53 protein-coding genes (1 of these 53 running past the window's edge) are annotated in these 56738 nt (G+C 63.1%); 31 read left to right on the top strand and 22 right to left on the bottom strand.

Annotation, left to right across the window (positions count from 1 at the left end):
• The 6 genes from yghU to QYE47_RS10715 form a co-directional block, all read left to right on the top strand.
• Positions 1 to 99, top strand: the 3' portion of a protein-coding gene (gene yghU / locus QYE47_RS10740; RefSeq protein WP_014591211.1) for a glutathione-dependent disulfide-bond oxidoreductase. It extends 744 nt beyond the left edge of the window; only the last 99 of its 843 coding nucleotides appear in the window; the start codon falls outside the window, past its left edge; the stop codon is at positions 97 to 99.
• 191 nt (positions 100 to 290) lie between these two features.
• Positions 291 to 1994 carry an amidase gene (locus QYE47_RS10735; protein ID WP_014591212.1) on the top strand — a complete coding sequence of 568 codons (1704 nt, stop codon included), beginning with the start codon at positions 291 to 293 and terminating at the stop codon, positions 1992 to 1994.
• Positions 1995 to 2076: 82 nt separating this feature from the next.
• Positions 2077 to 2751 carry a PAS domain-containing protein gene (locus QYE47_RS10730; protein ID WP_070384476.1) on the top strand — a complete coding sequence of 225 codons (675 nt, stop codon included), beginning with the start codon at positions 2077 to 2079 and terminating at the stop codon, positions 2749 to 2751.
• Complete coding sequence (locus QYE47_RS10725) at positions 2748 to 3665, top strand: pyridoxal-phosphate dependent enzyme (protein WP_070383874.1); 918 nt, start codon at positions 2748 to 2750, stop codon at positions 3663 to 3665. The genes QYE47_RS10730 and QYE47_RS10725 overlap by 4 nt, the downstream gene beginning before the upstream one ends.
• Before the next feature lie 185 nt (positions 3666 to 3850).
• A complete protein-coding gene (gene nspC / locus QYE47_RS10720; RefSeq protein WP_014591215.1) occupies positions 3851 to 4948 on the top strand; it encodes a carboxynorspermidine decarboxylase in 1098 nt (365 codons plus the stop codon).
• Positions 4949 to 4980: 32 nt separating this feature from the next.
• Positions 4981 to 6225: a saccharopine dehydrogenase family protein gene (locus tag QYE47_RS10715; protein WP_003248123.1), complete on the top strand. Its 1245-nt coding sequence runs from the start codon at positions 4981 to 4983 to the stop codon at positions 6223 to 6225.
• A gap of 130 nt (positions 6226 to 6355) precedes the next feature.
• On the opposite strand, the gene QYE47_RS10710 is transcribed toward QYE47_RS10715, so the two are convergent.
• Entirely contained in the window at positions 6356 to 7402 is a 1047-nt protein-coding gene (locus QYE47_RS10710) for a class I SAM-dependent methyltransferase (RefSeq protein ID WP_014591216.1), read from the bottom strand.
• Positions 7403 to 7646: 244 nt separating this feature from the next.
• Between QYE47_RS10710 and QYE47_RS10705 the strand changes: the two genes are divergently transcribed.
• Entirely contained in the window at positions 7647 to 8975 is a 1329-nt protein-coding gene (locus QYE47_RS10705; protein WP_019438543.1) for a UDP-glucose/GDP-mannose dehydrogenase family protein, read from the top strand.
• A gap of 9 nt (positions 8976 to 8984) precedes the next feature.
• On the opposite strand, the gene mqo is transcribed toward QYE47_RS10705, so the two are convergent.
• Positions 8985 to 10604: a malate dehydrogenase (quinone) gene (gene mqo / locus QYE47_RS10700; RefSeq protein ID WP_301158959.1), complete on the bottom strand. Its 1620-nt coding sequence runs from the start codon at positions 10602 to 10604 to the stop codon at positions 8985 to 8987.
• A 144-nt stretch (positions 10605 to 10748) separates the two neighbouring features.
• Between mqo and QYE47_RS10695 the strand changes: the two genes are divergently transcribed.
• Positions 10749 to 11969 carry a putative DNA modification/repair radical SAM protein gene (locus QYE47_RS10695; protein ID WP_014591219.1) on the top strand — a complete coding sequence of 407 codons (1221 nt, stop codon included), beginning with the start codon at positions 10749 to 10751 and terminating at the stop codon, positions 11967 to 11969.
• Entirely contained in the window at positions 11960 to 12808 is an 849-nt protein-coding gene (locus QYE47_RS10690) for a TIGR03915 family putative DNA repair protein (protein WP_014591220.1), read from the top strand. The genes QYE47_RS10695 and QYE47_RS10690 overlap by 10 nt, the downstream gene beginning before the upstream one ends.
• A gap of 62 nt (positions 12809 to 12870) precedes the next feature.
• On the opposite strand, the gene QYE47_RS10685 is transcribed toward QYE47_RS10690, so the two are convergent.
• The 3 genes from QYE47_RS10685 to QYE47_RS10675 all read right to left on the bottom strand — a co-directional run bounded on the left by QYE47_RS10685 (position 12871) and on the right by QYE47_RS10675 (position 15577).
• A complete protein-coding gene (locus QYE47_RS10685; RefSeq protein ID WP_014591221.1) occupies positions 12871 to 13842 on the bottom strand; it encodes a biotin-dependent carboxyltransferase family protein in 972 nt (323 codons plus the stop codon).
• A complete protein-coding gene (locus QYE47_RS10680; RefSeq protein ID WP_014591222.1) occupies positions 13839 to 14726 on the bottom strand; it encodes an allophanate hydrolase subunit 1 in 888 nt (295 codons plus the stop codon). Before QYE47_RS10680 ends, QYE47_RS10685 begins: the two co-directional genes overlap by 4 nt.
• A gap of 92 nt (positions 14727 to 14818) precedes the next feature.
• Entirely contained in the window at positions 14819 to 15577 is a 759-nt protein-coding gene (locus QYE47_RS10675) for a 5-oxoprolinase subunit PxpA (protein ID WP_014591223.1), read from the bottom strand.
• A 121-nt stretch (positions 15578 to 15698) separates the two neighbouring features.
• On the opposite strand from QYE47_RS10675, the gene QYE47_RS10670 reads away from it, so the two are divergent.
• The 4 genes from QYE47_RS10670 (at position 15699) to QYE47_RS10655 (ending at position 20380) form a co-directional block, all read left to right on the top strand.
• A complete protein-coding gene (locus QYE47_RS10670; protein WP_010953821.1) occupies positions 15699 to 16616 on the top strand; it encodes a LysR family transcriptional regulator in 918 nt (305 codons plus the stop codon).
• Positions 16617 to 16801: 185 nt separating this feature from the next.
• The gene (treS, locus tag QYE47_RS10665; protein ID WP_070383872.1) at positions 16802 to 18868 is read left to right on the top strand and encodes a maltose alpha-D-glucosyltransferase; all 2067 of its coding nucleotides are present in this window, start codon (positions 16802 to 16804) and stop codon (positions 18866 to 18868) included.
• A gap of 171 nt (positions 18869 to 19039) precedes the next feature.
• Complete coding sequence (locus tag QYE47_RS10660; protein ID WP_014591225.1) at positions 19040 to 19669, top strand: riboflavin synthase; 630 nt, start codon at positions 19040 to 19042, stop codon at positions 19667 to 19669.
• Positions 19670 to 19678: 9 nt separating this feature from the next.
• Complete coding sequence (locus QYE47_RS10655; protein ID WP_070383871.1) at positions 19679 to 20380, top strand: YoaK family protein; 702 nt, start codon at positions 19679 to 19681, stop codon at positions 20378 to 20380.
• Here the strand turns inward: QYE47_RS10655 and proP are convergent, their stop codons facing one another.
• The 6 genes from proP to glaH all read right to left on the bottom strand — a co-directional run bounded on the left by proP (position 20381) and on the right by glaH (position 28077).
• Positions 20381 to 21883, bottom strand: a complete 1503-nt coding sequence (gene proP / locus QYE47_RS10650; RefSeq protein ID WP_014591227.1) for a glycine betaine/L-proline transporter ProP — start codon at positions 21881 to 21883, stop codon at positions 20381 to 20383. It abuts the gene before it with no gap.
• A gap of 158 nt (positions 21884 to 22041) precedes the next feature.
• Complete coding sequence (gene hemB / locus QYE47_RS10645) at positions 22042 to 23016, bottom strand: porphobilinogen synthase (RefSeq protein ID WP_010953815.1); 975 nt, start codon at positions 23014 to 23016, stop codon at positions 22042 to 22044.
• 195 nt (positions 23017 to 23211) lie between these two features.
• Positions 23212 to 24105, bottom strand: a complete 894-nt coding sequence (locus QYE47_RS10640) for a PA4780 family RIO1-like protein kinase (RefSeq protein WP_014591228.1) — start codon at positions 24103 to 24105, stop codon at positions 23212 to 23214.
• A gap of 87 nt (positions 24106 to 24192) precedes the next feature.
• Positions 24193 to 25584: a GABA permease gene (gene gabP, locus QYE47_RS10635; protein WP_012052530.1), complete on the bottom strand. Its 1392-nt coding sequence runs from the start codon at positions 25582 to 25584 to the stop codon at positions 24193 to 24195.
• Between the two features lie 150 nt (positions 25585 to 25734).
• The gene (gene lhgO / locus QYE47_RS10630) at positions 25735 to 26985 is read right to left on the bottom strand and encodes an L-2-hydroxyglutarate oxidase (RefSeq protein WP_014591231.1); all 1251 of its coding nucleotides are present in this window, start codon (positions 26983 to 26985) and stop codon (positions 25735 to 25737) included.
• Between the two features lie 114 nt (positions 26986 to 27099).
• Complete coding sequence (gene glaH / locus QYE47_RS10625; RefSeq protein ID WP_014591232.1) at positions 27100 to 28077, bottom strand: glutarate dioxygenase GlaH; 978 nt, start codon at positions 28075 to 28077, stop codon at positions 27100 to 27102.
• A 194-nt stretch (positions 28078 to 28271) separates the two neighbouring features.
• Between glaH and csiR the strand changes: the two genes are divergently transcribed.
• From csiR to QYE47_RS10610, 3 genes are all read left to right on the top strand, one after another.
• Positions 28272 to 28967 (top strand): DNA-binding transcriptional regulator CsiR, encoded by a 696-nt coding sequence (gene csiR, locus QYE47_RS10620; RefSeq protein WP_070383870.1) that lies wholly within the window; start codon positions 28272 to 28274, stop codon positions 28965 to 28967.
• A 74-nt stretch (positions 28968 to 29041) separates the two neighbouring features.
• Positions 29042 to 29722 carry a response regulator transcription factor gene (locus tag QYE47_RS10615; RefSeq protein ID WP_010953809.1) on the top strand — a complete coding sequence of 227 codons (681 nt, stop codon included), beginning with the start codon at positions 29042 to 29044 and terminating at the stop codon, positions 29720 to 29722.
• Entirely contained in the window at positions 29700 to 31091 is a 1392-nt protein-coding gene (locus QYE47_RS10610) for a HAMP domain-containing sensor histidine kinase (RefSeq protein ID WP_070383869.1), read from the top strand. The genes QYE47_RS10615 and QYE47_RS10610 overlap by 23 nt, the downstream gene beginning before the upstream one ends.
• A gap of 129 nt (positions 31092 to 31220) precedes the next feature.
• On the opposite strand, the gene cysS is transcribed toward QYE47_RS10610, so the two are convergent.
• Positions 31221 to 32603 (bottom strand): cysteine--tRNA ligase, encoded by a 1383-nt coding sequence (gene cysS, locus QYE47_RS10605; protein ID WP_014591235.1) that lies wholly within the window; start codon positions 32601 to 32603, stop codon positions 31221 to 31223.
• Between the two features lie 9 nt (positions 32604 to 32612).
• Positions 32613 to 34316, bottom strand: a complete 1704-nt coding sequence (locus tag QYE47_RS10600) for a glutamine--tRNA ligase/YqeY domain fusion protein (protein ID WP_003248073.1) — start codon at positions 34314 to 34316, stop codon at positions 32613 to 32615.
• A gap of 248 nt (positions 34317 to 34564) precedes the next feature.
• Here QYE47_RS10600 and QYE47_RS10595 point away from each other — a divergent pair, with 248 nt between their 5' ends.
• Together QYE47_RS10595 and QYE47_RS10590 are read left to right on the top strand one after the other, a co-directional pair.
• Positions 34565 to 35065 carry a peptidylprolyl isomerase gene (locus QYE47_RS10595; RefSeq protein ID WP_010953805.1) on the top strand — a complete coding sequence of 167 codons (501 nt, stop codon included), beginning with the start codon at positions 34565 to 34567 and terminating at the stop codon, positions 35063 to 35065.
• Positions 35062 to 35784, top strand: coding sequence for a UDP-2,3-diacylglucosamine diphosphatase (locus QYE47_RS10590; protein ID WP_014591237.1), 723 nt, complete (start codon positions 35062 to 35064; stop codon positions 35782 to 35784). The genes QYE47_RS10595 and QYE47_RS10590 overlap by 4 nt, the downstream gene beginning before the upstream one ends.
• Positions 35785 to 35865: 81 nt before the next feature.
• Here QYE47_RS10590 and QYE47_RS10585 read toward each other — a convergent pair whose 3' ends face one another.
• Positions 35866 to 38157, bottom strand: coding sequence for an acylase (locus QYE47_RS10585; protein WP_172830955.1), 2292 nt, complete (start codon positions 38155 to 38157; stop codon positions 35866 to 35868).
• A gap of 217 nt (positions 38158 to 38374) precedes the next feature.
• Here QYE47_RS10585 and QYE47_RS10580 point away from each other — a divergent pair, with 217 nt between their 5' ends.
• Positions 38375 to 38749 (top strand): fe2+ zn2+ uptake regulation protein, encoded by a 375-nt coding sequence (locus QYE47_RS10580; RefSeq protein ID WP_019437140.1) that lies wholly within the window; start codon positions 38375 to 38377, stop codon positions 38747 to 38749.
• A 36-nt stretch (positions 38750 to 38785) separates the two neighbouring features.
• Here the strand turns inward: QYE47_RS10580 and QYE47_RS10575 are convergent, their stop codons facing one another.
• The gene (locus tag QYE47_RS10575; protein ID WP_003248064.1) at positions 38786 to 38974 is read right to left on the bottom strand and encodes a hypothetical protein; all 189 of its coding nucleotides are present in this window, start codon (positions 38972 to 38974) and stop codon (positions 38786 to 38788) included.
• Positions 38975 to 39125: 151 nt separating this feature from the next.
• Between QYE47_RS10575 and QYE47_RS10570 the strand changes: the two genes are divergently transcribed.
• The 4 genes from QYE47_RS10570 (at position 39126) to QYE47_RS10555 (ending at position 41556) form a co-directional block, all read left to right on the top strand.
• A complete protein-coding gene (locus QYE47_RS10570) occupies positions 39126 to 39584 on the top strand; it encodes a hypothetical protein (protein WP_014591240.1) in 459 nt (152 codons plus the stop codon).
• A 251-nt stretch (positions 39585 to 39835) separates the two neighbouring features.
• Positions 39836 to 40216 carry a Mor transcription activator family protein gene (locus QYE47_RS10565; RefSeq protein ID WP_003248057.1) on the top strand — a complete coding sequence of 127 codons (381 nt, stop codon included), beginning with the start codon at positions 39836 to 39838 and terminating at the stop codon, positions 40214 to 40216.
• 66 nt (positions 40217 to 40282) lie between these two features.
• Positions 40283 to 40942, top strand: a complete 660-nt coding sequence (locus QYE47_RS10560) for a DUF2589 domain-containing protein (protein WP_041167011.1) — start codon at positions 40283 to 40285, stop codon at positions 40940 to 40942.
• A gap of 59 nt (positions 40943 to 41001) precedes the next feature.
• Positions 41002 to 41556 carry a DUF2589 domain-containing protein gene (locus QYE47_RS10555; protein ID WP_019437142.1) on the top strand — a complete coding sequence of 185 codons (555 nt, stop codon included), beginning with the start codon at positions 41002 to 41004 and terminating at the stop codon, positions 41554 to 41556.
• Positions 41557 to 41576: 20 nt separating this feature from the next.
• Here the strand turns inward: QYE47_RS10555 and QYE47_RS10550 are convergent, their stop codons facing one another.
• Genes QYE47_RS10550 through QYE47_RS10540 form a run of 3 tightly spaced genes read right to left on the bottom strand, consistent with a single transcriptional unit; the run spans position 41577 to position 47693 of the window.
• Positions 41577 to 45251, bottom strand: a complete 3675-nt coding sequence (locus QYE47_RS10550; RefSeq protein ID WP_070383868.1) for a translocation/assembly module TamB domain-containing protein — start codon at positions 45249 to 45251, stop codon at positions 41577 to 41579.
• A complete protein-coding gene (locus tag QYE47_RS10545; RefSeq protein ID WP_026031836.1) occupies positions 45248 to 46990 on the bottom strand; it encodes an autotransporter assembly complex family protein in 1743 nt (580 codons plus the stop codon). The genes QYE47_RS10550 and QYE47_RS10545 overlap by 4 nt, the downstream gene beginning before the upstream one ends.
• A 52-nt stretch (positions 46991 to 47042) precedes the next feature.
• Complete coding sequence (locus QYE47_RS10540) at positions 47043 to 47693, bottom strand: N-acetyltransferase (RefSeq protein ID WP_014591245.1); 651 nt, start codon at positions 47691 to 47693, stop codon at positions 47043 to 47045.
• Between the two features lie 162 nt (positions 47694 to 47855).
• Here QYE47_RS10540 and xthA point away from each other — a divergent pair, with 162 nt between their 5' ends.
• Positions 47856 to 48668: an exodeoxyribonuclease III gene (xthA, locus tag QYE47_RS10535; RefSeq protein WP_014591246.1), complete on the top strand. Its 813-nt coding sequence runs from the start codon at positions 47856 to 47858 to the stop codon at positions 48666 to 48668.
• 40 nt (positions 48669 to 48708) lie between these two features.
• Here xthA and QYE47_RS10530 read toward each other — a convergent pair whose 3' ends face one another.
• On the bottom strand, positions 48709 to 49461 hold the full coding sequence (locus QYE47_RS10530; protein ID WP_014591247.1) for an anti-sigma factor: 753 nt from the start codon (positions 49459 to 49461) through the stop codon (positions 48709 to 48711).
• On the bottom strand, positions 49458 to 49979 hold the full coding sequence (locus QYE47_RS10525) for a sigma-70 family RNA polymerase sigma factor (RefSeq protein ID WP_019437145.1): 522 nt from the start codon (positions 49977 to 49979) through the stop codon (positions 49458 to 49460). Before QYE47_RS10525 ends, QYE47_RS10530 begins: the two co-directional genes overlap by 4 nt.
• Before the next feature lie 124 nt (positions 49980 to 50103).
• Between QYE47_RS10525 and QYE47_RS10520 the strand changes: the two genes are divergently transcribed.
• The 5 genes from QYE47_RS10520 to QYE47_RS10500 all read left to right on the top strand — a co-directional run bounded on the left by QYE47_RS10520 (position 50104) and on the right by QYE47_RS10500 (position 53902).
• On the top strand, positions 50104 to 51156 hold the full coding sequence (locus QYE47_RS10520) for a catalase family peroxidase (protein WP_014591249.1): 1053 nt from the start codon (positions 50104 to 50106) through the stop codon (positions 51154 to 51156).
• Entirely contained in the window at positions 51153 to 51686 is a 534-nt protein-coding gene (locus tag QYE47_RS10515) for a cytochrome b (protein ID WP_014591250.1), read from the top strand. Before QYE47_RS10520 ends, QYE47_RS10515 begins: the two co-directional genes overlap by 4 nt.
• A gap of 81 nt (positions 51687 to 51767) precedes the next feature.
• Positions 51768 to 52973, top strand: a complete 1206-nt coding sequence (locus tag QYE47_RS10510) for an MFS transporter (RefSeq protein ID WP_014591251.1) — start codon at positions 51768 to 51770, stop codon at positions 52971 to 52973.
• 81 nt (positions 52974 to 53054) lie between these two features.
• Positions 53055 to 53600 carry a cupin domain-containing protein gene (locus QYE47_RS10505; RefSeq protein ID WP_003248033.1) on the top strand — a complete coding sequence of 182 codons (546 nt, stop codon included), beginning with the start codon at positions 53055 to 53057 and terminating at the stop codon, positions 53598 to 53600.
• A gap of 2 nt (positions 53601 to 53602) precedes the next feature.
• Positions 53603 to 53902 (top strand): hypothetical protein, encoded by a 300-nt coding sequence (locus tag QYE47_RS10500; protein WP_023389254.1) that lies wholly within the window; start codon positions 53603 to 53605, stop codon positions 53900 to 53902.
• Here QYE47_RS10500 and QYE47_RS10495 read toward each other — a convergent pair.
• A complete protein-coding gene (locus tag QYE47_RS10495; RefSeq protein ID WP_014591253.1) occupies positions 53875 to 54489 on the bottom strand; it encodes a 2-hydroxychromene-2-carboxylate isomerase in 615 nt (204 codons plus the stop codon). The two genes, QYE47_RS10500 and QYE47_RS10495, sit on opposite strands and share 28 nt — an antisense overlap.
• 29 nt (positions 54490 to 54518) lie before the next feature.
• Complete coding sequence (locus QYE47_RS10490; protein ID WP_014591254.1) at positions 54519 to 55250, bottom strand: SDR family oxidoreductase; 732 nt, start codon at positions 55248 to 55250, stop codon at positions 54519 to 54521.
• Between the two features lie 89 nt (positions 55251 to 55339).
• Between QYE47_RS10490 and QYE47_RS10485 the strand changes: the two genes are divergently transcribed.
• Both QYE47_RS10485 and QYE47_RS10480 read left to right on the top strand, forming a co-directional pair.
• Positions 55340 to 55903 carry a TetR/AcrR family transcriptional regulator gene (locus QYE47_RS10485; protein ID WP_014591255.1) on the top strand — a complete coding sequence of 188 codons (564 nt, stop codon included), beginning with the start codon at positions 55340 to 55342 and terminating at the stop codon, positions 55901 to 55903.
• Entirely contained in the window at positions 55890 to 56483 is a 594-nt protein-coding gene (locus QYE47_RS10480) for a DUF4157 domain-containing protein (protein ID WP_014591256.1), read from the top strand. The genes QYE47_RS10485 and QYE47_RS10480 overlap by 14 nt, the downstream gene beginning before the upstream one ends.
• Positions 56484 to 56738: the final 255 nt, after the last annotated feature.

The raw sequence follows: 56738 nt of genomic DNA, 5'->3' as shown, positions 1-56738 counted from the left end.
CGCCCTGCTGTGCAGCGCGGTACACGCGTGAACCGTACCTGGGGAGATGAACACAGCCAGGTGCCGGAGCGCCATAGCGCCGCCGACCTGGAAGGTTGACGCAGACCGTGTGGGAGCGGCCCTTTGACAACAAAAGGCCGCCCCCATAATGGGCCGGGTGACGCCTGTGAATACCCCCGACAATGCCCCCCTGCATAAAACCATTTGCCCCTGCGCAAACCTGCGTCCGCCAAGCCCTTCTTGTACACTCCTCGCATTAGCCCCCACCTGCACATTTTTTTGGTGAACGCATGATCGAGGTAACCGAGGTTTCCATTGCCGAGCTGCGCGACGCGCTCGAGTCGGGCCGCACGACAGCGGTCGAGCTGGTCAAGGCCTACCTGGCGCGCATCGACGCCTACGATGGCGCTGACACGGCCACTGCCCTTAATGCCGTAGTGGTACGCAACCCGGAGGCGCTGAAAGAAGCCGAGGCCTCCGATGCCCGCCGCGCCAAGGGCCAAGTGCTTAGCCCGCTGGACGGCATCCCCTACACCGCCAAGGACAGCTACCTGGTCAAAGGCTTGACTGCCGCCTCCGGCAGCCCTGCCTTCAAGGACCTGGTCGCCCAGCGCGACGCCTTCACCATCGAGCGCCTGCGCGCCGCCGGTGCCGTGTGCCTGGGCAAGACCAACATGCCGCCCATGGCTAACGGTGGCATGCAGCGCGGCGTCTATGGCCGCGCCGAAAGCCCGTACAACGCCAACTACCTGACCGCGCCCTTCGCCTCGGGCTCGTCCAACGGTGCCGGAACCGCCACCGCCGCCAGCTTCAGCGCCTTTGGCCTGGCCGAAGAAACCTGGTCCAGCGGCCGTGGCCCGGCGTCCAACAACGGCCTGTGCGCCTACACCCCGTCGCGCGGGGTGATTTCGGTGCGTGGCAACTGGCCGCTGACACCGACCATGGACGTGGTGGTGCCCTATGCCCGCACCATGGCCGATCTGCTGGAAATCCTCGACGTGGTGGTAGCCGATGATGCCGACAAGCGCGGCGACCTGTGGCGCCTGCAGCCATGGGTGCCAATCCCCGCTGCCTCGACGGTACGTCCGGCTTCGTACCTTGAACTGGCGGTAGATGCCAGCGCGCTCAAGGGCAAGCGCTTTGGCGTACCACGCATGTATATAAATGCCGATCCCGACGCGGGCACCGCCGAGAAGCCAGGCATCGGTGGGCCGACCGGCCAACGCATCAACACCCGCGCCACGGTGATCGACCTGTGGCAACAAGCACGCCAGGCCCTGGAAGCGGCGGGTGCCGAGGTACTGGAAGTGGACTTCCCGCTGGTGTCCAACTGCGAAGGCGACCGCCCAGGCGCGCCGACCGTGTACAACCGTGGCATCGTCAGCAAAGCATTCCTGCATGATGAACTGTGGGAACTGTCGGGCTGGGCCTTTGACGACTTCCTGCGCGCCAACGATGACCCCAAGCTTAACCGCCTGGCCGATGTCGACGGGCTGAAGATCTTCCCCCACGACCCGGGCACCTTGCCCAACCGTGAAGATGACCTGGCTGCCGGCATGGACGAGTACGTCAACATGGCCAAACGTGGCCTGAAGACCTGGGACCAGATCGAGACCCTGCCCGACGGCCTGCGCGGCCTGGAGCAGACCCGCAAGCTGGACCTGGAAGACTGGATGGACAAGCTGGGCCTGGACGCGGTGCTGTTCCCCACCGTAGCCGACGTTGGCCCGGCCGATGCCGATATCAACCCGGTATCGGCGGACATCGCCTGGAGCAACGGTGTCTGGGTAGCCAACGGCAACCTGGCAATCCGTCACCTGGGCGTGCCGACCGTGACCGTGCCGATGGGCGTGATGGCCGATATCGGTATGCCGGTGGGGCTGACCTTTGCCGGGAAGGCCTATAGCGACAACGCGCTGCTGAGTTTTGCTGCCGCGTTCGAAGCCACCGGCTCGCGCCGGATGATTCCGCCGCGCACGCCGGCGCTCGGCTGAGTCTTACAGGGCCCACAAAAGCAGATCGCGAATTTCAACCATATGTGTAAAAATGCACAAACAGTTGATTTTGCGATCTGCCATGCCTATCCCCCCCAGCGAAGAACGCCAACTCACCCTCACCGTGCTCAAGGCCGCCATCCAGGCCCTGGGCAGCGTTGCCGCGCGCAATATGGAAATACTCCTGCACGACCTTGACCACCCCGAACACTCGGTGGTGGCGATCATCAACGGTCATCTTTCCGGCCGCAGCTTAGGCAGCCCGATCCTCGCCGCACCGGAGCAGGACCAGGGTTTCAAGGCACTGATGCAGGCCTCGGCCGACCAGCACGGCAGTGAGCCGGTGGTGCTGCCCGATTACCCCACTACGCTCAAAGGCCGCACGCTACGAAGTGCCACGGCAATCTTCCGTGACAGCAGCGGCCACCCGTTCGCCAGCCTGTGCGTCAACACCGACGTCACCGGCCTGGATGCTGCCATGAACTTTCTCCAGCAGTTGCAGCCGCTGGGGGCCATACCTGCGGTCAACGAACCTGCCGACATGGAGCTGCTGATGAGCGAGATCATCCAGGCCGCCCTGCAGCGCAGCGGCCAGGGGCGGATGAACAAACAGGCCAAGGTCGAGGCCGTGCGCGTCATGCAGGAGCGCGGCCTGTTCATCGTCAAGGGCGGCGTCGAGAAGGCTGCCAGCGCCCTCGGCGTGACGCGCTACACCATTTACAACTACCTCGAGCAACTACGCGGAGCCAGCCAATGACCTTGCACATTCATACCCCCCTGATCGAATCGCGCCCGCTGTCGTTGGCGGCCGGTCGTAATATCTGGCTCAAGCTCGACGCCCTGCAACCCTGCGGTTCGTTCAAACTGCGCGGTGTAGGCCACGCCTGCGAGGTACACCACGCGCGTGGCGCCCGGCACTTTGTGTCCTCGTCAGGTGGCAATGCCGGTTTGGCAGTCGCCTACGCCGGACGCAAGCTGGGGGTGCCGGTGACCGTGGTGGTACCCGAAACCACCACCGAACGGGCCAAGCAGCTGCTGCACCTGGAAGACGCCAAGGTGGTGGTGCACGGCAGTTCATGGCAAGAGGCCAACGCCCTGGCACAGACACTGGTAGGCCCGAACGATGCTTTCATCCACCCGTTCGACGACCCACTGCTGTGGGCCGGGCATGCCAGCCTGGTGGATGAAGTGGCCGAAGCCGGCCTGAAGCCGGACGCGGTGGTGTTGTCAGTCGGCGGGGGCGGCTTGCTCAGTGGCGTGGTAGAGGGGCTCAAGCGCAATGGCTGGGGCGATGTGCCGGTGCTGGCAGTGGAAACCGAGGGCGCGGCGTCGCTGCATGCGGCCATGCAGGCTGGGCATTCGGTGGAGCTGGAGCGCATCGCCTCGGTGGCGACGTCGCTGGGGGCCAAGCGTGTGGCTGATCAGGCGCTGACGTGCGTGCAGCAGCATCCGGTGCACAGCCATCTGGTCAGCGATCGCGCAGCGCTGGAGGCCTGTGAGCGGTTTTTGCTGGACCACCGTGTGCTGGTCGAGCCCGCGTGCGGGGCGGCGTTGGCAGTCGCCTATGATGCCAAGGCACTGGGCGCCTTGCGCAATGTACTGGTGGTGGTCTGTGGCGGCGCTACCGCAACACTGGAGCAGATCCGGGCCTGGCTGCATCAGGCAGACTGAAGCTGCCATCTGTCGGGGGTGATTACGACAGTCACATGCACCTGATCTACTAGGCTCGCCGCAACCGAAAAAGCCCTCGCAATAGCGTCAACCCTGACGAAATGCGTATCCCGCCCTTTCGGTCTGCGGCAAGTGAAGGCACAATGCGTGTCCTTTTTTTGGCCGGCCTGGCCGGGGGCCTTTAAATGATCAAGACGCCGTATTACCTCATCGATAAAACCAAGCTGCTCAGCAACATGGAGAAGATCGCCTACGTGCGCGAACACTCCGGTGCCAAGGCGCTGCTCGCCCTCAAGTGCTTCGCCACCTGGTCGGTGTTCGACCTGATGCAGCAGTACATGGACGGTACCACCTCGTCCTCCCTGTTCGAGCTCAAGCTCGGCCGCCAGAAGTTTGCCGGCGAAACCCATGCCTATAGCGTGGCCTGGGCCGACGACGAGGTCGAGGAGATGCTTGAGAACTGCGACAAGATCATCTTCAACTCGATCGGCCAACTGCAACGCTTTGCCGACCAGTCCGAAGGCAAGGTGCGTGGTCTGCGCGTCAACCCGCAGGTCAGCAGCTCCGACTACCTGCTGGCCGACCCGGCCCGCCCGTTCAGCCGCCTGGGCGAATGGGACCCGGCGAAGATCGAGCAGGTGATCGAACAGATCTCCGGTTTCATGTTCCACAACAACTGCGAGAACGGTGACTTCGGCCTGTTCGACAAGATGCTCACGCACATCGAAGAGCGTTTTGGCCACCTGCTGCACAAGGTCGAGTGGGTCAGCCTTGGTGGCGGCATTCACTTCACCGGTGAAGACTATGCAGTAGACGCCTTCTGCGCGCGCCTGAAGGCGTTCTCGGAAAAATACGGCGTGCAGGTTTACCTGGAGCCGGGCGAAGCCGCCATCACCAACAGCGCCTCGCTGGAAGTGACCGTGCTCGACACCCTGTACAACGGCAAGCACCTGGCCGTGGTCGACAGCTCGATCGAAGCGCACCTGCTCGACCTGCTGATCTACCGCCTCAACGCCAAGATGGCCCCCAATGACGGCGAGCATACCTACATGGTCTGCGGCAAGTCATGCCTGGCCGGTGACATCTTCGGCGAGTACCAATTCGACCGTCCGCTGGCCATTGGCGATCGCCTGTCGTTCATCGACACGGCGGGTTACACCATGGTCAAGAAAAACTGGTTCAACGGGCTGAAGATGCCTTCCATCGTGGTCAAGCAGCTCGACGGCAGCGTCGAAGTCGTCCGCGAGTTCGGTTTCGAAGACTACGTTTCCAGCCTGTCGTAAGACCGGCTTTCAAGTAAGGAGCAAAGGGTAAATTGAAGAAGAACGTTCTTATCATTGGTGCAGGAGGTGTCGCCAAGGTGGTGGCCCACAAGTGCGCGCAGCATAACGACGAACTGGGTCGTATCGCCATCGCGTCACGGAACATCTCCAAATGCCAGGCCATCATCGACAGCGTCAAGGCCAAGGGTAGCCTCAAGGTACCCGCCGACATCCAGGCCTTCTCGCTCAATGCCCTCGATGTCGAGGCAACCAAGGCGCTGATCCGCGAAACCGAATCGCAGATCGTGATCAATGTGGGTTCCGCCTTCCTCAACATGTCGGTGCTGCGTGCTTGCATCGATACGGGTGTCGCCTATCTGGACACCGCTATCCACGAAGAGCCGGGCAAGATCTGCGAGACCCCACCGTGGTACGGCAACTACGAGTGGAAACACCTCGAAGAGTGCCAGGCAAAGAACATTACCGCCATTCTCGGCGTCGGTTTCGACCCGGGTGTGGTGAACAGCTACGCCAAGCTGGCGCAGCAGCAGTATTTCGACAGCATTGATTCGATCGATATTCTCGACGTCAATGCCGGTTCGCATGGCAAGTACTTTGCCACCAACTTTGACCCGGAAATCAACTTCCGCGAGTTCACCGGACAAGTGTGGAGCTGGCAGAACAGCCAGTGGACCAGCAATACCATGTTCGAGGTCAAGCGTACCGACGACCTGCCAGTGGTAGGCTCGCAAAACCTGTACCTGACCGGCCACGATGAAGTTCACTCGATTTCGAAGAACCTCAACGTCCCGAACGTGCGCTTCTGGATGAGCTTCGGCGAGCACTACATCAACGTGTTCACGGTTCTGAAAAACCTGGGCCTGCTGAGCGAGCAACCGGTGAAAACCGCCGAAGGCCTGGAAGTGGTACCGCTGAAAGTGGTCAAGGCCGTACTGCCAGACCCGGCCTCGCTGGCCCCTGGCTACACCGGCAAGACCTGTATCGGCGATTTGGTCAAAGGCACCAAGGATGGCCAGCCCCGCGAAGTGTTTATCTACAACGTGGCCGACCACGAAGAAGCCTACGCCGAGACCGACAGCCAGGGCATTTCCTACACCGCCGGGGTACCGCCAGTGGCCGCTGCCCTGCTGGTCGCTCGTGGCGAGTGGGATGCCAAGCGCATGGTCAACGTCGAGGAGCTGCCAGCCGAGCCGTTCCTCAAGGCGCTGGACGTGATGGGCCTGCCGACCCGCGTCAAAGATGAAAAAGGCGATCGTCCTTGGGACGCTGAAGCCTAAGCGACAAACAGAAGGGGTGCCATGTAGCACCCCTTCTGCTTTCCAGGTCCAGGATCGCCACAGGCCTGAAACAAGCACGTAACCTGTGGCAGCGGGCGAGCCCGCGAAGAATCCGGCCCAAGATCACGTTCTACTTGCGGGCCTCCAGAATCAGGTTGAACGGCGTCTGCGTCGCCCGCCGGAACCTGCTGAACCCTGCCTCCTCGAAGACCGCCCGCAATCGCGCCTCCCCGGCCTGCGCACCCAACCCCAGCCCCACTTCCTGCGACAACGAATTGGGCGTGCAAATAAACGTCGAGGCTGCATAGAACAAGCGCCCGACCGGTGTCAGGTTACCCTCCAGCGAGTCCTCGGCATACGGCTCAACCAGCATGACCGTGCCATCAGCCTTCAAAGCACGGTAGGCATGCCGGGCTGCCCCGACCGGGTCACCCATGTCGTGCAGGCAATCGAAGAAGCACACCAGGTCATGGTCATGCCCCGGGTACTCCTTGGCGCTGGCCTGCTGGAAGCTCACCCGCGCCTCCAGCCCCGCTTCACGTGCACGCGCGTTGGCGGTGACGATCGAAGGCTGATGATAGTCGTACCCCACGAAGGTCGACGCCGGAAACGCCTGCGCCATCACCAGCGTCGAGGCACCATGACCGCAGCCCACATCCGCCACCTTGGCGCCCGCTTGCAGCTTGGCCACCACACCCTCCAGTGCCGGCAGCCAATCCGCTACCAGGAAGGTGCGATACCCCGGCCGGAAAAACCGCTCGGTACCGCTGAACATGCACGGGTGGTGATCGCCCCAGGCCAACCCGCCATCGCCGCGCATGGCGGCTACCAGCTTGTCCTTGTCATGGAACAGCGCCGCCACCACTGCCGCGCCGCCGGCCATGTAAGCCGGGGAGTCCTCCAGCGCCAGGGCCATGGCCTGTTCTTCAGGCAGCACAAAACGGCCCTTGTCATGGACCATGTAGCCCGATGCCGCCTGGGCATTCAACCATTCTCGCACCAGCCGCGGGTGGCAGCCGGTCTTTTCCGCCAGTTGCTCAGGGGTGACCGCCTGGCTGTCGGCCATGGCCCGGTACAGCCCCAGTTCATCGCCGAGAATGACATTGGCCAGCGTCGCCGCCGCGCCCATGTCGCCCACCAGCTTGCCCATGAAATCGTGAAGCCTTGCCTCGTCCATGACCTGCCCTCCTCTGCAAGAAGGCCATCGCCAACGAGGGACATCCGCTCCGGGAAGGCGGTGGTCGGTTCAAGGGTTTTCGTTCGCGGTACAACGCGCTACCGCGAGCTGTCAGTAAGTTTAGATGCTCTGCCTGGGCGACGTGGAATAACGGCCATATGGTCCACGCGCGCATCCTTCAGGTCACAATTCCTAAACAACGATGTGACATTTTTTTTCAGCTTTCCTATCAAGGAGCTGTCAAATGAAGGTCACGGTTTTCGGAACCGGCTATGTCGGCCTGACCCAGGCGGTGTGCCTGGCCCAGGTAGGCCATTCGGTGTTGTGCATGGATGTCGATGCCGATCGGGTGGCCAGCCTGAATGAAGGCCATTGCCCGATCTTCGAGCCCGGCCTTGCGCCGCTGCTGGAGAAGAACCTCGCCTGCGGTCGGCTGCGCTTCACCACTGATGCCGCAGTGGCTGCCAACTATGCCAGGTTGCAGTTCATTGCCGTCGGTACTCCACCGCAAGCCGACGGCAGCGCCGACCTGAAGCACGTTTTCGCCGTGGTCGACAGCATCCTCGAGCACGCTGACGGGCCCAAAGTTATCGTCAACAAGTCAACCGTGCCGGTGGGTACGGTACACCGCATCAAGGCACGCATCGCCCAGGCCGTGGCCGATACCAGCCGCTTCCAGGTGATCAGCAACCCGGAGTTTCTCAAGGAAGGGTCTGCGGTGGATGACTGCATGCGCCCCCAGCGCATCATCATCGGCGGCGCAGAAGCGGCCGAAGTGGAGTTGCTACGCGAGCTTTACCTGCCGTTCAACCGCAACCGCGAAAAGTTCATGGTCATGGACGCGCGCAGTGCCGAGCTGACCAAGTACGCAGCCAATTGCATGCTGGCCACCAAGATCTCCTTCATCAACGAAATCGCCAACCTGGCCGAGCACCTGGGGGCCGATATCGAAATGGTGCGCCGTGGCATCGGCTCGGACCCGCGCATCGGTTACGACTTCATCTATGCTGGCTGCGGTTTTGGCGGCTCGTGCTTCCCCAAAGACCTGCAAGCCTTGCGCCACAGTGCCGAGGCAGAAGGCTTCGAGACGCAGTTGCTGCGCGCAGTAGAGTCGGTCAACGAGCAGCAGAAGGGCCGGCTGTTCAGCAAGATCCAGCGCCACTACCCTGGCGGCCTGCGGGGCAAGGTGTTTGCCCTGTGGGGGTTGTCGTTCAAGCCCAATACCAATGATATCCGCGAAGCTTCCAGCCGGGTCCTGCTGGAAGCACTGTGGGCCGCGGGCGCGCGGGTGCAGGCTCACGACCCTCAGGCCATGGAAGAAATCCGGCGCCACTACGGCCCGCGTGCCGACCTGCAACTGGTGCCCTGCAAGGACGATGCGTTGCGGGGCGCCGATGCCCTGGTGATCGTCACCGAATGGCAGGACTACCGTGTGCTCAACCTGGACGAGGTGCCGCAGCAGTTGGCCGACCGGGTGGTGTTCGATGGCCGCAACCTGTACGAACCCGAGCACATGGCCTCGGCAGGGCTGACTTACTACGGCATCGGACGTGGCAAGATTGCGCCAGCTTGACTGCAATGATTACCGGCTGGCCACTCCCTGGCTGTCAGCCGGCCTTATCGACTCAGGGCGCTGCGGACTGACAGGCGGCTCAAGCTGCAGCACCTCGTTGGTATATGCCCACTCCTTCTCTAGCTGATCCGGGTGGTCGTTCAGGCGGATGCCATAGGACGGGATGATCTGTTTGATCTTGGCCTGCCACTCGGGCGACGCCACCTTGTTCTTGAACACCTTGTTCAACACATCGAGCATGATAGGCGCAGCGGTCGACGCACCGGGAGAGGCCCCCAGCAAGCCGGCGATACTGCCGTCCCTGGACGTCACCACCTCGGTACCGAGCTTGAGCACGCCGCCCAACGCTTCGTCTTTCTTGATGATTTGCACCCGCTGACCCGCCTGCCACAGCCGCCAGTCTTCTTTCTTCGCCTCGGGGAAGTAGGTGCGCAGCGCTTCGAAGCGGTCATCGTCCGATTGCAGCACCTGCCCGATCAGGTACTGCACCAGGTCGAACTCGCGTACCCCTACTCGCACCATCGGCCAGGCATTGTGCACGCTGGTACTGGCGAGCAGGTCAAGCAATGAGCCCTGCTTGAGGAACTTGGTCGAGAAGGTGGCGAACGGCCCAAACAGGATCAGGCGCTTGCCATCAAGTACCCGGGTGTCCAGGTGCGGCACCGACATGGGCGGCGCACCGGTTGCGGCAATGCCATAGGCCTTGGCCATGTGGCGCTGGGCGATAGCCGGGTTGTCAGTGACCAGGAACGAGCCACCGACCGGGAAGCCGCCATAGTCCTTGGCCTCGTCGATACCCGACTTCTGCAGCAGCGGCAGTGCCGCCCCGCCAGCGCCGATGAACAGGAACCGGGCATCGGTGGCTGCCTTGCTGCCATTCTTCAGATTCTTGTACTCGACGTGCCAGGAACCGTCGTCGTTACGGGTGATGTCCTGCACTTCGCTCGACAGCTTGAGATCGAAGTTCGGCCGCGTCTGCAGGTAACCCACATACTGCCGGGTGATCTCGCCAAAGTTGACGTCGGTGCCGATCGGCGTCCAGGTCACGGCCAGCTTCTGGTTGGGATCGCGGCCTTCCATCATCAGCGGGACCCATTTGCGGATCTGCTCGTGGTCTTCGGAGTACTGCATGGGTTTGAACAGGGGGCTGGCCTGCAGGGCCTCGTAGCGTTTTTTAAGGAAACGAATGTTGTCATCGCCCCAGACAAAGCTCATGTGCGGGGTGGTATTGATGAACGAATGCGGATTTTTCAGCACACCCTGCTTGACCTGCCAGGCGAGAAACTGGCGCGTTACCTGGAACGCCTCGTTGATTTCAACCGCCTTGCTGATGTCGATCTTGCCGTCTTTTTCCGGGGTGTAGTTCAACTCCGCCAGGGCCGAGTGGCCGGTGCCGGCGTTGTTCCAGCCGTTGGAGCTATCCTCGGCTACCTTGTCCAGACGCTCGACCATTTCCATCGACCAGCCGGGCTCCAACTCGTTGAGCCACACGGCCAAGGTAGAACTCATGATGCCGCCGCCCACCAGCAGCACATCGACCTTCCTGGTTTCCGCCGCTTGGGCATTGAGCATGCCGATGGCCAAGGCCAGCCCGGCCATCGCCAGTTTTGGCTTGATGGTGATCTTCATAACCTATCCCGCGCCTCGTTGCTGTCCGTGGTTCAGCCACAAGCTTAGCCGACGCGTTTAGTCGGGTATGACGACGCACAAACACTTGCAATCGGCCACATCTCAAAATACTGTATGAATACTCAGTATCGCAGGTCAGCCACCATGCAACTCATCGCCAAACTCGGCATCCTTGCCGACGCAGCCAAGTACGACGCCTCCTGCGCCAGCAGTGGTGCGCCCAAGCGCAATTCGCGCGGCGCTGACGGCCTGGGCGCTACCAATGGCATGGGTATCTGTCACAGCTACACCCCCGACGGCCGCTGCGTATCACTGCTCAAGGTACTGCTGACCAACTTCTGCCTGTATGACTGCCAGTACTGCGTCAACCGCCGCTCCAGCAACGTGCCACGCGCGCGCTTCAGCCCCGAGGAAGTGGTACGCCTGACCCTGGACTTCTACCGGCGCAACTGCATCAGCGGCCTGTTCCTCAGCTCTGGCATCATCCGCTCGGCGGACTACACCATGGAGCAGCTGATCCGTGTGGCCCGGCTGTTGCGCGAAGAACACAGCTTCCGCGGCTACATCCACCTCAAGGCCATCCCCGATGCCGACCCGCTGCTGATCGAAGAGGCCGGGCGCCTGGCCGACCGCCTCAGCGTCAACATCGAACTGCCCACCGACGCCAGCCTCAAGCGCCTGGCGCCGGAAAAGCAAGGGCGCACCATTCGTCAGGCCATGGGCGTGATCCATCAGGGCCAGCAGGCCGTGGCCAACGAGCCCAGGGCGCCGCGCTTTACCCCGGCCGGGCAGAGCACCCAAGTCATCGTCGGCGCCGACAGCACCGACGACAGTACCTTACTGCGCAATGCCGAGTCGCTGTACCAGGGCTACGGGCTCAAGCGCGTGTACTACTCCGCCTTCAGCCCGATCCCCGACAGCCCCGGCAGCGTGCCCCTCGCCGCACCACCGCTGCTGCGCGAACACCGCCTGTATCAAGCCGACTTCCTGCTGCGTGGCTATGGCTACAAGGCTGGCGAGCTGCTGGGCCACAGCGGTAACCTGGCACTGGACATCGACCCCAAGCTGGCCTGGGCGCTGGCCAACCGCGACGTGTTCCCGCTGGACGTGAACCGCGCCGAACCTGCGCTACTGGCGCGTATCCCCGGCATCGGCCTGCGCAGCGTACAGCGCCTGGTCGCCTTGCGCCGGGAGCGGCGCATCCGTTATGACGACCTGATCCAGCTGCGCTGCGTGCTGGACAAGGCACGGCCGTTCATCGTCACCAGTGACTACCGCCCCGCCCAGGCCGAGCTGCGCAGCGGCTTGCTGCGAGCGCGCTTGAGTGAGCCGCCAGCGCCCGTGCAGATGGGGTTATGGGGGTGATCGCACTCGACTGCGACGACCTGTTCGCCACCTGGCGCGACCAGGCCCGGGTGTTGTTGAGCCATGGCATCGACCCGTCGGAAGTCACCTGGTCGCAAGGCCCGATGGCGGACCTGCTGGCCGTGCCGGCTGCGCCGCCTGAAGGGCCTGGCCCTTTCCGGGCCAAAGTCCCGGCCGCACTGCTGAGCCAGTTGGAGCAGGCCTCTCGCTACCGTGGCGAACAGCGCTGGAACCTGCTGTATGAAGTGCTGTGGCGTGTCGCCCATGGCGACCGCACGGCAATGCTGGCCGGTGACCGGCTGGGCAGTGAGCTGCAACGGCGCATCAAGCAGGTAACCCGCGAGGCGCATCACTTGCACGCGTTTGTACGCTTCGTGCCGTTGCCTGAGGAACTGGCTGAGCACTTGCAGCTGGATCTGGTGGCCTATCACGAGCCGGCACACGACATTCTGCACAGCGCCAGCGCCCACTTCGCCGACCGCCTGGGGCGTTTGCGCTGGTTGATTGCCACGCCACAGGATGGCATTCGCTTCGACGGCCAGTCGTTCGACTACCAGCGACAGTGCCCCGAGCCCTGGCGCCAGTGGGCCCGCAACGCCGAAGACCCCGGCGCCGAACTCTGGCGCACCTACTACCGCCATACCTTCAACCCGGCCCGCCTCAACCCGGATGCCTTGCGCCTGCACATGCCAGGGCGGTTCTGGCGGCATTTGCCGGAAGGCATGCTGATACCGCAGCTTGAAGGCCTGGCGCGCCAAGGCAAACAGCGGGACGGCCAAGCCCTTGAGGTGGCCTCGCAAACCGGCAAGACCATCAGCAAGCCTGCGCGCTCGGTGTAGCCGCGGAGCCCGATGCGGCCCCGTCGGGGCACAAGGCCGCAGCTACAGCGAAAACATGATGCTCAGCTGAAGAGCCTGGCCAGGCAGGCCAGCTTCTTCTTGTACGAACGCCGCGCCTCCAGTGCCTGCTCCAGGCTCACCGGCAGGAACCGCGCTTGCTGGTTGGGCTGCATCTGCCCGATCAGGTCGAGGTCGGCACTGATCACCGTGCCGATCATGGCGTAGCCGCCCCCCGACACTGCATCGCGATGCAGGATGATCGGTTCCAACCCTGCCGGCACCTGGATCGATCCGATCGGGTAGCAGCTGTCGACGATATTCGACGGATCCGACCCGGCACCGAACGGCTGCTCGCGCGGCTGGAAACTCAAGGCGCCGCCGCCTTTGTAGCGATAGCCGATACGGTCCGCTTCGGAGCCAACCGTCCAGGCATCGGTGAAGAAACGTTGCGCTGCAGCCTCGGTCAGGCGGTGGAAGTAAAGCCCAGGCACCACCCGCAACACCACCTCGCCCCCCAAGGCCTGACGCAGGGCCATGGGCAAGCTTGCACCGGCACGGGTCTTGCCGCTGGGCACGCCGACCGGCAGCAGGTCGCCCGCCATCAGTTTACGCCCATGAAAGCCACCCAACGCGCCCAGTGCGTAGGTGGACCGGCTACCCAGTACCTCGGGCACATCGATGCCTCCGGCCACTGCCAGGTAGGCCCGGGCGCCCGCTGTTGGAAAGCCGAAACGCAACACTTGCCCGGCCCGTACGGCAAACGCAGTGTCCGGGCGCTGCTCGCGGCCATCGAGCAACGCTGGCATCTGCGCACCGCACACAGCGACCAGTACGTCCTGCTGGAACTCCAGCTCCGGCCCCACCAGCGCGCACTCCAGGCCCGCAGCGCCGGCCGGGTTGCCCACCAGGTGATTGGCTGCGCTCAAGGCGTACTGGTCGAGTGCGCCGGACGGTGGAATGCCCAGGTGGTAGTAACCTTCGCGGCCCAGGTCCTGTACAGAAGTGGCCAAGCCCGGTTTGAGTACCTTGATCATGCCAGCACCTCCTGCAACGATTTGGGGTAACCGACCGGGTCGGCGAGGAAGGCGTCCAGGGAAAACGCCACCGGGCGAATGCGCAGGTCGAAGCAGCCATCCTCTACTTGCGCCACCGCCTGGTCGTAGGTGCGGCGGTCGATAGGCTTGAACTGCACGATGTCCCCCGGGCGGAAGAACACCATGTGCTCTTTCAGGTAATTCAAGGTCTGCTGCGGGTCGTAGATCGGTGCCGGGGTGACGCCGAACATCTGGTAGCCCCCGGCCCCGCGCACCGAGTAGATGCAACCAAAGCAGCCGCCATGGCCCAGGGTGAGCTTGGGCGTGTCGGTACGGGGGCGCAGGTACTTGGGCACCTGCAGCTGCCGCTGGCGCTCGACCATCTGGAACATGAACGGCAGGCCGGCGACAAAGCCGACCATCGAAACGAACCATGGCGCGCCACTGTGGGCGGCGATGAAGGCCTCGACATCGGCCAGGCCGTTGATGCGCGCGGCGTACTCCAGGTCAGTGCTGGTCGGGTCCTGGTGGCGATCCCGAAAGCGCATCAGGGTTTCATGGGTCCAGGGGTCGTTGTACAGCACCGGGATCTCGATGATCCGCGTCTGCAGCGAACGCTCGGCCACCGCCTGCGCTTCGGCGCCGCGCACGGCTTCAAGCAGTGCCTCGGGGGCGATACGGTCCGGGTCGAAGCGGACCTGGAACGACGCATTGGCCAGGCACACATCAAGCACGCCATCCAGGGCCATGCGCTCCACCGCACGGGTGACGGCCATACCCTTGAAAAAGGCCTCCAGCGACATGCTTTCGCTGACTTCGGCAAACAGGTGCTCGTCGGCGCCGAAGCTGTAACGGATCGGGGTTGTAGCAAGCGGTTCGGCCATGACAGTTCCTTTTCTTGGAATCTTTATAGAAAGGCAGGCGAAAACAAAATGCACGGGCTCCGGCTTGTCTGTTTGCCGGATGCCTGACAGGCTCAGCGCGGCGCACGCACCCCGATGCCGGCCGCATCCAGTGCCCTGCGCGTGGCCTCGACCAGGTCCAGCGCGCCCGGGGTGTCACTGTGCAGGCAAATGGAATCGAATTCGATCGCCAGGTCCTGGCCTTCGACGGTGCGCACCACGCCTTGGCAGCAAGCACGCAGCACCCGCTCGGCGACGGCTTGGGGCTCGTAGCCACGCACATTGCGGGTAAACACGATCGACCCGCTCAGGTCGTACTCGCGGTCGGCATAGAACTCGCGAATCACCGGCTGCCCCATTTCCTGGGCAATGCGGCAGATCACCGAACCCGGCATGCAGTACAGCAGCAACTCGGGCTCGATCACCCGCAGGTTCTGCACCAGCAACCGCGCCGCTTCTTCATCACGCGCCAAGTGCATGTACAGCGCCCCATGCGGCTTGATGTGCTGCAGGCGCACGCCCTGGGCACGGGCGATTTCACGCAGCGCGCCCAGTTGATAGAGCATGTCGTCCACCAGTTCCTGCGCCGAGGCATTGATGTGCCGGCGGCCAAAGCCGACCAGGTCGCGGAAACCCGGGTGTGCTCCCACCGCAACCCCAAGGGCCTTGGCGCGCTCGACGGTGCGGCGCATCGTACCTGGGTCGCCAGCATGGAAACCGGTAGCGATATTGGCGCTGCTGATGTAGCCCATCAGTTCGTGATCGACGCCGTCGCCAATAGTCCACGGGCCAAAGCCCTCACCCATGTCCGAGTTGAAATCCACTGCTAGCATGACCGCGTCTCCTGGCACTTGTGACTGCATGCAAGCCACGTTAGATTCTCTGCACCCCCCTTGGGAAGATCTATAAACAGATGGGGTACCTTCTGAAAAACAGATACCCCGGGAGCCTACTGTGTCACTCACCCTGCGCCAGGTCCGCTACTTCGTTGCCACCGCTGAAATCGGCCAGATCTCCCAAGCTGCTATCCACCTGAATATCTCCCAGTCGGCAGTGACCACGGCCATCAAGGAGCTGGAAGCGATGCTCGGCGTGCTGTTGTTCCAGCGCTCGGCCCAAGGAATGAGCCTGACCGAAGCCGGCCGGCACTTCTTGAACCGTGCCTACGTCATCCTGCGCAGTGTCGACGATGCGTTGAACAGCCCGCTACCGGACGTGCGTGCCAGTGGCCTGTTGCGCCTGGCGGCGAGTTACACAGTGATCGGCTACTTCCTGCCGCACCACTTGCAGCGCCTGGAGCACTGGCATCCGGGCGTGACCCTGGAGCTGTACGAGCAGGAGCGCAGCGCCATCGAGCAAGGCCTGCTGGAGGGGCGTTTCGACATGGCGGTGGTGCTCACCGCCAACCTCACCCATCCTGACATCGTCTCGGAAACCCTGTTCAACTCCGAGCGCCGGCTGTGGTTGCCCGGGCATCACCCGCTGTGCGAGCGCTCGGCCGTGAGCCTGGCCGAGGTGGCCTGTGAGCCGTTCATCCTGTTGACCGTGGATGAGGCCGAGCAAAGTGCCATGCGCTACTGGGAGCAGGCCGGGCAACGGCCAAGCGTAAGGGTGCGGACCAGCTCGGTGGAGGCCGTGCGCAGCATGGTCGCCAATGGCAGCGGTGTGGCGATCCTGTCGGACCTGGTGCACCGCCCGTGGTCACTGGAGGGCAAGCGCATCGAGACAGTGACCATCAGCGACCCGGTCACACCGATGAGCGTGGGGTTGGCCTGGCATCGGGAACGGGCATTCAGCCCGGCGATGCAGGCGGTGCGCAATTACTTCCATGATGCGTTTCTGGCACCGCAGCAGTTGTCGGCCCGGCGCTGAGCCTGCCTTTGCAGGCCCGGCCTCTTCGCGGGCGCGCCCGCTCCCACAGGTGCAGCGCAAATCTTCAGCGGTATGGGAGCCTGCGGGCAAGCCCGCGAAGAAACCAACACCCATCTCGAGCCGAACGTTCAGGCCACAGCGCCGTCATAACCTGAGCCGGTGCCGACACGCAAAGAGGACGCGAAATGACCCAGCCCGACCCGTCATACGTCAAATGGCTCGAAGATCGTGCCATGCTCAAGGCCTCCCAGGCGCGTGCCAGCCTGTACTCAGGCCAGTCGCGCCTGTGGCAACAACCCTACGCCGAGGCCCAGCCCCGCCGCGCCACCGAAATCGCCTCGGTGTGGCTGACCGTCTACCCCGACGCCATCATCGCGCCCGAGGGTTGCTCGGTGCTCGGTGCCCTGGCCCACGAAGCGTTGTGGAAGCGCCTGTCGGAGATCGGCGTACAGGGCCTGCACACGGGGCCGATCAAACTGTCCGGAGGCATCCGCGGCCGCGAACTTACCCCCAGCGTGGACGGCAACTTCGACCGCATCAGCTTCGACATCGACCCGCTGTACGGCAGCGAGCAGGAGCTGATCCAGATGAGCCGCATGGCCGCTGCGCACAATGCCGTGACCATCGACGACCTGATCCCCTCGCACACCGGCAAGGGCGCCGACTTCCGCCTGGCCGAGATCGCCCATGGCCCCTACCCGGGGCTGTACCACATGGTCGAGATCCGCGAAGAAGACTGGACGCTGCTGCCCGAGGTGCCCGCCGGGCGCGATGCGGTCAATCTGCTGCCAGCGCAGTGTGACGAGCTGAAGGCGCGCCATTACATCGTTGGCCAGTTGCAACGGGTAATCTTCTTCGAGCCGGGCGTGAAGGAAACCGACTGGAGCGCCACGCCGCCGATCACAGGTGTCGACGGCAAGACCCGCCGCTGGGTGTACCTGCACTACTTCAAGGAGGGCCAGCCCTCACTGAACTGGCTGGACCCTACCTTCGCCGCCCAACAGATGATCATTGGTGACGCGCTGCACGCCCTGGACTGCCTGGGTGCACGCGGCCTGCGCCTGGACGCCAACGGCTTTCTCGGCGTGGAAACCCGCGCCAGCGGCACCGCCTGGTCAGAAAGCCACCCGCTGTCGCTCGTCGGCAACCAGCTGATCGGTGGCATGATCCGCAAGGCCGGCGGTTTCAGCTTCCAGGAGCTGAACCTGACCCTCGATGACATTGCGCAGATGTCCAGGGGTGGTGCCGACCTGTCCTACGATTTCATTACCCGGCCGGCCTACCAGCATGCCCTGCTGACGGGCGACACCGAGTTCCTGCGCCTGATGCTCAAGGAGATGCACGCCTTCGGCATCGACCCGGCCTCGCTGATCCATGCCCTGCAAAACCATGACGAGCTGACCGTGGAGCTGGTGCACTTCTGGACACTGCACGCGCACGACATGTACCTGTACAAGGGCCAGACCCTGCCTGGCAGCATCCTGCGCGAACATATCCGCGAAGAGATCTACGAACGGCTGTCGGGGGAACATGCGCCGTACAACCTGCGCTTCGTGACCAACGGCATTGCCTGCACCACCGCCAGCCTGATCGCTGCTGCACTGGGTATTCGCGACCTCGAACAGATTGGCGTAGCGGATATCGAACTGATCAAGAAGGTGCACCTGCTGCTGGTCATGTACAACGCCATGCAGCCGGGGGTGGTCGCCTTGTCCGGCTGGGACCTGGTCGGTGCCCTGCCCTTGCCCGCCGAAGCGGTGGCCGAACGCATGCTCGATGGCGATACCCGCTGGATTCACCGGGGCGGCTATGACCTCGCCGGGCTTGACCCACAGGCAGAAGCTTCAGTGCGTGGCATGCCGCGTGCCCGGGCGCTGTACGGCAGCCTCGACAAGCAGTTGGACGAGGGTGATTCATTTGCCTGCAAGGTGAAGAAACTGCTGGCTGTGCGCCAGGCTTATGGCATCGCCACCAGCCGTCAGGTGCTGGTACCTGAGGTGAGCAGCCCGGGGCTGCTGGTGATGGTGCATGAGCTGCCAGCCGGCCGCGGTATCCAGATCACTGCGCTGAACTTCGGCCAGGACGCGATTGCCGAGGAACTGCTGTTGACCGGGTTCACACCTGGGCCGGTGGTCGACATGATCAACGAGACGGTCGAAGGCGATTTGACCGAGGACGGGCGCCTGATGGTGAACCTGGACCCGTACGAGGCGCTGTGCCTGCGGATCGTCAACAGCAGCGGGCATGTTTGAATCTGCAGTGGCCCTGCCGTCGGCAAACCGGTTTCGCCCACAAGCACGCCGCCTGCCCCACGCTGGCGCCAGACTCGCAAGCCGGCTTGCCAGCCAGAAGCCGGTCTTGCATTTACTGCGCTACGGGCATAGCGTTCGGAAGTTTTCTTTTCCGTGCCCAGGAGCAACTCCATGTACACCGGCATCGTCCAGGCCGTCCGCCCTCTGCTTGATGTGACCACCTACCCGGGCCACAACCAGTTCACCATCGACCTCACCCCGGAACTACTCGACGAGCTGAAAATCGGTGCCAGCGTCAGTGTCGAAGGTACCTGCCTGTCCGTGACCGAAATCGACGGCAGCCAGGTCAGGTTCGAGGCCATGACCGCTACCCTCGAACGCACCAATCTGAGCAGCTTCAAGCCTGGCCGAAGCGTGAACATCGAACGCTCAGCGAAGATGAACGCCGAAGTCGGCGGCCACCTGATGGCCGGCCACATCGCCACCACCGCCGAGATCGTCGAGCTGTCGATCAAGGAAACCGGCGCCTTCATCAAGTTCCGCATGCCGCCGCAATGGGGCAAGTACGTGTTCCCGCGTGGTTTCATCGGGGTCAATGGCTGCAGCCTGACTGTCGCTGACGTGGAGGACAACGTGATCACCATCAACCTGATCCCGGAAACCCTGCGTCAGACTACCTTCGCCAGCTACCACCCAGGTGAACTGCTCAACATCGAGGTCGACCACCAGACCATGGTGCTGGTCGATGTGGTAGAGCGCACCATCAAAGGTACTCTGGCCCGCGAAAAACTCCTGCCCTGAGGCCTGCACATGCTCCCTAACGCCCTCCCCGCGCGCTCAGCGAGGCGTTTGCGCCTGCAGGTAATGCGTGGTCGCGTCGGCCTCGGCCTGGTCGCCGCCCTCTCGGTGCTTGCCGGCATGACCGATGCCATCGGCTTGCTGGCACTGGGCGATTTCGTGTCGTTCATGAGTGGCAACACCACACGCCTGGCGGTGGCCATCAGTGAAGCTGACCTGGCCCTTGTGCTACGCCTCAGTGGCGCCGTACTGGGCTTCGTTGCGGGCAATGCACTGGGTGTGCTCCTGGCTCGCGGATTGCGCCGTCGAGCCTGGCCGGTGCTGTTGGTGGTTGCCGCACTGCTGGCTTTCGCGGCAGCGTGGCCGTTGCCGGCCACCTTCCCTGCGCTGTTGGCGGCCACGCTGGCCATGGGCATGATCAATGCGGTAGTGGAACAAGTTAATGGCCTGCCCATTGGCCTGACTTATGTTACGGGCGCCCTGTCGCGTTTCGGCCGTGGCCTGGGGCGTTGGCTGCTGGGCGAGCGGCGCAATGGCTGGCGAGTGCAGTTGGTACCTTGGGCCGGGATGTTGCTGGGCGCCGCGCTCGGCGCCTGGTTGCAACAACACCTAGGCCTGCAGGCGCTGGCCGGCAGTTGTGCGCTGGCCTGCGTGCTGGCGCTGGTATCGCGGTTCATCCCGCGGTCCTGGCAGCGTGGCTATATGCCGCGCTGATCATTCGATACGCGGGTGCTGCAATGCCAACTTCTCGCGCTTGGCTTCCAACTCGGCAATCTGCGCATCGATGTCCTCGATCTTCTGCTCGATGTTGTCGTGGTGCTCCTGCAGCAGTTCACGCGCCTCTTCGATATCCGATGCCGCGGGTGCCGCGCCGCGCAGGGGCTTGTTGGCGGTTTCCTTCATGGTCAGGCCGGTGACCAGGCCGACAGCAGCGATCACCATCAGGTAATAGGCAGGCATGTACAGGTTGTTTGTGGTCTCCACCAGCCACGCAGCGAGGGTTGGGGTAAGGCCGGCGATCAGCACCGAGATATTGAAGGCGCTGGCCAGGGCGCTGTAACGGATGTGCGTGGGGAACATGGCCGGCAGCGTCGAGGCCATCACGCCGATGAAGAAGTTCAGCAGCACGGCAATGATCAGCAGGCCGGCGAAAATAAGCCCAAGCACCCCACTGTTGATCAGCATGAATGCCGGTATGGCCAAGGCCAACAGGCCGACACTGCCGACGATGATGAACGGCCGTCGGCCAAACTTGTCGCTGAGCAGACCGATGATCGGCTGCACGAACAGCATGCCGACCATGATCGCGATGATGATCAGCACGCCATGGTCTTCGCTGTAGTGCAGGTTGTGCGACAGGTAGCTGGGCATGTAGGTGAGCAGCATGTAGTAGGTGACGTTGGTGGCAATCACCACGCCGATGCAGGTCACCAGGCTGCGCCAGTGCTGGGTGGCCACCTCCTTGAACGACACCTTGGGCCCGGAGGCCAGGCCTTCACGATCGCCCTGTTCCAGCTTGTCGACGTGCTGCTGGAACGCAGGTGTTTCTTCCAGCGCATGGCGCAGGTAAAGGCCGATGATGCCCAGCGGCAGGGCCAGGAAGAACGGCAGGCGCCAGCCCCATTCGAGGAACTTTTCCTCACCCAGCACCGTGGAAATGAGCACCACCACCCCTGCGCCCAGCACAAAGCCGGCAATCGAACCGAAATCCAGCCAGCTGCCGAGAAAGCCGCGCTTGCGGTCGGGCGCGTACTCGGCAACGAAGATCGAGGCACCGGTGTATTCGCCACCTACCGAAAAGCCCTGGGCCATCTTGGCCAGCAGCAACAGGATCGGCGCCCAGATACCAATGCTTGCATAGGACGGTATCAGGCCGATGGCGAAGGTGCTCAGGGACATGATCACGATGGTCGCGGCAAGGATTTTCTGCCGCCCGAACCTGTCGCCCAAGGCGCCGAAGAACAACCCGCCAAGAGGCCGGATCAGGAACGGCACCGAGAAGGTGGCCAAGGCCGCGATCATTTGCACGCTGGGGTCGGCGTTGGGGAAAAACACCTTGCCCAAGGCATAAGCGACGAAGCCATATACGCCAAAGTCGAACCACTCCATGGCGTTGCCCAGCGCGGCGGCCGTGATCGCCTTCTTCATCTTGGCGTCGTCGACGATGGTGATGTCCTTCAGGCCGATTGGCTGGACGCTTTTCTTGCGAGGTTTCATACCCGTATCCCTGTCGATGAATGCTCTAAGGGATCAGATACAACAGGACACTAAATAATTCAGCGCTTACTGTTTTTTTGTGCGTTTGCGGCACCACCCAACGGCGCCCAGAGAAAAGCCGCTGCAATGGCAGCGGCTTTCATGACCAAGGCCTGGCTTCAGATACCTTCGCGCGCCAGGTCCATGGCGAAGTAGGTCAGGATCAGGTCGGCACCGGCACGCTTGATTGCGCCAATGCTTTCGCGCACCACCCGGCCTTCGTCGATGGCACCGGCCAGCCCGCCGAACTTGATCATCGCATACTCGCCACTCACCTGGTACGCCGCCAGTGGCAGGCGCGACGCGGCGCGGATGTCGGCGATCACATCAAGGTAGGCACCGGCCGGCTTGACCATCAGCACGTCCGCCCCTTCCTGCTCGTCGAGCAGCGACTCGCGCACCGCTTCGCGGCGGTTCATCGGGTTCATCTGGTAGCTTTTGCGGTCACCCTTCAGTGCGGTGCCGCCGGCCTCACGGAACGGGCCATACAACGACGAGGCGAACTTGGTCGAGTAGGCCATGATCGCGGTGTCGTGGAAGCCGGCACCGTCCAGGGCACTGCGGATAGCCTGCACCTGGCCGTCCATCGCCGCCGAGGGGGCAATGAAGTCGGCACCGGCAGCAGCGGCGATGACTGCCTGCTTGCCCAGGTTGGCCAGGGTGGCATCGTTGTCCACGCCATGGTCATGCAGCACGCCGCAGTGGCCGTGGCTGGTGTATTCGCAGAAGCAGGTGTCGGACATCACCACCATTTCCGGCACGGTGTCCTTGCAGATACGCGACATGCGCGCAACCAGGCCGTTTTCGTTCCAGGTGTCGCTGCCATCGGCATCCAGGTGGTGCGATACGCCAAAGGTCATCACCGACTTGATACCGGCGCGGGCATAGCGCTCGATTTCCTGGGCCAACAGCTTCTCGGGGATACGGTTGACACCGGGCATGCTGGTGATCGGCACGAAATCATCGATGCCCTCTTCGACGAAGATCGGCAGGATCAGGTCTTCAAGGCGGAACTCGGTTTCCTGGAAGATCGTGCGCAGGGACTCGTTCTGGCGCAGGCGGCGGGGACGAACGGACGGGAATTGGTTGGACATGACAGCTCCAGGGAATTTGAACGGCGTATACCTTATGCCTGTCGCGCGCCAGTGAAAAGGCTAATTGACGAGATTGTGTCTTGCGTCAATGGCAACGGTCGGGGTTTGCCTGTGCTGGCCTCTTCGCGGGCAAAACCGCGCCCACGAATCCCGTAGCTGCGGGTTTACCCGAGAAGAGGCCGGTACAGGAATAAATTACTGCAGCCAGGGCGGCGTCACTTCCTCTGCCTTGGCCGGCCCATGCTCAGCCTCGGCGCGTGCTGCACGGCGGCGAGCGTCGTCCATTCGGGCGGCGTCGATCTCGCGCATCACCCCGGTTACGTCAGCTTCATGTTCGTCATCCTCGAATACCCCGGTCAACGGGCTGTCGGGCAGCAACTCGCCGGCCTCGTACAACGCCCACATCTCCTGCGCATAGCGGGTGCTTTTCAGCTCCGGGGCAAAGCGCCCGAAATAATGGGCCATGTTGTCCACATCGCGCTGCAGCATGCTGAAGGCATGGTTGTTGGCGGCTGCGTCCACTGCCTGCGGCAGATCGATGATCACCGGCCCGTCCGGGCCGAGCAGCACGTTGAACTCGGACAGGTCGCCATGCACCATTCCGGCGCACAGCATCAGCACGACCTGGCGAATGACGAAGGTGTGGAACGCGCGGGCATCCTCCGCTTCGAGGTGAACGTCGTTCAGCCTCGGGGCCGCATCGCCATCGGCATCGGTCACCAGCTCCATCAGGAGCACGCCGTCCTGGAAATCGTAAGGCTTGGGCACCCTCACACCTGCGGCGGCCAAACGGAACAGCGCTGCCACTTCGGCGTTCTGCCAGGCATCTTCGGCTTCTTTGCGGCCGTACTTGCTGCCCTTGGCCATGGCCCGGGCCTGACGGCTGTTGCGTACCTTGCGGCCCTCCTGGTATTCGGCGGCCTGGCGGAAACTGCGCTTGTTGGCTTCTTTATAGACCTTGGCGCAGCGTACCTCGCTGCCACAGCGCACCACGTACACAGCGGCTTCCTTGCCACTCATCAACGGCCGTAGTACTTCGTCGACAAGGCCGTCTTCGATCAACGGTTCGATTCTTTTAGGTGTCTTCATCAGGCTGCGTTCAGGGTCCTGGCTTTGTTGGCGGACATCCTCTCACAGCCTGATGCGACTTGCTCGTCTGTCTTCAGGCCGGACGAATCAGGCGCCCTGCCCTACCCCAGCAACTGCCCCGCCGCGCGCCCGGCGCCGGGTCACCAGCACCCCCGAGCACACCACCAACACCGCCAGCACCATCGTCGAGACCACTTCCAGGCGATGATCCGGGCGGAACAGCATCAATACCAGTACGCCGCTGATGAACAGGATCACGCCCCAGGTCAGCCACGGGAACAGCCACATGCGGTAACCCAGTGTCTTGCCCTGTGCCGTCAGGCGCTGGCGCAGGCGCAGCTGGGAAATGGCGATGACCAGATATACCAGCAAGGCAATGGCACCGGAGCTTGCCATGAGGAAGCCAAACACCTGAGCCGGCACCAGGTAGTTGGCGATCACCGCCAGGAAGGCAGCCCCCGTCGACAACAAGACTGCCACCACGGGTGTACCACTGCGGCTGGTTATCTGGGCACAGGCCGGGGCATCACCACGGCGGCTAAGCGAATAGACCATGCGCGAGGCGGTGTACAGCGACGAGTTGAGGCAGCTGGTCACCGACGTCAGCACCACGAAGTCGATGATGGCCTTGGCATTTGGCACGCCGAGGGTGTCCAGCACCGTGACATAAGAGCCTTCGGTCGCCAGGCGTGGGTCGGTCCATGGTACGAGTGCGATGACGATGAAGATCGACAGGATGTAGAACAGCGTTATCCGCCAGATCACCGAATTGGTGGCCTTGGAAATATGCTTGCCCGCCTCGTCGGATTCAGCCGCAGCGATGGTCACCACCTCGGCCCCGAGGAACGAGAACATGGTGATCAGCATCGCGCTCAGCACCGCACCGAAGCCGTTGGGCATGAAGCCCCCCGTATCCCACAAGCGCGAAACGCCGCTGACGCCAGACCCCGGCAACAGGCCGAAAATGGCGCAAACACCCAGGGCGATGAAGCTGACGATGGCCACCACCTTGACCAGTGCCAGCCAGAACTCGAACTCACCGTAATTCTTCACGCTGAACAGGTTGGTGGCCGTCAGCAGCAACGTGATCACCAACGACAACACCCAGATCTCCATCTGCGGGACCCAGGAGTTGATGATGGTAGCGGCGATATTGGCCTCGATCGGAATGATCAGCACCCAGAACCACCAGTACAGCCAACCGATGGTGTAACCGGCCCATTTGCCGATGGCGAGGTCAGCGTAGGTTGAAAACGAGCCGGTGTCCGGGGAGGCAACCGCCATTTCGGCCAGCATGCGCATCACCAGCACCACCAGGCCGCCCGCCAGGATATAGGCCAGGATGGTGGCCGGCCCCGCTTCGGCGATGGCGCGGCCAGAGCCGACAAACAGCCCGGCGCCGATCACGCCGGCAATGGACAGCATGGTGACATGCCGTGATTTCAATCCATGACTCAAATTGTTCTTGTGGGTTTGCATGGCGCTACCTTGTTGTTTTTGTCATGCCCACGCAGGGGCCGCCGGCTGCACGTCACCGACGCAGGCGCGAAAAAGCCCGCCCTGCCCTGAATGGTGAGCAGGGCAGTACGGGTTGAGTAAAACGAAACCGCAGGAGGTGTTACCGGGGTGTCAGCTGGCAGCCCTCTGGTTGGCCGACAGGTCGGCCTTGGGGAAGCTGCCGCCCTGCAGGCCGACCTGCTCGCACACCTTCTCGACGATGTAGGCGCCGATCGGGATGGCCGAGGTAGCGGCTGGCGACGGTGCGTTGCATACGTTGACACTGCGCGCGGTGTTGACGAACAGGAAATCGTCGATCAGCTTGCCGTCGCGCGACACCGCCTGGGCACGCACGCCGGCCGGGTAAGGCGTGAGGTCAGCTTTGGTAATGCTCGGGCAGTACTTCTGCACCTGCTTGAGGTACCCGCCCTTGAACAGCGAGTTCTTCATCTCGATCAGGCCCGGGCGGAAGTTCTTCGCCAGCACCTTGAGGATGCCGGGCGTGGTCAGGGTCTGGAACAGGTCGCTGGGGCTGACATCGGTCTTGCGGTAGCCCTCGCGCTTCATCGCCAGCACAGCGTTGGGGCCTACGGTGACGGTGCCATCGATCATGCGGGTCAGGTGCACCCCCAGGAAGGGCATCGACGGGTCGGGAATTGGGTAGATCAGGTGGTTGACGATCTGATTGTGCTGCTTGGGCAGCAGGTAGTATTCGCCACGGAACGGGCAGATCACGAATTCGGTACGCAGACCGAGCATGCTCACCACGCGGTCGGCCATCAGCCCCGAGCAGGTCACCAGGAAACGGCTGCGCAACTCATCACGCTGAGTGCGCACGATCACTTCACTTGCCTGTTCCTGCAGGCCGACCACTTCTGCGCCATAGCGGATTTCGCCACCGGCACGCTGGAACTCTGCGGCCATCGCAGCAGTGACTTGGGCGTAATTGACGATGCCGCTGGACGGCACGAAGATGCCCCCCATACCGACGATGTTGGGCTCACGCTCGCGCAACTCGTCAGCCGACAGCCAGTAGCGTTCCAGGCCATTGGCCGCCGTACGCTCCCACAGCGCTTTCATGCGCTGCATTTCCAGATCGTTGGTGGCTACCAGCAGCTTGCCGCACTCATCGAAGCGAATGCCGTGCTGGGTGCAGAAGGCTTTGGTCGCCTTGTTGCCTTCCAGGCAGAAGCGCGCCTTGAGGCTTCCGGGGGTGTAATACACGCCGGCGTGGATCACGCCACTGTTATGGCCGGTCTGATGGCGGGCCGGGCCAGACTCTTTCTCCAGCAGGAGCATCTTCGCGTCCGGGTAGACCTTGATCAGGTGCATGGCCGTGGACATGCCCACAATCCCGCCGCCAATAATGATGAAATCGTACACAGCCTTACCTCACACGCAGGCATTGCCTGGCAGGCTCACCAAAGCCCGCACGGGGCCTGGTGGCATTGTTTTGTGCAAAAACGCGTGGGCGGGCGCCCGCCCCGCGCCCTGTCATTATTGCCCGCGCTGGTACAGCGGCTTGGGGAAGGCGACGTAACCACGCTGGCGCATCAGTTCGCGGCGCAGGCCCTCGTGCGGGGTAAAGCGATCGCGGCCATGCAGCCAGAACAGGTTGTTGATCAGCAGGAAACTGCCTACGCCAACCGGTACCGAGACCTTCTTGCCGCTGCCTTCCAGCGACTCGGACAAGGCGTTCAGCCAGATACCTTCCTCGTAGTTTTCCGGCTGCACGAACTGGTCAATGTAGCGCATGGTCGGCCGGCCTTCGGCATCGGTGTCGAATACCGAATGGAACACATCTTCGGCAACCTTTTTGCTCGGCGGTGCGGTCCAGCGCATTTCGCGACGGGCCATCGGGTGACGGAAGAACGCCTCGCACTGTTCCCAGTCGTCCAGGTGCAGCAGCAGCGAGTTGCCGCCTTCCATGTTCTTTTCGTCGATCTTCAGCATCAGCACGTAGTCGGTGATCTGGTTCACGAACGTGCCGTCGTTGTGCAGCTCCATGACCCGGTGCGGCTGGCGCAGGTAACTGTCGGAGTTGTCGCTGTTGACCACCACGAAGCGCGCATAGAACTGACCACTCATGGCGTCATAGTTGGAACGGCCGATCAGGTGAGCGCAGGCCGTGGTGAACTTGACCATGTCTTCGGCCTGGCTCACATCATCCAGGCCAATCGGGGTGATCAGCATGCCGCCTGTGGCGCGGTCGAGGATGGTGTTGAGCAGCACCGGGCGCAGCGTGCCCTGGCACAGCTCGTCAAGGATTTCGCCTACACGAAAACGCAGGAACGACTTGTACTCCAATGCCTGCACCGGCCATTGGGCAACGGCCTGCACGAACGCTTCAACGGTTTCCCGGGCAAAGGTCAGTTCAAGCAGGCGCGGCGACTGTTTCGAGGGGGCGATGGTGTAGCCCTGCGGTTCGAGCGGCAGTGGCATGACAAGTTCGTCGATCTGCGTAAAGGCGTTCATGGCAGTGTCCTGGCTAAAAAGTAGGTGGCGCCGTCCGGTCATGACCTGGATCAGTGCGGGCGAGGTAAAAATATCGCCACTAACCAAAAATGTCTACATTTTTATGTTTCAGCGACACTATTTGCGTTTGTCCATTGTTTTTCGTCTACAGAGGGTTTCGGTATGATCGGCAAAACGTTTTGAGGAACAGGATCTTGGAAGCGCTCGCCCCCCGACAAAACTCAGCATTCAGCGGGTATGAGAGGCTCAAGAAGGACATCATCCGCGGGGTGTTCAAGCCCGGTGAAAAGCTGTTGATGAGCACCCTCAAGGAACGCTACGACCTGGGTGTGGGCCCGCTGCGCGAAGCGCTGTCGCAACTGGTGGCCGAGCACCTGGTCAACGCGATCAGCCAGAAAGGCTACCGGGTAGCGCCCATGTCGCTGGATGAGATGAACGACATCTACGACGCCCGCGCCAACCTGGAAGCGATGATCATTGCCTTGGCCATCGAGCGCGGCGATGACGCCTGGGAGGCGTCGGTGCTGGCCCACTCGCATACCTTGGCCAAGGTGGTGGAAGTGAAAACCCGCGAGCAGCGGTTGGATGTGTGGGACGAGCGGCACAAGGCGTTCCATACTGCCATTGCCTCGGGCTGCGGCTCCAAGCACCTGCTGCAGGCACGCACCTACCTGTTCGACCAGGCCGAGCGTTACCGCCACCTGTGGCTGACGCAGACGGTGTTTTCCGAAGAGGCGCTGGCGCTCAAGCGCCAGGAGCATGCGGCACTGGTCGAGGTGATCCTCGCCCGGGATGCCAAAACTGCCAGCGCCATGATGCGCTCGCACCTGGTGACACCGGTACCGATCATTGCGCAGATCATGCACGCCGAAGGCATCGGTGCCCGCTAGATGAATTTTTCTTAAATCGCCGGTTGTCTATTCTTTGGCACAATCAGATCTCCATTAGATGCCCAGGAACCAGCATGCCTCGCGTACTGACCATCGAAGACGACGCCGTCACCGGCCAGGAAATCGTCGCCGAACTGACCAGCCACGGTCTGGAAGTGGATTGGGCCGACAATGGCCGTGAAGGCCTGGCCAAAGCCATTGCGGGCGGCTACGACCTGATCACCCTGGACCGCATGCTGCCCGAGGTCGACGGCCTGACCATCGTCACCACCCTGCGCAACCTCAAGATCGCTACGCCGATCCTGATGATCAGCGCCCTCTCCGACGTCGATGAGCGGGTGCGCGGCCTGCGTGCAGGCGGGGACGACTACCTGACCAAGCCGTTCGCCTCCGACGAAATGGCCGCGCGAGTCGAGGTATTGCTGCGCCGTAACAGCGTACCCACGACCCAGACCCGCTTGCAGGTTGCCGATCTGCAGCTGGACCTGATCAGCCACGAGGCGCGCCGCGGTGACAACACCCTCAATCTGTTGCCCACCGAGTACAAGCTGCTGGAGTACCTGATGCGCCACAGCGGCCAAGTGATCACGCGGATGATGATTTTCGAGGAGGTCTGGGGCTATCACTTCGACCCGGGCACCAACCTGATCGACGTGCACATCGGCCGCCTGCGCAAGAAGATCGACTCACCCGGCCAGTCGCCGCTGATCCGTACGGTACGGGGCTCCGGCTATGCCATTGCTGAACCCGTCTAAAGGCTGGAGTTCTTCTACCAGCCGCCTGTTAGCGCTTTACAGCTTTCTGTTCGTGGCCTGGAGCAGCATCCTCATGGGGGTGCTGTATTTCGAGGTCTCCAGCTACCTGAACAAACTTACCCGTCACTCCATGCTGCAGCGCCAGCACCTGTTCGCCCACATGAGCGGCAAGCAACTGGACGACGCCCTGATCGCCAGCCAGGCCTTCGAGGAGCGCAGCTTTGACGCCTACGGCCTGTTCGATAGCCAGCTCAACCCGATTGGCGGTACCGTGCGAGCCCTGCCCCCAGAGCTCAAACTGGACGGCAAGATCCATGAGCTGGAACGCTGCCTGGATGCCGACGACCCACGCGTGCCCCGCGACAGCTGCGACGCGGTGGCAATCAAGGTACAGGATGGCCGGTGGCTGGTGCTGGTGCGTGACAATGGCTCGCTGTTCGTGGTTACCCGGATCATCCTGCACGCCCTGCTCTGGGGCATCTCGCTGACCCTGATCCCGGGTTTTGCCGGTTGGTACCTGCTACGGCGCAGGCCGCTCAAGCGTATACGGGCGATCCAGGCCCAGGCCGAACTGATCGTCGCCGGCGACCTGACCCACCGCCTGCCACTGTCGGCCCGCCGCGACGAGCTGGACATGCTTGCGGCGATCGTCAATGCCATGCTCGACCGTATCGAACGGCTGATGCATGAGGTCAAGGGTGTATGCGACAACATTGCCCATGACCTGCGCACACCGCTGACCCGCCTGCGCGCCCAGCTGTACCGTATTCGCCAGCAAAGCGACGTGGATTCTGCGCAAGCCGAAGCGCTGGACCAGGCCATTGGCGAAACCGACACCTTGATGGCGCGCTTTCGCGGGTTATTGCGCATCAGCGAGCTGGAAGACCGTCAGCGCCGTGCCGGCTTCGTCCAGCTTGACCCGCATGAACTGGTGGTAGAACTGCACGATTTTTACCTGCCATTGGCCGAGGATGGCGGCATTCAACTGCAATTGCACCAACCTGCGCAGCTACCGGCGTTGCACGGCGACCGCGAACTGCTGTTCGAGGCCTTGGCGAATCTGGTGGGCAACGCGATCAAGTTCACGCCCGAGGGTGGTCGGGTGCGCATCACCGCCACGCAGGATGACAACGGCGTGCACTTGGCGATTGAGGATAGCGGGCCTGGTATTCCCGAAGAAGAGCGAACGGCCGTGCTGAAACGGTTCTATCGCAGCGATGAAGGCCACCGCCATGCCGGCTTCGGGCTGGGGTTGTCGATCGTGGCGGCAATCGTCGACCTGCATGGGTTCGAGCTGGAGATTGGCGAAAGCGAATTGGGTGGGGCCAGGCTGGTATTGCACTGCCCGCTTGCGGATCTAGGCAAGTAAAAGCTGGGGCCGCTTTGCGGCCCTTCGCGGGCACGCCCGCTCCCACAAGTTGGCGCGACATTTCAAGTGTGCGCTATCCCTGTGGGAGCGGGCGTGCCCGCGAAGGGCTGCACCGCAGCCCCAGTTACTTCAGTCAGCCAGACGCCAGGTAGTCGTGCCCTTGCTGTCTTCCAGCACCACCCCCATGGCAGTCAGCTGGTCGCGAATGCGGTCGGACTCGGCCCAGTTCTTGTCCGCACGCGCCTGCAGGCGTGCCTGGATCAAACCCTCGACTTCAGCCGCATCGACCTTGCCTTCGGCACCGGCACGCAGGAAGTCATCGGCCTCCAGTTGCAGCACACCCAGCACATCACCCAGCTCGCGCAGTCGACCGGCCAGGCCAGCAGCAGCCTCCACGTCGCTGTCGCGCAGGCGGTTGATCTCGCGCACCAGATCGAACAGAACGGCACAGGCTTCGGGGGTGCCGAAGTCGTCGTTCATCGCCACGCTGAAGCGCTCGACAAACGCTTCGCCACCCTTGGCCGCCACCCGTGGCAGGCCGCGCAGTGCGTGGTAGAAGCGCTCCAGCGCGCCCTTGGCGTCACGCAGGCTGTCTTCCGAGTAGTTGATCGCGCTGCGGTAGTGGCTGGCCACCAGCAGGTAGCGCACCACCTCCGGGTGGTACTTCTCGAGCACGTCGCGGATGGTGAAGAAGTTGTTCAACGACTTGGACATCTTCTCGCCGTTGATACGGATCATGCCGCAATGCATCCAGGCGTTGGCGTACTGCTTGCCAGTGGCCGCCTCGCTCTGGGCAATCTCGTTCTCGTGGTGCGGGAACTCCAGGTCGCTGCCGCCACCGTGAATGTCGAAGCTCTCGCCCAGGCAGCAGGTGGACATCACCGAGCACTCGATGTGCCAGCCCGGGCGACCCGGGCCCCATGGCGATTCCCAGCTCGGCTCGCCCGGCTTGACGCCCTTCCACAGTACGAAGTCGAGCGGGTCCTGCTTGGCTTCGTCGACCTCGATGCGTGCACCGATACGCAGGTCTTCAATCTTCTTGCGCGACAGCTTGCCGTAGCCGACGAACTTGCCGACCCGGTAGTACACGTCGCCATTGCCTGGCGCGTAGGCGTACCCTTTGTCGATCAGGGTCTGGATCATCGCGTGCATGCCAGCGATATGGTCGGTGGCACGCGGCTCCTGGTCCGGCGGCAGAATGTTCAGGCGGCGCTCGTCTTCGTGCATCGCGTCGATCATGCGGGCGGTCAGGGCGTCGAAACTTTCGCCGTTCTCGTTGGCCCGGTTGATGATCTTGTCATCGATGTCGGTGATGTTGCGCACGTAGGTCAGCTCATAGCCGCTCTTGCGCAGCCAGCGGGTGACCAGGTCGAAGGCCACCATGCTGCGGCCATGGCCCAGGTGGCAGTAGTCGTACACGGTCATGCCGCACACGTACATGCGCACCTTGTTGCCATCCAGCGGCTTGAAGACTTCCTTGGTTTTGCTCAGCGTGTTGTAGATGGTAAGCACGGCGGTTCCTCAGCTGCCCCAGGAGTCACGCAGGGTGACAGTGCGGTTGAACACCGGGCGGCCCGGCTGGCTGTCTTTCAGGTCAGCGCAGAAGTAGCCTTCGCGCTCGAACTGGAAGCGGTCCTCGGGCTGCGCCTGGGCCAGCGACGGCTCGGCACGGCAACCGCTGAGCACTTGCAGCGAAGCAGGGTTGATGTTGTCCAGGAAGCTGCCGCCCTCCTCGGTCTTTTCCGGGTTCGGCGAGCGGAACAGGCGGTCGTACAGGCGCACTTCGCACTCGACGCTGCCCTCGGCCGGCACCCAGTGGATCACGCCCTTGACCTTGCGGCCTTCAGGGTTCTTGCCCAGGGTGTCCGGGTCGTACGAGCAACGCAGTTCGACGATATTGCCATCGGCGTCCTTGATCGCTTCGTCAGCACGAATCACGTAGCTGCCGCGCAGGCGCACTTCACCGGCCGGTTCCAGGCGCTTGTAGCCCTTCGGCGGCTCTTCCATGAAGTCGTCGCGGTCGATGTACAGCTCGCGGGAGAACGGCAGCACACGCACGCCCATGTCTTCCTTCGGGTGACGTGGCAGCTCAAGCTGCTCGACCTGGCCTTCAGGGTAGTTGGTGATGACCACTTTCAGCGGGCGCAGCACGCACATCGCGCGTGGCGCGGTGCGGTCCAGGTCGTCACGGATGCTGAACTCGAGCATCGACATGTCGACCACACCGTCGGAACGGTTGGTGCCGATCATTTCGCAGAAGTTGCGGATCGAAGCCGGCGTGTAGCCACGGCGACGGAAGCCGGACAGGGTCGACATGCGTGGGTCGTCCCAGGCGTCGACGTGCTTCTCGTCCACAAGCTGCTTGAGCTTGCGCTTGGAGGTAATGGTGTAGTTCAGGTTCAGGCGGCTGAACTCGTACTGGCGCGGGTGTGCCGGCACCGGCAGGTTGTCGAGGAACCAGTCGTACAGCGGACGATGCCCTTCGAACTCCAGGGTGCAGATCGAGTGGGTAATGCCCTCGATGGCGTCCGACTGGCCGTGGGTGAAGTCGTAGTTGGGGTAGATGCACCACTTGTCGCCGGTCTGGTGGTGGTGGGCATGGCGAATGCGGTACAGGATAGGGTCGCGCAGGTTCATGTTTGGCGAGGCCATGTCGATCTTGGCCCGCAGCACACGCTCGCCGTCCTGGAATTCGCCAGCCTTCATGCGGGCGAACAGGTCGAGGTTTTCTTCCACGCTACGCTCGCGGAACGGGCTGTTCTTGCCCGGCTCCTTGAGGTTGCCGCGGTATTCCTTGGCTTGCTCAGGGGTGAGGTCGCAGACGTAGGCCTTGCCGCGCTTGATCAGCTCGACCGCCCAATCGTGCAACTGGTCGAAATAGTCGGAGGCATAGCGCACGTCGCCGGCCCAGTCGAAGCCCAGCCACTTCACATCGCTCTGGATGGCGTCGATGTACTCCTGGTCTTCCTTGGCCGGGTTGGTATCGTCGAAACGCAGGTGGCAGACGCCGCCGAATTCCTTGGCCAGGCCGAAGTTGACGCAGATCGACTTGGCGTGGCCGATGTGCAGATAACCATTGGGCTCCGGCGGGAAACGGGTGACGATGCTGCTGTGCTTGCCCGAGTCCAGGTCGGCCTGGATGATCGGCCGCAGGAAGTTCGCAGGGACAGCGGGGGCGCCTTTGGCAGCGGCGTTGGGCGCGTTGTCGGCAGTGGGCTTGCTCATAGGATCCTTGAATGCGTGTGTCCAGCCTGGGTAGGCCGATTGAATCAAAGGGCCTATCATAGCCGAAGCAGTCAAGCTGCTGACAGCCGCGCCCGGACAAACTGATGTGATTTATCACGGCTTTTTGCCGCAGCCTGGCAAAATGGCCAGTGCGCGCCATGTGTCGCGATCGCCTGATCCTGCGTCTGGTGATAACCCGCGCCCTGCGCACCCTAATTTCTGATTGCCTTGAAAGAGCGAGTTTCAGCATGTCCAAAGTCAAACTGAGCACCAACCACGGCGACATCGTCCTGCAACTGGACGCCGAGAAAGCGCCACTGACTACCGAAAACTTCGTTCAGTACGTCAAGGACGGCCACTACAATGGCACCGTGTTCCACCGTGTGATCAAAGGCTTCATGATCCAGGGCGGCGGCTTCGAGGCCGGCATGAGCCAGAAGAAAACCCGCGCAAGCATCCAGAACGAAGCCGACAACGGCCTGAAGAACAAGAAGTACAGCATTGCCATGGCCCGTACCATGGAGCCGCACTCCGCCTCGGCGCAGTTCTTCATCAACGCCTCCGACAACGACTTCCTCAACCACAGCGGCAAGAACGTGCAAGGCTGGGGTTATGCCGTATTCGGTGAAGTGATCGAAGGCCGTGAAGTGGTCGACGCCATCGAAAAAGTGGCTACCGGTTCCAAAGCTGGCCACCAGGACGTACCGAAGGACGACGTGATCATCGAGAAAGCCGAGATCATTGAGTGATTCTGCTGATCTCTGATCTGCACCTGCAAGAAGAACGCCCGGATATATCCCGGGCGTTTCTTGATCTGCTCGATGGCCGCGCCCGCCACGCCAAGGCCCTGTACATCCTTGGTGACTTCTTCGAAGCGTGGATTGGCGACGATGCCATGACGCCCTTCCAGCAGTCGATCTGCCAGGCCATGCGCCGGCTGAGCGACAGTGGCACGGCCATCTACCTGATGCATGGCAACCGTGACTTCCTGATTGGCCAGGCCTTCTGCGATGCCGCTGGCTGCACCTTGTTGAGCGACCCCAGCGTGATCGAGCTGGGCGGTGAACAGGTGCTGCTGATGCACGGCGACACCCTGTGCACCCGAGACCTGGGCTACATGAAGATGCGCCGCCTGCTGCGCAATCCGCTGAGCTTGTGGATCCTGCGCCACCTGCCGCTGTCGGCCCGCTACAAGCTGGCACGCAAGCTGCGCAGCGAAAGCCGCACGCAAGTGCGGATGAAGTCCACCGAAATCGTCGACGTCACGCCGGAAGAAGTCCCCAAGGTGATGGCGGCGCATGGCGTGCGCACCTTGGTGCATGGCCATACCCATCGGCCAGCGATTCACAAGCTGATGGTCGGTGGCCAGCCGGCACGGCGTATCGTGCTGGGCGACTGGGACCGCCGCGGTTGGGCCTTGCAGGTTGACGAACAGGGCTTTCAGTTGGCGCCGTTCGAGTTTTCCTGACATTACAGGGTCTCGCGGGCAAGCCCGCAGACCCCTGTAGGAGCGGGTTTACCCGCGAATGGGCCGGCGCAGGCTGACGCCTCAGGGCTGGCTGACTACCGCCCCCTTGTCCCGCTCACTGATCACCACTTCCCGATACTCCGGGTCTGCCTTGATCTGGGCCTCGGTAAACGGAATCACCGCCAATTGCTTGGCCGCAAATGCCTTGGTCTGGTCACTGGCATGCGCCGAAGCCTTCTCACTCGACTGGGAAAACGCAAGCAGACCACGGGCTTCTGGGCCCTTGTCGGTAAAGCTGACCAGTTGCAGGTAGCTGGTGCCACTCACCACCAGCCGTTTGCCCTGCCCGTGCGGCACGCTGTAGATCGCGTTGTACACCCCTAGCGCCTGCGGGCCGCCCGGTACCGGCGTACCATCAAGGGCCTGTTGCACCTGCCCCCAGCGCGCTTGCCCGGCAACGCCACTTTCACTGACCTGCTTGAGCGACGCCAGTGCTGCCTGATGTACCAGCCTGCTCACCGCCGCCTGCTCGACAGCCAGGCCGCGCGGGGTGTGCTGCGGGTCGGCCGGGTTGAATGCCACTCGCCAGCTTTCCGGGTGCTCGGCCAGCGCATTGAACAGGTTCTGGAAGTGCACCAGGCCCATACCACTGTCGAGGTCGGCCTTGCCGTTCCAGGCGGCCAGGCTGCTGCACACGGCCTGCACATCTGCGCTGGCGCCCTTGCACCATTGCAGCAGGTCTGGCAACACCAGGCTGGCCAGGTACACCTCGTCATCGGTGACCATGCGCTGCAGTTCATCTGCACCTAACCGGGCTTTGCCCTGCAGGCGTTGCAAGGCGAAGCGACCACGCATGCCCAGTGGCTGGTCATTGCGGCTGACCAGTGGAGAGTAGCCGGTCAGCGGCTGCGCCGGGTTGGCCATCCAGGCCGGGTCGTTGGAGTTCTGAACGAAGTCTTCACGCTCCAGGCTTGGCAACAGCCGCGCCGGGAAGATACCCGGTTGTGCCGCCTGCGCGTCAACCTTCCACTGGCATGCGCTACGCGAGCCATCCAGCACCACCAGGCGCCCTTGCGCCTGCGGGTTGCTGCAGGTATCCAACAGTTGCTGGTCAACATAGGGCACTACCGACTGGTTAAGGTACAAGGCCCGCCCTCCCTGATCCACGGCCAGCGTGTTGACCCAAGGGATACCTTGCAACTGCTCGACCGATCCCTTCAATGCCGCCAGGCTGTCGGCTCGGTTGATCTGGTACCACTGCTGCAAAACCCGTGAGTTCTCGAGGTTGGCGTCTCGCACGCTGTAGGCCGCCTGCGCATCCCAGTCCAGGCGGCCTGGCCATTGCACCACCGGGCCAAACTGCGAACTGTAGACCGGCCGCTCAATCTGGCTCAGGCTGCCATCCGTGCCCTTGACCGCAACACGGATGGTTTGCCGGGCCATCGGCAGCGACTTGCCATCGAGCACATAGCGGGTCGGGTCTTTGGGGTCGAGTTGCAGGCGGTAGAGCGTGAAGTGCTTGGAGGTGTCGACGGTGTGCGTCCACGCCAGGTGCTGGTTGAAACCAATGTTGACCACCGGCAGGCCTGGTAACGCCGCGCCCATCACATCGAGCTGACCGGGAATGGTCAGTTGCATCTGGTAGAAGCGCATGCCACCCATCCACGGGAAGTGCGGGTTGGCCAGCAACAGGCCGCGGCCATTGGCTGAGCGCTGCGCGCCTACTGCCACCGCATTGCTGCCGCGCTCCGCGGCGAACCGCTCCTGCCGGGCCAACGCGGTGGCAAAGCCCGCTGACGATTGCTGACGGGTCAGCGTTGGCGGTTGCGCCCCTGCCAACGCCTCGACGAACTGCCCGACACCGCCCTCGGCCAGTAAACGGCGGGTCAGTTTGACCAGATCCTGGCTGCTGATGGGCCGCACCCACTCACCATCGCCACACTCGGCGGGCAGCCCTTGACGACGGCGTTCGACCAACGCCCGGTTGTAGCCGCTGGCATAACCCGCCAGCAAAGCCTGCACCGGCGCGGGTTGCGCCTGCAGGAAGGCATCGACCGCCGCTGGGCTATTGAGCCAGGTGAAGAACAGGTCGCTGGCCAGGTTGTCACGCTGCTCCAGGGTCTTGCCCTTGGCGCCGAAATAGCGCGAGCGCTCACCGCTCACGGTCAGCACTTCATTGGCGAGCAGGCATAGGTTGTCCTGGGCGTAGGCATAGCCGACGCCATAGCCCAGGCCACGCTCATCCTTGGCCACGATATGCGGTACGCCGTAACGGGTATAGCGGATCTGGGCACTGGCGTCGGCTGGCGCGGGGTGCGCCTGCACACCGACACTGAAGGCCACCAGGGCAGCGGCCAGGCCGGCGCAGGTCATGGGGCGGCAAAATGGAAACACGGGCACTCCTCGGGTTCGGGGGTCATCCCGATCAGACGAATGGCCAGATGAATATTTTACGTATTACAAGGCGATGAAACGTCTTGATGAGAAACAGGGCTTTTTTTCACGAATGGGTTGCAGTTTTTGCGTGCTCATTCGTCCTAGTAAGTGAGCCACCCACATTTCGGGTTCGTCCACGAAAAGGAGCATTCGCATGTACAACCCGCAAACCTCGATCCAGGCAGGGCGCGTCCCAGGCAAAACGTCCAAGGAACAGGACGTGTTTGCTGAAGAACGAATCGGCAACGAACAGATCCGCGAGCTGTTGCGCACCTTCGGCCTGCGCACCAGCCTGATCCGCCTCAAGGTTATCGACGCCTTGCACGCCGCCGACCGCAATGGCCGCAGTATTGGCGTGCGCGGGGTGCACGCACAACTGGAACAACTGGATATCCCGCTGTCGTTCCTAAGTGTGCGTGAAGTGCTCAAGCGCCTGTGCACCGAAGGCGTCATACAACTGGGTAGCGACAAGTGCTACAGGCTCAACCCCCAGGCGCGCGCCGTACTGGAGCAAACACCCTCGCGTTGAGCGCATGGCCGGCCATACCTGGCCGGCCCGCGTAGATCAGGGCTTGACCTTGCGCCGCAGAATGCCGTTGATCACCACGACCACCACGGCAATGGCGATGGCCAGCATCTGGAAGGTCTGCTCACTGATCGTGCCCTGCTTCTGCAGGTGGGACAGGCCCAGCATCAGGCCCAGTACCACCAGGATGATCAGAAGTGAATATTTGAGGCGCTGCACGTGTGTCATCGAATGTTCCTTGCAACATCAGGGGCAAATGGCTCGCAACGAGCCGCGGCAATGATACAACGGTCACCGCCCCCGGCGCTGGATTTCCTGCTGGGTGGGGTGACGTCAGCCTGAAAGCATGGGGCTTCCTAGCACCCACGCCGGAGGCACCATGTACAAACCCCTGCTGTTCGCATCGCTGTTGCTGACCCCGCTCTCCCTTCATGCACTGGACACCCAGCAGACGCCGGCCGAACACCTGCTCGAACTGGGCCGCGAACTGGCCACCCATGCCGGTGCCAGCCAATGGCAACAACTGTGGCAACGCGTACGCCAGGCCGGCTACCTGCAGACCGAAACTGCACCGGTACATTTCAGCGTGCCCACAGCCCGCTTGCCCGACCTGGCCCGACAAACGCTGGCGCAGGCCGACCAGGCACAGCCAATGCGTCAGACCCAGGTACTGTACCGCCGCCACTTTGCCGACCAGGTCATCGGCCAGCGCAACGGCCGGCCGTTGCACGCGCTGTGCCTGCTGGTCGATTGGCGCACGTTGCCGCAGGGCATGCGCGCCACTCCTCAAGCCTATCTGGGTAGCGCCAGCTTGCTGAGCAGCTACCCGTGCGATTGAGGGGTGCCGCACCCGCTCCGCATCATCGCGAGCGACCCGACAGGAAACCAGGGGGCACAGCCAGATGTCGACGCCATTTCCTACAGCGCCAGATATCGCTGCCTGCAAATCCTGTTCACCGAAGCTACAACCCCCAACCCATATGCCGCCTAGCGACGTGCCTCGGCTGTCGCACAGAATTTGCTCACACCTTCGACATAACGCCGCGGGTGATCGGGTCGCACATCCCATCTACCCCGAAGGAGCGCCATATGCAAATGCCAGATTTGAGCCAGATTGATATCAGCCAATTGCCCCACTCGCTGCAGGCCCTGATCGACTGTATCGGCATCGAAAACGCCTACCAACTGACCTGCGCCTACGGCGGCAGGCCCAAGTACATCCCCAAGCACCGCGAGCGCACCAAGCTCGCTGACGTGCTGCCGGCCGAAGCGCTCGACGCACTGATCAAGCGCTTTGCCGGGGTCGCCCTGGAGATCCCCAAGGCTGACCACTTTCTGCGTCAGCTGCGCAACCAGCAGATCCAGAAGGAGAGCGCCAACGGTTTGTCCCGCAGCCTGCTGGCCAACAAGTACGGCCTGAGCCTGCGGCAGATCGGCAACATCCGGCGCCAGGAGCTATGCACGCGCTGACGCCCGGACAACTTGGCTGCTATTCGCGGCGGCCTTACCCCCACTAAATAGAGCGAGCTTCCCGATATGTCGATAGATAACAGCCTTATAGGCTCCGTGATCAATGCCCTGCCGATGGACCGTATGATCGCCGGCCCCTTGCAGGCCATGGTCCAGGCGCAGGTAACCGCCAGCAAATCGTACGCCGACTTCCTGATGCAGGTATGCGTCCAGGATGGCAAGGCAGTAGCCATCCAGTTCGACTACGACGAAACCATCGTCGACGAACAGGGCGAATACAAAGGCGTAGTCAGCAAGACCATGAAAGTGCCGCTGATGGCGGCCATTACCCATCCGAACATTTCCATCGAAGAGGGCAATGTAGAGTTCGAGCTGGTTATCAACCAGATGTCGGAAGATATTTCCAACAAGGACATGAATGCAGAAGTTACCGGCTCACTGGGATGGGGGCCGTTCAGGCTGAACGTGAAAGGCAGCGTGAGCCACAAATCCACGCAAACCCGCAAATCAGATACCCGTGCCCGCTATGCCTTCAACACGACCCTGAAGCGTCAGGAACCGCCCGAAGCGATGATGAGGGTAATCGAGTTCCTCACTGACGCCGCAACCAAGCCAACCGTTGTCCGAACCGCAGCACTGGAAAGCCCGGACGAAATATCCCAGGCGGACACCTTGAAACGGGCCGCGCCTGCAAACCTGCCGACCCCGCAAAACGCTAGCGCTTGACCCATTGCCCCTCCTGCCGGTAGCGGGAGGGGCACACCCTGGCCTGAGGAGTCGAATCATTGCAAAAGCCCCCCGCCCCCATGACCTCCATTGACCTACGTGAAATTACCCGTGGCCTGCAAGAAGCCGCCAGTGCCACCAACAGCCTGATTGCCCAGCAGTACATCAACCTGTTCGACCAGTTTTTCGAGTGCGACACCGAGGCGCTAGGCGCCCCCATGAAAGCCAAGATGGTCGAGGTGGCCATGGATGGGCAACACATCATGCGCGTCCCCCTGTTTGCGCTAGTGTCACCGAAAGGCCTGGCCCTTGAGCGCATGCAGGTCGACCTGTCGGTAAGGGTCAAAGGCACCGAGGCGCAGCAGGCACTGCTGACCGCAAGCGAGAGCAAGGCCGCGAGCTTCAAGGTCACCATTGGCGGCCAAGGCCGTCAGGGCGAAAACCGAGACCCGGATGAAGTGCAGATCCGCATGCAGTTCCAGGCAAGCGAACCGCCAGAGGCCCTGAACCGGTTGATCGAGGAATACACCAACCTGATCGTCCCGGTACGCGCCACCCCCCCACCGCCCTCACCCGACACCAACGAGTTCATTGAGGCGGCCACCGTCCGTTGATGGCCGCCACGCTGTCGGGCCTAGAAGTCGCGCTTGTAGAAGATGTCCAGAGAGCTTGCCAGCCCACTGGCGGCCTCGAGGTAAACCTTCTTGCTCAGCTTGTAACGCAACGCGATCGTGTTGGCCGGTTCGAACACGCCCACCCCGTAACGAAGGCTGAGCTTCTCGGTAAGGTTACCGCTGGCGACCACGCTGGTGCTGTTGCCAGAACCTTCGGTATCCAGCTGAAAGTCGTCGATCCCCAGGCTCGACGCCAGGCTGCCGGTAATGCCGGCGCTCCCGGCAAGGCCCAGGCCCAGCGCCGCCTCGGCGAGCATGTTGTTATCTTCGCCGGTATTGCCCAATGGCCGGCCCAAGACCAGGTACGAAAGCGCCTGCTCCTGGCTCATGGCCGGCTCCGAGAACACTTTGGTCGTCGGCTGCTCGGCGCTGCCGCTCAGGCGGATGCCGGCTATTACATCGTCAACCTTGCGGATCGCCTCGATGTCCAGGTATGGCTGGTCGATCGGGCCGGCGAACAGCAGACGCGCCCGGCGTATGGTGAGGCGCTGGCCGTAGGCGCGGTAGCGGCCGTCTGCCAGGCTCAGTTCGCCACGGGTATCGAGGTTATCGCCGATGTGCACATGACCCAGCAGATTGGCAGTCAGCCCGAAGCCGCTGAACGACAGCTTGTCGCGGCCGACTTCGACATCGATGTCCATGGCCATTGCCATGGGTGGTTTGCCTTCCTCGGTCTGGTGACCGACGATTACCGTGTCATCCGACACCTTGACCGTGGACGGCGGCAGCTCACGTACAGTGATCTTGCCCTTGGGCACCTGCACCTTGCCGGTCACCGCCAGCTTGTCATCGATCAGGCGCAAGGTCAGGTCCGGGGCAACTTCCAGTGTGGCGTAGGGCTCGACCGCGACCGGCAGTTGCTGGCCTTGCAGACGCACGTCCATGCCCAGTGCCTGCCCCCAGGTGAGGCTGCCGCTCAACTGGCCACGTCCCGCCTCGCCACTGCGCCAGTTACCGTTGAGCTGCACTTGCTCGCCGGCAATCAGCGCCTGCAATGACAGGTCCTGAAGGCTGGCCGGTAGCTCGGCGCCACTGACTTCGCCACCGCTGAGCATCAGGTTGCCGTTGACCTGAGGTGCCAGCAAGGTGCCTGAAAGCCGACCACTGCCATTGAGCTGCCCGGCCAGGCGTTCGACCATGGGCACGAACGGGCGGGCCACCGACAGGTCCAGCCCGGCCAGGCGGAAATCACCCGACAAGGGTTTGTTCTTGCCGAGCGGATCAAGCCGGGCGTTGACGTTCAGCTCACCCAGGCGCTCACCGCGAAACGCCAGGCGCGTATCGATGCGCCGCGGTGCCAACGTGCTGTCCAGGCGCAGGGCCTGATAAGGGAAATCGATCCAGCGGCCTTTGTCGCGCACGCGCAGGGTGCCGCCACTGGCATCGACAACGATAGTGCCCTTGGGGCCGCTGGCCGGGATGTCCAGGTTGATGTCGGCATTGAGCAGGCCTTGCCAGGCAAAGTCCTTCGGCAGCCACTGGGCCAGGCTGCCCAGCGGGAACTGCTTGAGGTGGTAGCGCAGGCGCGGTTCGGGGGCCAGCCGCTGGTCGTCGCCACACAGGCTTGCCTGGCCGGAGCGCCAGCAGTGGGCCCCGAAGTCAAGCTGGCCGCTGGCCAGCCGCTGCAGTCGTGCCGGCGCCTGCAACTGCCAGTCCTGGCCACCGGCCTGGATTCGGCCAGTGGCCAGGCGGCCGCGCCAGTCACCTTTGTTCAACTGGCCATCCAGGCCAAGGTCTAGCTTGAGCTGCGGGCCATCCAGCGCCAGGGTCAAGGCCTGTTGGCGAATGTCGCCTTTGCCGTTGATCTGCAACGTGCCCAAGGCGGTATCACCCAGGTGGATACCGGTTGCCTTGAGCCCGACTACACCGCGTTGGGCGTTGTCCAGGCGGGCATCCAGGTCCAACTGCTGCAGGCGGTTTTCGGCCTGGGCCAAGCGCTGGCCCTGCAGGGTGAGCGTACCTTGCGGGGCCTGCAAGGTACCGGCGACATCCAGCCGGCCCTTGACCCCGCCTTGCAGCCTTGGCCACAACTGGCCCAGGCGCGGCAAGTCAAGATCGATTTGCCCCGCCAGGCGCTGTTGCAAGCTGCCACTGCCGTTGATGCGGTTGTCACCCAGCTGGATGGCCAGTGTGCCCAGGGTCCAGTTTTGCCCTGCCCCCTGGGCCTCGGCCTTGAGCATGGCCGGCTGGCCACGCAGGCGGCCCTTGAGGTCAAGCTGGGCATCCAGGGTAAGCGCATCGCCTTTCAGTTCGCCTTTGCTGCGCAGTGGCCCCGCCAGGGTACCCGGCAGTTCGGCTAGCCAATAGGCCGGATCGAGCGCGGAGAGCTGCAGGTCGACATCCCAGGCCAGGGTGTCGGCAAAACGTACGGCGACACTGCCGGCTGCCTTGCCTTGGCCGGCGGTCAGCGCCAACTGCGGCAGTTTCACCTGGGTGAGGTCACCTTCGAACGGACTGGCGATGCTGAACGCTCCCGCCGGGCCATCCAGGTCCCCGGTGAAAGTCCCCTGGTAATTGCCATCGCGATAATGCACCTGGGTATTGAAGCGCTTGAGGGTGACTTCGGGCGGGGTCTCGAGTGGGTACAGGCGTAACCACGGGAAGTCCTGCCAGTCCAGCTGCGCATCAGCGCTCAGGCCTTGCTGCCAGTCAGCCGTGGCTTGCAGCTTGACCCGTTGGCTTTCGCTGGCGGTCAGGTCCAGGGCATCGAGCCTGGCCCCCTTAGTGTCGACCAGACCGGACAGGAGCAAGGCGATCGGTGACTGCTCGGCCGGCAGGCTGGCCCTGCCGGACAGTTGATAGCCATTGAGCAGATCACCCTTGGCATCGAGCTCGAGCGCGTTCAATTGCAAGGTGTCAGGCAACGCTCCAGCCGGCTTGAACGCCTCGGAGCGGATGTGCAAGGTCGCCGGCAGGTGCTCGGCCAGTGCCTGCAACTGCCCGCTCAATGTGGCATCGAGGTAACCACTGCTGGTGCCGGCGAGTTCCAACGTCTTCTGCAATTGGCCATTGGCCGTCAGTGCCAGTTGCCAGGGTTTTTCGTCTACCGCAGGCAACTGTAATTGCGCCTGTAGTGTTACCGGCCAGTCGCCTTCGGGTTGCAGGTCGCCCTGTAGGCTCAATTGCAGGTCGTCGCGCAGCAGCCGCAGGCTGTCGATGCGTATCCCGCTGTTGGTCCAGTGCGCAGCCAGTTGCAAATCGCCAAGCAGATCGCTGCCATCCAGGCGCAGCTGCCCGACCTTGACCTCGCCCAGTTCGATGGCCAGCGGCAAACGCAGGGTCGGCAATTGCAGCGGGGCGCTCTCGGCCGGTTCGGCGCTTGGCGCAAAGGCCATGTCAATGCGGTCTGCCTGCAACCGATCAATGCACAAGGTTGCGCGCAGCAAGCAGGCAGGCGACCAGGCCAGCAACGGCGCCTGCATCTCTACCGTGCTGCCGCCGTCGGCCCAACTCAGCCGGCTGGCCTGCCAACTGCCCGCCAGGCGCCCCTGGAAGTCGGCCACTTCAAGCCCGGGCACCTGGCCCAGTACCCAGCGGCTGCCGGCCTGGGTACCCAGCAGCAAGCCGAGCACCAGGCCCACGCTCGCGACGCCCCCCAGCAGGCCCAGTGAAGTAAATTTGACTACGCGTTTCACAGCTCGGGCCCCATGGAAAAGTGCAGGCGAATGCCCCCTTCGTCATCCAGCGCCTTGGCCAGGTCCAGGCGCAGCGGCCCGACTGGCGATACCCAGCGCACACCAAAGCCGACACCGGTCTTGAGGCTGGGCAGCTCCAGGTCGTTGAACGAATTGCCTTGGTCGACGAACGTCGCGACCCGCCATTTTTCGGTCAGCGAATACTGGTACTCGACACTGCCTGCCACCAGGTAGCGCCCGCCGATACGGTCACCGTCGCTGTTCTTCGGCGACAGGGTCTGGTAGTCGTAACCGCGCACACTCTGGTCGCCACCCGCGAAGAAACGCAGCGACGGCGGAATATTGTTCTTGAAGCCATTGGTTGCACTGCCACCAAACTGCACGCGTCCGAGAAAGCGGTGGTTGTGGCCGAGTGTGGTCAGGCCTTTGAGCAATATGTTGCCGTGCAGCAGGTTGGTGTCGGAAACCAGCCCTTCCTTGGCCCCTTGAACATCGAACTGCAGGCGATAGCCGTTGTGCGGATCGATACGGTTGTCGCTGCGCAGGAAGGAATAGCTGACGCCCGGCATCAGCAGGTTGCTCAACCCGGAGTCGTCGCCCAGACGATATTCTTCGCGTTGGTACTTGAGCGAAATCACCCGCTGCCAGCCACTGGGCAGCTTGCTGTGCCACTCGGGGCCGACCGTCAACAGCTTGCTGAGCGTGTCGGTGCCGGCAAGCTCCTCGTTCTGGTAGCCACCGGCAAAGCGCAGCTTGTCGGTCAGCGGCGGGTCGAGGGGAATGTCATACCACAGGCCGACGTTCTGGCGCGGTGCCGACAGTTCGGTTTCCCAGCCATAGCTGTGGCCTTGCGGGTTGACCCAGTGGCGGGTCCAGTTGGCCTTGCCGCGCGGCCCGACGTCGGTCGAGAAGCCCAGGCCAAGGCCCATGGTGCGTGGTTTACGGGTTTCCAGGTGAACATCCACCGGGACTTCTTCGCCCACAGCAGCAGTGGGCGCCGCATCCACGCGCACGCCTTCGAAATAGCCGCTCGATTGCAGGTCATTGTTCAGCTCTGCGATCAGTTCCGAGTCGTAGGGGGTACCCGGCTTGAACGAAACCATGCGCTGCAGCAGGTCCTCGTCCAACGGCGTGTCGCCACCAAAAGTGACGGCGCCCAGGCGATAACGTGGGCCGCTCTGGTAGACCAGGTCGATATCGGCCACACCGGCTTGCGGATCGACGGCCAGGCGCTGGCTACTGAAGCGCCCACTGAAGAAGCCATAGCGCGACGCCTGGTTCTGGATCAGCCGCTTGGCATCCTCGTAATGGCCGTGATTGAGTTGTTCACCCGTCCGCAGCGCCTTGCTGTCAGGCACGCGGAAGGCCTTCATCTCGCTGGCTGGACCCTCGATGCGCACGGTCACGTTGCGCAGGCGAATCGGTTCGCCCGGGTTGATGCTGATGATCAGTTGTGGGGGATGGTCGGCGTCGCTGGCGGGCTTGACCTCGGTATCGATCTGCGCCTGATAGTAGCCGAGTGCCTGCGCCGCTTTGCGCGCCTGCTCCTCTGCCCCGCGACTGAAGCGCAAAAGTGCTTCTTCGTCGCGGTCACCCAATGTGCCTATATAGCCTTCGACATTGGCCTTGAGCGCCTTGTTGGCCGGCTTCACCTTCACCAACAACTCGCTCTGGCCCCATGCTGCGAAACTGGCAACCCAGAAAACCAGGCCCCAGGTCAATCTTCCTGAATACGTCATGCGGCGCATGCTACCAGAGCCAGGCGCTCAAGGGAGCCGCCCGGCGGCCTGTTCAGGCAAAAGCGGGTTTTGAAGAGACTGGATTAGGATGAAAGAACACCCTCTCCCGGATTGGTCCTACAGCTACTTCGCCAATTTCCTCATAACCCTGACGCTGGTAAAAAGCCAGGTAGTGCTCGTTACCGGTGTCCAGCACCACCCCTTGGGTGCCTGGGTCTTCCGCGCACCAATCGTGCACAGCTTGTAACAATTGTTCGCCGTAGTGCTTGCCCTGAAATTGCGGATGCACCCCCAGCAAAGGCAACACATGCACCTGGTCGGTGGGCAGACAGGTGGCCAACGCAGCCTGGTAGTCCATGTAGCGACGGGTACAGCGCAGGCCGGTACCCAGCATCATGCGCAGGCGCCAGGCCCAGCTGTCGGCCACGCCCAGCCTGCGCAGCGGCGGCACGATCAGGGCCAGGGCAATCAGACGGTCATCGACCAGCAGGCCGATGGCGGGCAGTTGCAGGTAGAAGTGCTGGCGCACCCATTCGCGCACCATCACCCGCAGGCGCCGCTCATATCCCGGGCGCTGGGCTTCGAAGATATAGGCGAAGGTGGGCTCGTGACGGTAGGCGTTGTACAGCAGCGAACGTGCCTCGCGGCTGTAACCATCGTCGAGCAGGCAGACACGGGCCGGGGCGGCTGTAGTTTCGGGCATTGCGGGCAGACCTCCTGGAATGGGCGTTCAGTGCCTTGGAGGTGCCCCAGCGCGCTTCGTTCACCCCCAACAGCACGTTAGCAGCAGGCTCGCCTGGCCGCCATGCTGGTGATGCAGGTCGATGTCGGCTAGCATCGCGCCTTTTACCGGGATTGTCTTTCCATGAAGATCGTCTGTTTCAACATCAACGGCCTGCGGGCCCGCCCGCATCAGCTGGCGGCGCTGATCGAAAAGCACCAGCCGGACGTGATCGGCCTGCAGGAAACCAAGGTCAGCGACGATCAATTCCCGCTGGCCGACGTGCAAGCACTGGGTTACCACGTGCACTACCATGGCCAGAAAGGCCACTACGGCGTGGCCCTGCTGTCGCGCCAGGCGCCGCTGAGCCTGCACAAGGGCTTTGCCACCGACGAAGAAGATGCCCAGCGCCGCTTCATCTGGGGTACCTTCGCCGATGCCGACGGCAGCCCGATCACCATCATGAACGGCTATTTCCCCCAGGGCGAAAGCCGCGACCACCCCACCAAGTTCCCGGCCAAGCAGCGCTTCTACAGCGACCTGCAGGCACTGCTGGAAAGCCAGTTCCGCAACGACCAGCCAGTGCTGGTGATGGGCGACATGAACATCTCGCCGCAAGACTGTGATATCGGCATTGGCCCGGACAACGCCAAACGCTGGCTGAAGACCGGCAAGTGCAGCTTCCTGCCGGAGGAGCGTGAGTGGATGGAACGTTTGAAAGGCTGGGGGTTGGTAGACAGCTTCCGCCACCTGTATCCGGAGGTGACAGACCGTTTCAGCTGGTTCGACTACCGAAGCCGCGGCTTCGAGGACGAGCCCAAGCGCGGCCTGCGCATCGACCTGATCATGGCCTCGCAGCAGCTGGTGCCGCGCATCAAGGCAGCGGGCGTGGACTATGAGCTGCGCGGGATGGAAAAGCCGTCGGACCATGCGCCGATCTGGCTGGAGTTGAGCTGATTTTGGTGAGGGGCCCAAGGTGCACGCCTTGGGCCCACACTCACAACCCCAACCTCAACGCCTCCCCCACTCCCGCCCCACGCACATCGTCCGCCGCGCTGACCAAGGCAAAGTTATAAGCCCCATGCGACCAATACCGCGCCTCCAGTTGGCCATCGACCCGCTGCCCGTCCGGCATGCGCCGATAATGGTCGCCCGGAGAGCGCAGGAACAGGCTGATGCGCTGGCCCTTGCCATCTTCAAACACCAGTAATGCAGCCGGCCCCTGCTCGTTGCTGAGCAAGCGCGCGCCCACTGGTTTGAAGCCATAGCCCGCCAGGTCCGGTAACTGGCCCACCCGACTGAAATGGCGGCCCAGCCAGTCGCGCAACTGCCCAGGATCACTGGCCTGGATATCCAGTGCTTCACTGCCGGCGAACAGACGGTGCGCCTGTACAGCATCAGCCATGGGCAGGTCGACCCGCGCCAGGGTTGCATCGCGCACTTGCCAGCCGCCCAAGCCCCCCACACCCAACGCCAGCATCACTACCGCCGCCGCAGCCCAGCGCCGCTGCCGACGCTGGCGCAATTGCCGACGCAACTGTCCAAGGTCCAGCTGCGCCGCACCGGGCAGCTCGCCCAACCCGGCCAGCGCTGTGCGCAGCCTTCGGGCATCGGCGCGCCAGCCTTCCACCCGTGCCGCAGCTTGCGGGTTGGCCGCCAGCCAGGCCTGCACTTCGGCCCGGCGAACAGGTTCCAGGCGCTCATCGACGTAAGCGTGCAATTCGTCATCGCTGGGGATCAGGCGCGTCATTTCAGTCTCCGCAAGGCCGGGGGTTGGGGGTTGCCCTCGGTCAGTTCGCGCAAGGCATTGCGCGCGCGCGACAGGCGCGACATCACAGTGCCGATGGGGATGCCCAAAGCCTGGGCGGCCTCCTTGTAACTCAAGCCTTCGATGCTGACCAGCAACAACAAGGCACGCTGCTCCGCTGTCAGCCGGGCAAACGCCTGCAGGTCAGCCTGTGCCAGGACGATGGTTTCGAGGTTGTCACCGGCCGGCTCATCGTCGTGCTCGTTACGGCCGAACCAGGACAACCAGCGCGCATGCAATCGCTCGCGGCGCTTACCGTCGAGGAACTGTCGATACAGGATGGTGAACAGCCAGGCACGCAGGGCATCAGCGTCCCGTTGCTGGTCGCGACGGCTCAGGGCCCGCTCGACCGTAGCCTGCACCAGGTCGTCGGCGCTGCCCGGCTCGCGGGTCAGCCACACGGCAAAGCGGCGCAGGCGGGCCAGCAGCTCGCGCCACTGGTGGTCGTCCAAATCATGCATGGCTAGGTCCCGGCCTCTGGGGTTGTCAGTGTAAAGGGCAGACGCCTGTGAACAAATTCTATTCCCGATGAGGGAATAACTTTTTCTCTGACACGTCGTACTGGCACCTTCACTGAACCGGACGATGACCATGAACACACCCTTGCACGGCCCGGCCAAAGCCTTGCGCCTGGCCGCCATTGGCGGCGTGCTGCTGGCCGCAGGTGCCGGCTTTGCCTATGCCGCTGGCTGGCTCGGCGCCCCACGACTGACGCCACAACGCATCATCGACACCTTCGAAGCCCAGGCCGGGCATTACCCAGGCTATCGCAAGAACCACGCCAAGGGGTTGTGCGTGAGCGGCTACTTCCAGGCCAGCGGGCAGGCCGCCAACCTGTCCACGGCGCGCGCCTTCAGCCAGCAACGGGTGCCGGTGGTTGGCCGTTTTGCCATCGGCGGTGCCAACCCGTTCGCCCCGGATACGGGTATACCCGTACGCAGCCTGGCGATTGAGCTAAGCACCGACGACGGCCAGGTCTGGCGGACGGGCATGAACAACCCGCCGGTGCTGGCAGTCAGCACGCCGCAAGCGTTCTACCAGCAAGTACTGGCGAGTGCACCAGACCCGGCGACCGGCAAACCGGACCCTGGCAAGCTGCAGGCGTTCTTCGCTGCCCACCCGGAAAGCGCGGCGTTTCGGCAATGGGCGGCGGGCTACAAACCCAGCGACAGCTTCGCCAACACGCAATACCACAGTATCAATGCCTTCCGCCTGATCGACGCAGCTGGCGCGGCCCACCCGGTGCGTTGGCAGCTCGAGCCACAAACTGCATTTGCGGCATTACCCGCGCAGGTGGATGACAAACAATTCCTGCAACACGACTTGCAGCAACGCCTCGCCCAAGGCCCGTTGCGTTGGAAGCTGCGCCTGGTACTGGCCGAACCAGGCGATGCCGTGGACGACCCTGCCCGGCCGTGGCCCGCCGAACGGCGCAGCGTGGACGCCGGCACACTGGTGCTGGAACAGGTAGACGCCCCCGAGCAAGGGGCCTGCCGCGACCTCAACTTCGACCCGCTGATCCTGCCGCGCGGTATAGAGGCGTCGGCCGACCCGATCCTCGCCGCCCGCTCGGCCGCCTATTCGGAATCGTTCAACCGCCGTAGCCGCGAATCGCTCAGCACCGGAGCCCAGCCATGAAACCTCAAGCCTTCCACCCTTTCGCCCGCTTGTTGCACTGGCTGATGGCCGTGCTGATTCTGGCCATGCTGTTCATCGGCGTGAGCATGGTCGCCGACCTGTCGCTACGCCACCCGTTGCTGATCAGCCTGCACAAGGCCACCGGGCTGGCCCTGCTGGTGCTGGTGGTACTGCGCATCGCTGTGCGCCTGACCCTACCCCACCCCCCCCTGCCAAACGACCTGCCAAAACTGCAGCGCTGGGCCGCCGGAGCCTCGCATCTGCTGCTCTATGGCCTGATGCTGGCCATGCCGCTGCTGGGCTGGGCCATGCTATCGGCCGGCGATTACCCGCGCCCGCTCGGCTTGCCCGCCATCGCCCCCCACAACCTGCAGCTATATGCCGTGTTGCGCCAGGCCCATGGCTGGGCGGGCTACCTGCTATTCGCCACGGTGCTGGTCCATGTGGGGGCAGCCTTGATGCATGCGTGGGTGCGTCGCGACGGTGTGTTGCGTAGCATGTGGCCTGGCCCCTTGCACCGCAGCGAATGAACGGTAGCAGCACGGGGTTCGACAATCGATAATGATTCCTAATAATATCGATTTTGTTTGCCACTCTGCCCTGGACTGCCTATGAACGTCGCAAAGGATTCTGCAACCCTTCTGCCTGCCAGTACCCTGAACTTGCGCCCGCTGCTGCTGGCCAACATGGCCTGCACCATGTCGATGATGGCCTTCGTCGCCCTGATCGGCCCGATAGCCCGCCAGCTTGGCATGGCCACCTGGCAAGCCGGCGCCGCCGTGACCGTGGCGGGCGTGGTCTGGGTGCTGCTGGCCCGGCCCTGGGGTCGAGCGGCAGACCGCCTGGGCCGCCGGCGCATCCTGCTGCTGGGCAGCGCCGGCTTCACCCTGGCCTACTGGCTGCTGTGCCTGTTCGTCGAAGGCGCACTGCGCTGGCTGCCGGGGGCGACCTTGGCGTTCATCGGCCTGATGATCGCGCGTGGTTGCATCGGCGCCTTTTATGCTGCCATCCCGGTAGGCTGCAATGCGATGATCGCCGACCATGTCGAGCCGCAACGCCGGGCGCGGGCCATGGCCTCACTGGGGGCGGCCAACGCCGTCGGTCTGGTGGTCGGGCCGGCGCTGGCCGCACTGCTGGCGCGGCACAGCCTGAGCCTGCCGTTCCATATCATGTCGCTGTTGCCGGCCACTGCCTTCCTGGTACTGTTTTTTACCCTCAAACCACAGGCGCTGCCTCACAGCCACGCCCCAAGCCCGGTGCGGCTGAACGACCCGCGCCTGCGCCGGCCGCTGCTGGTGGCATTCAGCGCCATGCTCAGCGTGACCGTGTCGCAGATCATCGTCGGTTTCTTTGCCCTTGACCGCTTGCATCTGGGCCCTGCCGAAGCCGCTCAGGCAGCTGGCATCGCCCTGACCACCGTGGGTGTGGCACTGATGCTGGCCCAGGTGATACTGCGCCAACTGGAGTGGCCACCGCTGAAGATGATCCGGGTAGGTGCCACGGTATCGGCACTGGGCTTTGCCTGTGGCTCGCTGGCCACCACGGCCCCCTGGCTGTGGGCTTGCTATTTTGTTGCGGCGGCCGGCATGGGCTTCGTGTTCCCGGCGTTTTCGGCACTGGCGGCCAATGCCATGCAGGCCTCCGAACAAGGCGCCACGGCCGGCTCCATTGGCGCCGCACAAGGCATGGGCGCGGTGATCGGGCCGCTCGCCGGTACCTTGGTGTATGCCCTTGATCCGCGCTTGCCATTCTTGGTCGTAGCCGTGCTGTTGCTGCTGGTCGGGCTGTGGCCAATGCCGCGTGAGCAGCGGGTTTGAGAAGCACAGCGCGCAAGGACGCAGAGTGTGTTTTAATGCGCATCGCTCATTATTATTGACACCTCTGATTACAAGGCGGCTATGGACACGGGGACGCGACTCAAACTGGTGCGTGAACGCAACAACCTCTCCCAACGGGAACTGGCCCGCCGCAGCGGGCTGACCAATTCGACGATCTCGCAGATCGAGCAGAATCGCGTCAGCCCTTCGGTCAGCTCCCTGAAAAAACTGCTCGAAGGCATTCCCATGAGCCTGGCGGAGTTTTTCAGCTTCGACGAGCCGGTGCGTGAGGAACGCTACGTATTCCGTGGTGGCGAACAACCCGACCTGGGCCGCAATGGCCTGCGCATGCTGCTGGTCGGCGCCAGCGTCGAAGGCCGCCAAATGCGCATGCTGCGTGAGCTGTACGCACCCGGCGCCGACTCTGGCGAGCCGATCGTGCACGCTGAAGGCGAAGAATGCGGGTTGGTCACCCGGGGTACCGTCGAACTGTGGGTCGACGGCCAGGTCAGTGTGCTCAACTCTGGCGACGGCTACTACATCCCCACTACCCTGCCGCACAGTTTCAAGAACATCGGCCCGGATGAGGCCGAGATCATCAGCGCCAACACGCCGGCGAATTTCTGATCTTGACCCACAGACGTTCACTGAGCGCCCGGGATGTCTATCAGTGCCTGCGCAATGTGGCCCTTGGCGTGCATCAACTTGAGGTGGCTGCACGCCGCGAGGGCGGCTTGGTCGATGTCGGTATCCAGGGCTGGCAACTGACGTTGGCCCTGGATACCGAAGGCCTGGCGCATTGCGTTCATTGCCAAGCCCCCGGCGGCGAACAGGCCGGGCTCGAGCACTGGCAGCGCTATGGCACCAACCCCACCGACCTGCTCAGCCTGTGGGAGCGCACTCAGCTGGAGAGGCTGCTGGCCCCCTGACGCAGCGCCTCCTCGACAAAGTCCAGGCGGTCCTGGCCGAAGAACATGCCATCACCGACAAAACAGGTGGGCGCGCCAAACACCCCGCGCGCCACAGCAGCCTCGGTGGCCTGCTTTAGCGCTGCTTTTACTTCGCTGTCAGCGGCCAGGGCATGAAAACCCTGCGGGTCGAAACCTGCCTGCACGAGTGTTTCATTCAGCACAGCGCTGTCGCTCAGGTTGCGGCGCTGTACCCACAGCCCAGTGAACAGCACCGATAGCAATGCCTCGAACCGATCCGGTGAATGCAACTGGGTACCTGTCACGCCGCGCATCAACGTCAGGGTATTGACCGGGAAACCCGGCGGCATCCCGAACGGCACACCGTAGCGTTCGGCAAAGCGGGTCAAGTCGGTGAACATATAGCGCCCTTTGGCCGGGATCATGGCCGGCGAAGCATTGCCGGTAGCCTGGAAAACCCCGCCAAGCAGCATTGGCCGGTAGCGCAGCGTAGCGCCGTGGCGGGCACACAGGTTCGGCAGTTGGGTCCAGGCCAGGTAGCTGGCCGGGCTGCCCAGGTCAAAAAAGAAATCGACAGACTTGTGCATGGTTACGGTCCTTGGGTGATGACAGAGGCTTACCAGCGCTCCATCCAGGGGCGCAGGTCAAGCTCGAAGGTCCAGGCGTCGCGGGGCTGAGCGTGCAAGAACCAGTAACTGTCGGCAATGTGCGCCGGGTCAAGGATGCCATCCTGGTCCTTGAGGGCATAGCGCTCGGGGAAGCTGTCGCGGATGAAGGCCGTGTCGATGGCACCGTCCACCACTACATGGGCGACATGGATGTTGCGTGGCCCCAACTCGCGCGCCATGCTCTGTGCCAGGGCACGCAAGCCATGCTTGGCCCCGGCGAAGGCGGCAAAACCGGCTGCGCCGCGGGTACCGGCTGTAGCGCCGGTGAACAGGAGGGTGCCGCGCTCACGCTGAACCATGCGCCGGGCCACCGCCTGCGCGGTGAGGAAACCGGCAAAGCAGGCCATTTCCCAGATCTTGAAGTACTTGCGTGGGGTTTCCTCGAGAATGCTGCATGGCACATTCGCACCGATATTGAAGACAAATGCCTCAATCGGACCTATATCACGCTCGATAGTCTCCACCAGCGCGGCGACCTCCTCTTCCTTGCGCGCATCAGAGCCAAAACCGTAGGCCTGGCCGCCAGCGGCGTGTATTTCCTCCAGCAGCGGCTGCAGTTTGTCGGCCTGGCGCCGGGTTACGCAGGCAATGTAGCCCTCACGCGCAAAGCGCTTGGCGATCTCGCCCCCAGTGGCGTCGCCCGCCCCGATCACCAGCACGACTTTCTGTTGTTCTGACATGCCCGGCTCCATTAGTGAATGATCGTTTAGTAAACGAACGCTATGTTATGATCGCGGTCACCGTCAAGCCTGTCTGCCGAGGCATGTGAATGCGATACTCCAACGAACACAAACAGCAAACCCGCGAACGGTTGCTGGCCAGCAGCGGCGCGCTGGCCAAGCGCGGGGGTTTTGCCAGTACCGGCGTGGCCGGGTTGATGAAAGCGATCGGCCTGACCGGCGGTGCCTTCTACAACCACTTCCCGTCCAAGGACGACCTGTTTACCGAGGTGGTACGCCAGGAGCTGAGCAACAGCCCCCTGGCACGCCTGGCCAGCCAGGGAGCCAACAGAGAACGCCTGGGCCGCTGCCTGCAGCAGTACCTGAGCCTGGCCCACCTGCGCAATGCCGAAGGTGGATGCCCGTTGCCGCCGCTGGGTGTGGAAATCGCCCGGGCCGACACGCCGGTGCGTGAAGTGGCTGAGCACTGGCTGGTAGAACTGCACCGGGCCTGGAGCACAACCCTGGAGGATGAGCACCTGGCCTGGGTGCTGATCAGCCAGTGCGTAGGGGCATTGCTGGTCGGGCGCATGCTGGCCAGTGAAAGCGTGCAAGCGCAGGTATTGGGCGCCAGCCGCCAGTTTGTCGAACAGGCCCTGCATGAGGCGGATTAGTGCCCTGCTGGGTTTGCTATTGGCCCTGCCAGCGCTTGCCGAACAGGCCTGCCCGCCTGGGCAGTATCAAGTGTGCCTGATGGGCTGCTTTTGCGCCCCGATCGACCCAGGCCAGGCCGGGCAGATCCTCAAGGATGTGGAGGTCATGGCCTCGTCCAGCCTGGCATACGCCTTGCGCCAGGCCCGCGACGAAGCCACGGCCAGCGGTGTGCAGCCGATTCCGTTGCATATTCGGGCGCAGCTGGAACCCTGGTATGACTTTGCCGTGCTTGACGCGGCGCGCTTCCGGGTGGGGGATGAGCAACAGATCAGCGCAGCCAATGCACTATTGCAGAACCCCGATGTGAACGCCGTTACACTGATCGACACGATCATCTTCCGCCGGCCCGCCGATGCGGAGGACAACGTAGCCTTGTGGGCGCACGAGCTCAAGCATGTGCAGCAGTATCAGGAGCTGGGCGTGGAGGAGTTTGCCCGACGCTATACGCGCAACTTCGACGACCTGGAGGGGCCGGCCTACAAAATCGAGGCCGAAGTCGACAAGGCGCTGCGCGAGCGTCGTTCAGGCCTGGCCCGCTGATCGCTGCCATCGCGTTCCACATCTACAGCGCCTGTCTTGCCCAGCGCAAAATTCAGCCGTTAGCGCGAACCGTGGTAGGAGCGGGTTTACCCGCGAATACGGTAGCGGCGGCAACGGTGAACGACGGGGGAATTGGCCAGCAGGCCCGGCCCCTTCGCGGGTAAACCCGCTCCTACGACGGCACGCGTCCAACCCCCGATGTGTGTCCACCACCGCTCCTACGACGACCTGCGCCCAACCCCCGATGTGTGTCCA

Source organism: Pseudomonas sp. 2,4-D (assembly GCF_030418155.1).
Classification (GTDB): domain Bacteria; phylum Pseudomonadota; class Gammaproteobacteria; order Pseudomonadales; family Pseudomonadaceae; genus Aquipseudomonas; species Aquipseudomonas alloputida.
This window is presented reverse-complemented; position numbering and strand designations above follow the sequence as displayed.

Bases quoted from the DNA above. Each gene is read 5' to 3' on its own strand.
- proP (WP_014591227.1), bottom strand. From the start codon at position 21,883: ATGAAACCTCGCAAGAAAAGCGTCCAGCCAATCGGCCTGAAGGACATC.
- QYE47_RS10565 (WP_003248057.1), top strand. From the start codon at position 39,836: ATGCAAATGCCAGATTTGAGCCAGATTGATATCAGCCAATTGCCCCAC.
- QYE47_RS10615 (WP_010953809.1), top strand. From the start codon at position 29,042: ATGCCTCGCGTACTGACCATCGAAGACGACGCCGTCACCGGCCAGGAA.
- QYE47_RS10690 (WP_014591220.1), top strand. From the start codon at position 11,960: ATGGGGGTGATCGCACTCGACTGCGACGACCTGTTCGCCACCTGGCGC.
- QYE47_RS10575 (WP_003248064.1), bottom strand. From the start codon at position 38,974: ATGACACACGTGCAGCGCCTCAAATATTCACTTCTGATCATCCTGGTG.
- QYE47_RS10490 (WP_014591254.1), bottom strand. From the start codon at position 55,250: ATGTCAGAACAACAGAAAGTCGTGCTGGTGATCGGGGCGGGCGACGCC.
- QYE47_RS10695 (WP_014591219.1), top strand. From the start codon at position 10,749: ATGCAACTCATCGCCAAACTCGGCATCCTTGCCGACGCAGCCAAGTAC.
- gabP (WP_012052530.1), bottom strand. From the start codon at position 25,584: ATGCAAACCCACAAGAACAATTTGAGTCATGGATTGAAATCACGGCAT.
- QYE47_RS10540 (WP_014591245.1), bottom strand. From the start codon at position 47,693: ATGCCCGAAACTACAGCCGCCCCGGCCCGTGTCTGCCTGCTCGACGAT.
- QYE47_RS10735 (WP_014591212.1), top strand. From the start codon at position 291: ATGATCGAGGTAACCGAGGTTTCCATTGCCGAGCTGCGCGACGCGCTC.
- QYE47_RS10595 (WP_010953805.1), top strand. From the start codon at position 34,565: ATGTCCAAAGTCAAACTGAGCACCAACCACGGCGACATCGTCCTGCAA.
- treS (WP_070383872.1), top strand. From the start codon at position 16,802: ATGACCCAGCCCGACCCGTCATACGTCAAATGGCTCGAAGATCGTGCC.
- QYE47_RS10660 (WP_014591225.1), top strand. From the start codon at position 19,040: ATGTACACCGGCATCGTCCAGGCCGTCCGCCCTCTGCTTGATGTGACC.
- QYE47_RS10495 (WP_014591253.1), bottom strand. From the start codon at position 54,489: ATGCACAAGTCTGTCGATTTCTTTTTTGACCTGGGCAGCCCGGCCAGC.
- QYE47_RS10730 (WP_070384476.1), top strand. From the start codon at position 2,077: ATGCCTATCCCCCCCAGCGAAGAACGCCAACTCACCCTCACCGTGCTC.
- QYE47_RS10580 (WP_019437140.1), top strand. From the start codon at position 38,375: ATGTACAACCCGCAAACCTCGATCCAGGCAGGGCGCGTCCCAGGCAAA.
- QYE47_RS10585 (WP_172830955.1), bottom strand. From the start codon at position 38,157: ATGACCTGCGCCGGCCTGGCCGCTGCCCTGGTGGCCTTCAGTGTCGGT.
- QYE47_RS10520 (WP_014591249.1), top strand. From the start codon at position 50,104: ATGACCATGAACACACCCTTGCACGGCCCGGCCAAAGCCTTGCGCCTG.
- QYE47_RS10610 (WP_070383869.1), top strand. From the start codon at position 29,700: ATGCCATTGCTGAACCCGTCTAAAGGCTGGAGTTCTTCTACCAGCCGC.
- QYE47_RS10675 (WP_014591223.1), bottom strand. From the start codon at position 15,577: ATGCTAGCAGTGGATTTCAACTCGGACATGGGTGAGGGCTTTGGCCCG.
- QYE47_RS10725 (WP_070383874.1), top strand. From the start codon at position 2,748: ATGACCTTGCACATTCATACCCCCCTGATCGAATCGCGCCCGCTGTCG.
- QYE47_RS10705 (WP_019438543.1), top strand. From the start codon at position 7,647: ATGAAGGTCACGGTTTTCGGAACCGGCTATGTCGGCCTGACCCAGGCG.
- QYE47_RS10505 (WP_003248033.1), top strand. From the start codon at position 53,055: ATGGACACGGGGACGCGACTCAAACTGGTGCGTGAACGCAACAACCTC.
- xthA (WP_014591246.1), top strand. From the start codon at position 47,856: ATGAAGATCGTCTGTTTCAACATCAACGGCCTGCGGGCCCGCCCGCAT.
- QYE47_RS10480 (WP_014591256.1), top strand. From the start codon at position 55,890: ATGAGGCGGATTAGTGCCCTGCTGGGTTTGCTATTGGCCCTGCCAGCG.
- QYE47_RS10545 (WP_026031836.1), bottom strand. From the start codon at position 46,990: ATGACGTATTCAGGAAGATTGACCTGGGGCCTGGTTTTCTGGGTTGCC.
- QYE47_RS10600 (WP_003248073.1), bottom strand. From the start codon at position 34,316: ATGAGCAAGCCCACTGCCGACAACGCGCCCAACGCCGCTGCCAAAGGC.
- QYE47_RS10570 (WP_014591240.1), top strand. From the start codon at position 39,126: ATGTACAAACCCCTGCTGTTCGCATCGCTGTTGCTGACCCCGCTCTCC.
- mqo (WP_301158959.1), bottom strand. From the start codon at position 10,604: ATGAAGATCACCATCAAGCCAAAACTGGCGATGGCCGGGCTGGCCTTG.
- QYE47_RS10680 (WP_014591222.1), bottom strand. From the start codon at position 14,726: ATGGCCGAACCGCTTGCTACAACCCCGATCCGTTACAGCTTCGGCGCC.
- nspC (WP_014591215.1), top strand. From the start codon at position 3,851: ATGATCAAGACGCCGTATTACCTCATCGATAAAACCAAGCTGCTCAGC.
- QYE47_RS10510 (WP_014591251.1), top strand. From the start codon at position 51,768: ATGAACGTCGCAAAGGATTCTGCAACCCTTCTGCCTGCCAGTACCCTG.
- hemB (WP_010953815.1), bottom strand. From the start codon at position 23,016: ATGTCCAACCAATTCCCGTCCGTTCGTCCCCGCCGCCTGCGCCAGAAC.
- QYE47_RS10530 (WP_014591247.1), bottom strand. From the start codon at position 49,461: ATGACGCGCCTGATCCCCAGCGATGACGAATTGCACGCTTACGTCGAT.
- glaH (WP_014591232.1), bottom strand. From the start codon at position 28,077: ATGAACGCCTTTACGCAGATCGACGAACTTGTCATGCCACTGCCGCTC.
- QYE47_RS10685 (WP_014591221.1), bottom strand. From the start codon at position 13,842: ATGATCAAGGTACTCAAACCGGGCTTGGCCACTTCTGTACAGGACCTG.
- QYE47_RS10560 (WP_041167011.1), top strand. From the start codon at position 40,283: ATGTCGATAGATAACAGCCTTATAGGCTCCGTGATCAATGCCCTGCCG.
- QYE47_RS10485 (WP_014591255.1), top strand. From the start codon at position 55,340: ATGCGATACTCCAACGAACACAAACAGCAAACCCGCGAACGGTTGCTG.
- QYE47_RS10515 (WP_014591250.1), top strand. From the start codon at position 51,153: ATGAAACCTCAAGCCTTCCACCCTTTCGCCCGCTTGTTGCACTGGCTG.
- QYE47_RS10655 (WP_070383871.1), top strand. From the start codon at position 19,679: ATGCTCCCTAACGCCCTCCCCGCGCGCTCAGCGAGGCGTTTGCGCCTG.
- QYE47_RS10710 (WP_014591216.1), bottom strand. From the start codon at position 7,402: ATGGACGAGGCAAGGCTTCACGATTTCATGGGCAAGCTGGTGGGCGAC.
- QYE47_RS10640 (WP_014591228.1), bottom strand. From the start codon at position 24,105: ATGAAGACACCTAAAAGAATCGAACCGTTGATCGAAGACGGCCTTGTC.
- QYE47_RS10525 (WP_019437145.1), bottom strand. From the start codon at position 49,979: ATGCATGATTTGGACGACCACCAGTGGCGCGAGCTGCTGGCCCGCCTG.